We start from the raw sequence: 56,641 nt of genomic DNA, 5'->3' as shown, positions 1-56,641 counted from the left end.
TGATGTCGTGCAAGGTCACGCCGCCGTAGCTGTGCACCGCGTCGTTCACGTCGGTGCGCGCGCCCAGCGAGGTGATCACGATCGGCACCTTGTACTTCACGACCATCTCCATGTCGTGCTCCAGGCGGTCGTTGCTCTTGTGCACGATCTGGTTGATGGCGAACGGCGCGGCCGGCTTGTCCGGGTTGGCCTTGTTGTAGGCCGCGAGCTCTTCGGTGATCTCGATCAGCCACTCTTCGAGCTGTGCCGCGGGGCGTGCGTTGAGCGCCGGCATCGAGCCGACCACGCCGGCCTTGCATTGCGCAATCACGAGCTTGGGGTTGCTGATGATGAACAGCGGCGAGCCGATGATCGGCAGCGGGAGGTTCGCGAGAACAGAAGGCAGCTTGGACATGTCGTCTCCGGGAAGGGGTTCGGTTTTATAAGAGCAAGGGGCCGCTGCCGCCCGTCAGATGGGCGACAGCGGCGGTGCATCAGAACGCTTCGAGCGCCAGCGCCGTGACGCTGTCGGCGCCTTCGACGATGCTGTCGCGAATGCCCGGCACCTTGTTCAGGATGTGCTCGGCGTAGAAGCGCGCGGTGGCGATCTTGGCCTGCATGAAGGCGACGTCGACGTTGTGCGAAGCCTGGTCCTGCGCCACGATGAGCGAACGCGCAAGCTGCCAGCCGGCCACGAGGTTGCCCGCGAGCATGAGGTACGGCACGCTGCCCGAGAACACGGCGTTCGGCGAGGCCTTGGTCTGGCCGGCGACGAAATCGACCACGTCGATGAAGGCGAGGCGCGCAGCGGTCAGGCGCTTGAGCACGGCGGCGGCTGCGGCGCTGTCGCTCTTGGCGAGCTCGGCCTCGGTCTTCTCGATCTGCGCGGCAATCGCCTTGGCCGTCTGGCCACCGTCGCGTGCGGTCTTGCGGCCCACGAGGTCGTTGGCCTGGATCGCGGTGGTGCCTTCGTAGATCGTGAGGATCTTCGCGTCGCGGTAGTACTGCGCCGCGCCCGTCTCTTCGATGAAGCCCATGCCGCCGTGCACCTGCACGCCCAGCGAGGTCACTTCGAGGCTCATCTCGGTGCTGTAGCCCTTGACCAGCGGCACCATGAATTCGTAGAAGGCCTGGTTCTGCTTGCGCGCGTCGGCATCGGGGTGATGGTGCGCGGCGTCATACGCGGCAGCGGCCACCGAGGCCATCGCGCGGCAGCCTTCGGTGTAGGCACGCATCGTCATCAGCATGCGCTTCACATCCGGGTGGTGAATGATGGGCGCGCTGGCGTTGATCGAACCATCAACCGGGCGGCTCTGCACGCGGTCCTTGGCGTAGGCCACGGCGTGCTGGTAGGCGCGCTCGGCAATCGCGATGCCCTGCATGCCCACGGCGTAGCGGGCCGAGTTCATCATGATGAACATGTACTCGAGGCCACGGTTTTCCTGGCCCACGAGGTAGCCGACGGCGCCGCCGTGGTCGCCGTACTGCAGCACGGCGGTGGGCGATGCCTTGATGCCCATCTTGTGCTCGATGCTCACGCAGTGCACGTCGTTGCGCGCGCCGAGCGAACCGTCGGCGTTGACCATGAACTTCGGCACCACGAACAGGCTGATGCCCTTCACGCCTTCGGGCGCGCCGGTCACGCGGGCCAGCACGAGGTGCACGATGTTCTCGGCCATGTCGTGCTCACCGTAGGTGATGAAGATCTTGGTGCCGAACACTTTGTAGGTGCCGTCGGGCTGTGGCTCGGCACGGCTGCGCACCATGGCCAGGTCGCTGCCGGCCTGCGGCTCGGTGAGGTTCATCGTGCCGGTCCACTGGCCGCTCACGAGCTTCTCAAGATAGATGGCCTTGAGCTCGTCGGAGCCGGCCGTGAGCAGCGCCTCGATGGCGCCGTCGCTCAGCAGCGGGCACAGCGCGAAGCTCATGTTGGCCGAGTTGAGCATTTCGCCGCAAGCCGCGCCGATGGTCTTGGGCAGGCCCTGGCCGCCGAAGTCCGCCGGATGCTGCAGGCCCTGCCAACCGCCCGACACGTACTGCGCGAAGGCGTCCTTGAAGCCCTTGCTGGTGGTGACTTCGCCGTCCTTGAATGACGAGGGGTTGCGGTCGCCTTCAACGTTGAGCGGCGCCACCACGTCCTGGTTGAAGCGCGCGCACTCTTCGAGCACGGCCTGTGCGGTTTCGAGGCCGGCGTCTTCAAAACCGGGCAGCTTGGCGATCTCGCCGATGTTGGCCAGGTGTTCGATGTCGAACAGCATGTCCTTGAGGGGGGCGGTGTAGCTCATGTCTCTTCTCTCCAGGGGCCGCGGCGGATGCGGCAGATGTAAAAAAGGCATCGCGAACGATGCCTTCTGGCTCAATGCGCTGAAGCGATCAGAGCGCCTTCACGAGTTCCGGCACGGCCGTGAACAGGTCGGCCACGAGGCCGTAGTCGGCCACCGAGAAGATCGGGGCTTCTTCGTCCTTGTTGATCGCGACGATGACCTTCGAGTCCTTCATGCCGGCCAGATGCTGGATGGCGCCCGAGATGCCCGCGGCGATGTACAGCTGCGGCGCGACGATCTTGCCGGTCTGGCCCACTTGCCAGTCGTTAGGGGCGTAGCCTGCGTCGACGGCGGCGCGGCTGGCGCCCAGGCCTGCGTTGAGCTTGTCGGCCAGCGGGGCCATCACTTCGGTGAACTTCTCGGCGCTGCCCAGGGCACGGCCACCGGAGACGATGATCTTTGCGGCGGTCAGTTCAGGGCGTTCGCTCTTCGTGACTTCGCGGCCGACGAAGCTGCTCTTGCCGCTGTCTGCGACGCCTTCAGCGGTTTCAACGGTGGCGCTGCCACCGGTGGCGGCTGCGGCGTCGAAGCCGGTCGTGCGCACGGTGATCACCTTGGTGGCGTCGGTGCTCTGCACGGTGGCAATGGCGTTGCCGGCGTAGATCGGGCGCTCGAACGTATCCGGGCTGTCGACCTTGGTGATGTCGCTGATCTGTGCCACGTCCAGCTTGGCAGCCACGCGCGGAGCGACGTTCTTGCCGTTGGCGGTCGAGGGGAACAGGATGTGGCTGTAGTTCGCTGCGATCGCGAGCACTTGGGCTGCGACGTTCTCGGCGAGGTTCTCAGCCAGCGATGCGCTGTCGGCAGCGATCACCTTGGACACGCCGGCGATCTGCGCGGCGGCCTTGGCGGCTTCGGCGGCGTTGGCACCGGCCACGAGGATGTGGACGTCGCCACCGCAAGCCAGCGCTGCAGTCACGGTGTTGAGGGTGGCCGGCTTGATGCTGGCGTGGTCGTGTTCGGCAATGACGAGTGCGGTCATGTTCGTTTCTTCCTCAGATCACTTTGGCTTCGTTCTTGAGCTTGTCCACCAGGGTGGCAACGTCAGGCACCTTGATGCCGGCACCGCGCTTCGGCGGCTCGCTGACCTTGAGGGTCTTCAGGCGGGGCTTCACGTCCACGCCCAGGTCTTCGGGCTTGAAGATGTCCAGCTGCTTCTTCTTGGCCTTCATGATGTTGGGCAGCGTCACGTAGCGCGGCTCGTTCAGGCGCAGGTCGGTCGTGATGACGGCGGGCAGCGTGAGCGTCAGCGTTTCCATGCCGCCGTCGACTTCGCGTGCGACGGTGACCTTGTCGGCTGCGAGCTCGACCTTCGAGGCGAAGGTGGCTTGCGGCAGGTCGGCCAAAGCAGCCAGCATCTGGCCGGTCTGGTTGGCGTCGTCGTCGATGGCTTGCTTGCCGAGGATGATCAGCTGGGGCTGTTCCTTGTCGACCAGTGCCTTGAGCAGCTTGGCAACAGCCAGCGGTTGCAGCTCTTCGGTGGTCTCGACCAGGATGCCGCGGTCGGCACCGATGGCCATCGCGGTGCGCAGGGTTTCCTGGCATTTGGCATCACCGCAGGACACGGCGATGACTTCGGTCACTAGGCCCTTTTCCTTCAGGCGAACCGCCTCTTCGACAGCGATCTCGTCGAAGGGGTTCATGCTCATCTTGACGTTGGCAATGTCCACCCCGGTGCCGTCGCTCTTGACGCGCACCTTCACGTTGTAATCGACGACCCGTTTGACAGGCACAAGAACCTTCATTGACTTGACTCCATTGGATTGCAAAAGGGGGGCTTCGAGAGCAGCCGGCCATTTTAGGACGCCGGCCTTGGCTGCTACTCCATTCTTCTTGTCGGCCTCGAGGGCTCAAAAAAAGAACGATCGTGCTTTTCCGTGATTATAAAACAGCGGGAGGCGCTGCGGCCACACCCGCCGGCAAAGATTCCACTCGCAGCACCCGCTGCGGATAGGGAATGTCAATGCGGGCGGCCCGCAGTCCTTCGAGGATGGCGATGTTGATGGCCGAGCGCACGTTGTCCTTGCCCTTGTCAGGGTCGGCAACCCAGAAGTTCAGGCTGAACTCCAGGCCGTCGGGCGCAAAGGTGACGAGGTAGGCCACGGGCGCCGGGTCGGTCATGACGCGCGGCTGGGCCTTGGCGGCGTCGCACAAAATGCCCTGCACCTGCGCCACGTCGCTCTCGTAGCCGACCACGATGTTGGTGGTGATGTTGAACTTGCGATCGGCCAGCGACAGGTTCTCGACCCGGCTGGTGATGAGCGATTCGTTCGGCACGATGGCTTCGCGCCCGTTGCCCGCGCGAATGAGCGTGTAGCGCGTCTTGATGTCGGTGATGCGACCCTCGAAGGTGTCGACCTTCACGTTGTCGCCGATGCGGATCGAGCGCTCCAGCAGGATCACGAAACCGCTCACGTAGTTGGCCGCCAGCTTCTGCAGGCCGAAGCCCAGGCCCACGCCGAGCGCACCGCCCAGCACCGACAGCGCCGTGAGGTCGACCCCCACCGCCGACAGTGCGAACAGCAGACCGATCAGCAGCAGGAAGGCACGCACCGCGTTCGACGCCACCTTGCGCATCGACAGGTCGCTCACGGCCTCGCGCAGGATGCGCTTCTCGATGGTGCTGGCGATCCACAGCGCGATCATCAGCACCAGCCCGGCCGACAGCGCGCCCTGGATGATGGTCTGCAGGCTCACGCGGGTCTTGCCGAAGGCCAGCGTGATGTCGTCGAGTTCGGCCAGCACCGGCGGCAGCAGGCCGACGATCCACAGCACGGCGGCGATCCAGGCCAGCCACGAGATCGTGCGTTCGATCAGCCGCACCAGGCTGGAGGTCGGGAACACGGCCCGCAGCACGCGCGCGAACAGCCGGATGACCGCCAGCGACAGGAACACCGGCACGGCGATGCGCAGCACCAGCACCACGGGCAGCAGATCGAGCGCCACGCGGCGCGCGATGCCGGTGAGCACCAGTGCGAGCAGCGGGAACAGCAGGCCATCGAAGGTGCGCTCGCCGAACCAGATCGAATCTTTGGGCTGATCGCGGCCGAACCATTTGCACACGGCCCATGCCACGGCCACACAGGTCACGAGCACGGCCAGTTCGATGCCCAGGCCGTGCGCGTCGACCTGTTTCAGGCGCAGAAGGAAGTCGTCGAAATTGAAATTCATCGATGAAAGAAACATGGCGCCCCGCGGGCGCCGTCTGCGTTAGAGGTCTGCCAGCACGCGGATGTGCGCTTCCACGCTGCGCGCCAGGGCGTCGAGGTGATAGCCGCCCTCGAGCAGCGAGACGATGCGCCCGCGCGCATGGCGCTTGGCGACATCGCGCACGCGGCCGGTGATCCAGGCGAAGTCGTTTTCATTGAGGCCGAGTTGGCCCAGCTCGTCCTCGCGGTGGGCATCGAAACCGGCGCTGATGAAGACCATCTGCGGCTTGAAGGCGTCGAGCCGCGGCATCCAGATCGCCTCGACCAGCTCGCGCACATCCATGCCCTTGGTGTAGGCCGGGATCGGCAGGTTGAGCATGTTCGAGGCCGGATGCTCGGTGCCGCTGTACGGATAGAACGGGTGCTGGAAGAACCCGACCATCAGCACGCGCGGGTCGTTCGACAGGATGTTCTCGGTGCCGTTGCCGTGGTGCACGTCGAAATCGACGATGGCCACGCGGTCCAGGCCGTGCACCTCGAGCGCGTGCCGCGCGGCAATGGCCACGTTGTTGAAGAAGCAGAAGCCCATCGCCTGCTCGCGGCAGGCATGGTGGCCCGGCGGGCGCACGGGGCAGAAAGCGTTCTCGATCTCGCCGGCCATCACGGCATCGGTGGCGGCGACGGCGGCACCGGCGGCGCGGCGCGCGGCCAGCAGGGTGAATCGGGTGAGCACGGTGTCGGGGTCGACCTGCGCGTGGTCGGGGCCGCCGGCGGGCGCATCGGCCACGAGGCGCTGCTGCAGCTCCTCGAGGTGCTCGACATGCGCGTGGCTGTGGGCCCGGGTGATCTGTTCCAGCGTGGCCAGGGGCACCTCGCCCCGCGCCAGCGCGTCGCCGACGCCAGTCAGCAACAACCGGTCTTCGATGGCATCCAGCCGCTCAGGGCATTCGGGATGCCCGTTGCCCATGTCGTGCTTCCAGAAGTCGCGATGCGTGAAGTAGCCTGTCTTGCCCATCTCTCGCCATGTCTCGTGTCGTCGCGTCTAGACCTCACACGGCATGGGGCCGCAAGGTCTTACGGTATCGTTTGCATATGGATACAAATATGGACGTAGCCGCGAAGCTAGCCTCTTTGCTGAGTCAGCTTAACACGGTGATTGTTGGCAAAGATGCCCAAGTGCGCGACTGCGTGGCCTGTTTGCTGGCCGGCGGACACCTGCTGATCGAGGACGTGCCGGGGGTCGGCAAGACCACCCTGGCCCATGCGCTCTCGCACACTTTCGGCTTGCAGTTCTCGCGCGTGCAGTTCACGGCCGACCTGATGCCGGGTGACCTGTCGGGCGTGGCGATCTACGACCGGGGGCAACAGGCCTTCGTGTTCCACCCCGGGCCGATCTTTGCGCAGGTGCTGCTGGCCGACGAAATCAACCGCGCCAGCCCCAAGACCCAGAGCGCGCTGCTCGAGGCGATGGAAGAAAAGCAGGTCACGGTCGAGGGCGAGACCCGCCCCCTGCCCACGCCCTTCTTCGTGATCGCCACGCAGAACCCGCAGGACCAGCTCGGCACCTTCGCGCTGCCCGAATCGCAGCTCGACCGCTTCCTGATGCGCATCTCGCTGGGCTACCCCGACCGCGCCGCCGAGCGCCAGCTGCTCGCAGGCGCCGACCGCCGCGAGATGCTCGCCGGCCTGCCCGCCCTGCTGACCGCGGGCGAACTCACCGCCCTGCAGCAGCGCGTGCAGCAGGTGCATGCGGCCGAGCCGCTGCTGAACTACCTGCAGGACCTGATCGCCGCGACCCGCTCGGGCCACTGGTTTTTGCAGGGCCTGTCGCCGCGCGCGGGCATTGCCGTGCTGCGCGCCGCCAAGGCGCAGGCGCTGCTGGCCAACCGCAGCTACGTGGCGCCCGACGACATCCAGGCCGTGCTGCCGCAGACGATCGCGCACCGCCTCACGCCCGTGGGCGACGCGGGGCGCGGCGCGGTCGAACAGGTGCGCGCGATGATCGCCGCGGTGCCGCTGCCGTGAACCCTGTCGGCGTCCTGCGTTCGCGCCTCGACGGCTGGTTTCTTTCGCGTCGGCTGCCGTCGGACACGCTCGAACTCACCCAGCGCAACGTCTACATCCTGCCGACGCGCGCCGGCTGGACGCTGGCGGCCACGCTGCTGGTGTTGCTGGTGGCGTCGATCAACTACCAGCTCAACCTGGGCTACCTGCTGACCTTCCTGCTGGCCGGCAGCGTCGCGGTGGGCATGCATGTGTGCCACGCCACCTTGCGCGGGCTGGCGCTGCGCATGGTGCCGCCCGAGGCGCAGTTCGCGGGTGCCGCCGCGGTGTTCCGCGTGGTGCTGCACAACACGCGGCGCAGCGTGCGCTACGGCATCGGCATGGCGGTGCGCGGCAGCGGCCAGTGGGCATGGACCGACGTGCCGGCCGAAGGCACGTCCACCGTGGAGATCGCCTTCCAGCCCGAGCGGCGCGGCCTGCACCCGGTGCCGCCGCTGACGGCCGAGACGCGCTTTCCGCTCGGCACCTTCCGCGTGTGGTCGGTCTGGCGGCCGGCCGCGCAGATGCTCGTGTACCCGACGCCCGAAGCCCATCCGCCGCCACTGCCGCCTGGTGAGCCCCTGTCCGGCCCGGCCGCCGCGTCGGCCGCGATGCGGGCGCAGAACGCCGGCGAGTACGACGGCGTGCGCGCCTACCGCCGCGGCGACCCGCTCAAGCTCGTGGTCTGGAAGAAGGCCGCGCGCGCGCAGGCCAACGGCTCCGAAGACCTCGTGAGCCGCGACACCCAGCACACGCAGCGCGAAGAACTCTGGCTCGACGCGCAAGCGGCCGCGCTGCCCGACACCGAAGCCCGTCTGTCGCGCCTGTGCGCCTGGGTGCTGATGGCCGACCGGCTCGGCGTGGACTACGGCGTGCGCGTGGCCGGGCGCACGGTGAACCCGTCGCAGGGCGAAGCGCACCGGCGCGCCTGCCTCGAGGCGCTGGCGCTGTGCGCATGAACGAGGTCGCCGCATGAACCGGGTCGCACGCGAACTCACCGCACTGCCGAGGGATGCACGGGACACGCTGTTCCTGCTCTGCGTCATCGGCCTGATCCTGCTGCCTCAGGTGAACGAACTGCCGTGGTGGTGCTCGGCCATCACTGCCATGGTGCTGCTGTGGCGCGCCTCGCTGGCGGTGCAGGCGCGCCCGCTGCCCAGCAAGTGGTGGCGCATCGCACTGCTGGCGCTGGCGCTGGCCGGCACCTACGCCACCCACCGCACGCTGCTGGGCCGCGACGCGGGCGTGACGCTGGTCGTGTGCCTGCTGGCGCTCAAGACGCTGGAGCTGCGCGCGCGGCGCGACGCCTTCGTGGTCTTCTTCCTGGGCTTCTTCGCGATGCTCACGAACTTCTTCTATTCGCAGTCGCTACTCACCGCCTTCACCATGCTGCTGGCGCTGCTGGGCCTGCTGACGGCGCTGGTCAACGCCCACATGCCGGTGGGCCGGCCGCCGCTGATGCAGGCCGCGCGCACCGCCGGCTGGATGGCGCTGGCGGGCGCGCCGGTGATGCTCGCGCTGTTCCTGCTGTTCCCGCGCTTCGCGCCGCTGTGGGGCACGCCCGGCGACGCCATGGCCGGGCGCAGCGGGCTGTCGAACACGATGCGGGTCGGCACCATCGCCGAGCTGGCGCTCGATGGGAGCATCGCCGCGCGCATCAAGTTCGATGACAACCGCGCGCCGCCGCAAAGCCAGCTCTACTTCCGCGGCCCCGTGCTCGCGCAGTTCGACGGCCGCGAATGGACGGCGCTGCCGACGTGGGCGCGCAGCGGGCAGTCGGTGTCGAACCTGCGCACGCGCGGCGAGTCGGTGCGCTACGAGGTCACGCTCGAAGCCAGCCAGCGCCCGTGGCTGCTCACGCTCGACGCTGCGCCGCGTGCGCCCGAGCTGCCCGGCTACGAGGTCACTGGCACGCCCGACCTGCAGTGGTTCGTGAACCGGCCGATCACCGACCTCGTCCGCTACCGCGCCGAAAGCCACCCGCAGTTCCAGAGCGGCCCGATCGTGCGCACGGGCAGCCGGCTCCAGCCCTACCTGGCGCTGCCGCCCGGCAGCAACCCGCGCACCGCCGCACTCGCCGCCCAGATGCGCGCAGACCCCACGCTGGCCGGCGCCGATGCGCAGGCCTTCGTGCAGGCCGCGTTGCAACGCCTGCGCACCGGCGGCTACACCTACACGCTGGAGCCCGGCGTGTACGGCAACGAGACCGCCGACGAGTTCTGGTTCGACCGCAAGGAAGGCTTCTGCGAGCACATCGCCTCGGCCTTCGTCGTGCTGATGCGCAACCTGCAGATTCCGGCGCGCATCGTCACCGGCTACCAGGGCGGCGAGCTCAACAACGTCGACAACTACTGGGTGGTGCGCCAAAGCGACGCGCACGCCTGGGCCGAGGTCTGGCAAGAGGGCGCGGGCTGGGTGCGCGTCGACCCGACCGGCTCGGTCGCACCGGGCCGCATCGGGCAGTTCCAGCGCCTCGTGCCGCAGCCCGGCCTGTTCGCAGGCGCCATCGGCGTCATGAGCCCGACGCTGGTGCAGAACGTGCGCGCCGCCTGGGAGGCCGTGAACAACGGCTGGAACCAGTGGGTGCTCAACTACACGCAGAGCCGCCAGCTCGACCTGCTCAAGACCCTCGGCTTCAACGCCCCGAGCCTGGAAGACCTGGCCTACGTGCTGCTGTACCTGCTGGTGGCCGCAAGCCTGGCCGGCGCCGGCTGGACGCTATGGGAACGCAGCCAGCACGACCCGTGGCTGCGCCTGCTGGGCCGGGCCCGCGCGCGACTGGCGAAGGCGGGCCTGCCGCTGCCCGAGACCGCGCCGCCGCGGCAGATGGCCCAGGCGGCCGACGCCCGCTTCGGGCCCGCCGCGCAGGCCGTGCGCGACTGGCTGCTGAAGCTCGAAGCCCAGCGCTACGCGCCCACCACCCCTGCATCGCTCGCCGCGCTGCGCGCCGAGTTCCGCCGGCTGCCCTGGCCGCCCACACCACCGCGCGCCTGACACACAGGACACGCGGCTGCAACCACATGTGTCGCCCGAAAGTGCGCATGCGCACGGGCGGCACAATCATGTCCATGTCACACGCCTTCCCCATGCCCTTGCGCGCCGCAGTGGCCGCCACCGCCCTCCTCGCCGCCTGCGCCGCCTGGCCCACGGGCGCCCTGGCCCAGAAGCCTCAGGCCAACGGCCGCCCCGCCGTCACGCCGGTGCGTGGCAGCACCCCGTACGCCACGCGCGACGACGCCATGGCTTTCGCCGACGACGTCGCCCAGCGCCGCAACCTCGACCGTGAATGGGTGCGCGCCACCATCGGCGCCGCGCGCTTCCTGCCCAACGTGCCGCGCCTGATGCTGCCGGGCCCGGTCGGCACGGTGAAGAACTGGCAGACCTACCGCAGCCGCTTCATCGACCCGGTGCGCATCGCGGCCGGCGTGCGCTTCTGGCGCGCCAACGCCGACACGCTCGCACGCGCCGAAGCGACCTACGGCGTGCCGCCGGAAATCATCGTCGGCATCGTCGGCGTCGAGACCATCTACGGCCGCAACATGGGCAACTTCCGCGTGATCGATGCGCTGGCCACGCTGTCCTTCGACTTCCCGCAGGGCCACCCGCGCGCCGCCGAGCGCGTCGCCTTCTTCCGCGGCGAGCTCGAGAGCTTCCTGAGCACCGAAAGCCGCACCGCCGACGATCCGCTCACGCCCGTGGGCAGCTACGCCGGCGCGATGGGCATGCCGCAGTTCATGCCCAGCAGCATCGCCAAGTACGCGGTCGACTTCGACGGCGACGGCCGCATCGACCTCGTGAACAACCCGGTCGACGTGATCGGCTCGGTCGCCAGCTACTTCAAGGGCTTCGGCTGGACGCCGGGCATGCCGTCGATCTACCCGGTGCACTTCGAGGAAGCGCGCCTGAAGAAGGCGCTGCTGCTCGCGCCCGACATCCTGCCGACCTTCAGCGCCGACAGCTTCGTCGCCGCGGGCGCCGTGCCCGAGGGCGAAGGCCTGAAGCACAAGGGCCTGCTCGCGCTCATCGAGCTGCAGAACGGCCTCGACGCACCGCCGACCTACGTCGCCGGCACGCGCAACTTCTACGTGATCACGCGCTACAACTGGAGCAGCTACTACGCGATGTCGGTGCTCGACCTCGGCCAGGAGGTCAAGGCCGCGATGGAGCAGTAACTGCCATGACACCGCACGCGCTGCACGCGAACTGGACAGAGGCCTGGCGCGCGCTCGGCGTGGCCGCGCCCGACCACGCGCTGCAGCTGGAACTGCAGCGCCGCTACAGCGAGCCGCAGCGCCACTACCACACGATGCAGCACCTCGGCGAATGCCTCGCGTGGTTCAACCAGGAGCAGGCGCTGGCCGAACGCCCCGGCGAAGTCGCGCTGGCGCTGTGGTTCCACGACGCAATCTACGACGTGCATGCGCATGACAACGAGGCACGCAGTGCGGACTGGGCGCGGCAGGCGATGCAAGCCGCCGGTGTGGATGCAGCGGCGGCCGATCGCGTCCACGCGCTCGTCATGGCGACGCGCCACGACGCCGTGCCCCAGGGCCGCGATGCTGAATTGCTCATCGACATCGACCTGTCGATCCTCGGCGCCGAGCGTGCGCGCTTCGACGAGTACGAGTGCCAGGTGCATGCGGAATACGGTTTCGTTCCCGAGGAGATTCGCCTGCCGCGTCGGCGCGCGATCCTCCAGCGCTTTCTCGATCGCCCGGCGATCTACGCCACGCCGCGCCTGCATGCGCTGCTCGAAGCGCGAGCGCGCGAGAACCTTCAGCGCTCGATCGCCGCCTGATCGGTCGGCACCAACCGCCACCACTCGGTGCGCGGCGGCGCATCGCCGTAGGCTTCTTCCACCACGCCGAACAACAGACCATCCAGCCCTGCACCAAGCTGCGACAGCGCCAGCGGACGCGCGAGATCGCGGCACAGCATGAAGCTCGCATCGCCCTGCCAGTCGAGGCAGCGTCCGACTTCCGCCAGCATCAACGCAGGCTGGCTCTGCATGAAAGTGAAAGGCATCGGCAAGCCCGCGTCGAGCTGCGCCAGCCCCGCGCGCGTGGCCTCCCACGCGCCGCGCTGGCTGGTCACGCGCAGGCGCGCACCGGCTGGCAACGCGGCTTCGCCGGCCGCATCGAGGCACGTGCGCGCGCCGTACATCGCGAGTTCGGTCCACAGGCCGACACGGCGCGGCCGGCGACCCAGGCGCGTCGCGAGTGCGTCGCGCCAATCGTCCGGCGGCGGATGCGCCACGACATGGGCGACGGTGCGCCAAATCGGTGTGCTCATGCGGCGCCGCAATCCGTGAGCACCAGCGACGCGTGCCCGCCGCCGAAGCCCACCACGTTGAGCAGGATGTGGCGCAGCCGCGCCGGCGGCCCGTCGCTCAGTGCGATGCCGAGCGTCTCGTCGAGCGCATAGCCGACCGACGGCCAGGCGCCGCCTTCGATGCAGCCGACCAGCAAGGCCAGCTCCGCCGCCCCGGCCGCGCCGAGCGTGTGGCCGATCGCCGACTTGAGCGACACCAGCGGCGGCAGGGGGTCGAACACCTGCCGCAGCGCCTCGACCTCGATCGCGTCGTTGACCGGGCTGCCGGCGGCCTGCACCTTGATGAGGTCGATGTCCGCGGGCTGCAGGCCGCTGCGTGCCAGCGTCTCGCGGCACATCGCGCGCACCGCGCTCGCCTCGGTGCCCGAGGCGTTGCGCCCATCGACCACGTTGGCGCCACCGCCCAGCGCCCAGCGCGCAGGTTGCGATCCGAGCCGCAGTGCCGCCACGGCCTCGCCGAGCACCAGCCCCTGGCGTCCCGCGCCGAAGGGCCGTGCGCTGTCGGGCGCCAGCAGCTGCATCGCGCCGAAGCCGGCCACGGTAAAACGGTTGTCGAGCTCGGCGCCGATCACCAGCGCCTCGCGGGCCTCCCCCGCGCGCACCATGTCGGCTGCCGCCAGCATCGCATTGAGCGCCGAGGTGCAGGCGGTCGAAACGGTGAAGACCGGGCCTTGCCAGTCGAGTGCGGCGGCGGCGATGTCGGCGAAGTCCTGCAGGTCGCCGCTCAGCCGTTCGTCGTGCTGTGCGTGTTCCATGGCACCGATGTCGAGCGACGACGAGGCCACGAACAGCGGTCCCTGCCGGTCCAGCCCGTCGCCGGTCTGCGCGACCACGCGGCGCACCGTGTGCTGCACGCGCTGCGCCCAGTCACCGGGTGGCACGGGCAGCGTATAGACCGGCCACTGCAGGCCGTCGGCCACGGTCACAGGTGTGGGCGGCACGCCGCCGCGCCGCAGCGCTGCGAGCGCGGACGGCAGATCGTCGCCGAGCACACAGGCCAGGCCCATGCCCGCCAGGTACACGGGACGGATCAGGCTCATGCCTTGCCCGCTTGCACCAGGTGGTCCGCCAGGTGCGCGATCGAGGTCATGGCGCGGCGCGTGTCCTTGCTGTCGGGCATGCGCAGGCCGAAGTGCTGCTGGATCGCCATCGACACCTGCAGCGCGTCGAGCGAGTCGAGGTCGAGCCGCGCCTCGGGGCCGAACAGCGGCTCGTCGTCGCCGAGGCCGCCGGGCGGCGGCTCTTTCTCGACGGCCTCGAGCACGAGGGCCTTGAGGCGGGCGATGAATTCAGGAGAAGAAACGGTGCTCGTCACGGTGCGCGCCTGCGAAACAGAAAGACAGCCACGAAAAACATGAGGGCCGCGAACGCCACCAGCCGGCCGACCTGCGGCAGCACCTCGGCCGCGCCACCGCCGCGCAGCAGCACGGTGAGCAGCGCTTCGAGCCCCCAGTTCATGGGAGAGATTTCGACCATGCGCTGCATGAAGCCCGGCATGACGAACTTGGGCACCATGATGCCGCCCGCCGCCGCCATCAGCACATTCACCATCGGCCCGAGCGTGGCGGCCTGCGCATGGCTCTTGACGAGGCAGGCCACCGCGAGCGACAGGCTCACAGCCGCCAGGCTCACGGCCGCCAGCGACAGCAGCAGGCCGCCCCAGTGGATGCCCGACAGCGACAGCGCGTCACCGCCGATCATCGGCATGAGCCAGATCCCCGCCGCCAGCATCAGCAGCGCCTGCAGCGCGTTCACGCCGAGGTAAGGCAAGGCCTTGGAGGCCAGCAGCATCGAGCGCGACACGCCCAGGCTCTGCAGCCGGCCGAGCGCGCCCGAGCCGCGCTCCTGCACGAACAGGCTGGACAGCGAGGCGACCACGAAGAACATGCCGAACACCAGCCAGGCCGGCACGTTCTGCTGCACCGACGTGGGCCGCGGGCCGGCGGTGGCAAAGCGTTCGGCCTGCACCATCGCCTGGATGGACGCATCGGGCGCGGGGCTGGCCGTGCCGGGCACCGCCAGCGCGAGCCGCGCCTTGAGTTCGCCCGACGCACCGATGAGCTCGGCGCGCAGCGCATTGAACAGGTTGGCGTCGATGCCGGGCTCGGCCAGCAGGCGGATGTGGGCGCGCGTGGAAAGCGCGGCCGATTCCAGTTCTTCCGACAGGCCGGGCTCCAGCACGATCACGTACTTGAGCGTGCCGCTGCGCAGCCGCGCCTGCCAGTCGGCGCCCAGCGGCTGCGGTGCCCCGTGGCTGCGCTGCCAGATCTGCAGCAGCCACTTGGCGGGCGTGCCGCTGTCGCGCACGTCGACGGCGTAGCGCAGCTCGGCCAGCGGCGGGCGGTAGATGTCTTTCAGCGTGAGCGACATCAGCACGATGAAGACCATCGGCATCACGAACAGCACGGCCAGCCCGTGCATGTCGCGCACGAGGGCCAGCAGTTCTTTCTTGATGAGCGCGAAGAGCATGGCGTTCGATCAGTCGCGCAGCGAACGGTGCGTGAGCGCCATGAAGAGCTGCTCGAGGTCGTGGCGGCCGAACTCGGCCTGGCGCACCTCGATGCCTTCGGCTTCGAGCGCGGCCAGCACCGGGCCGGGGCCGCTGCCCGCGTTCAGGTGGATGCGCCAGTGCGCCGCGCCCTGCTCCACCGTGCCGAAGCGCGACAGCATCTGTGCGTCGAGCCCGTCGGCGGCCAGCGTCAGCAGCATCGCGCTTTGCGCCAGCAGCGCGTCGAGCGGGCCTTCGCGCAGCACGCGCCCCTGGTCGAGGATGGCCACGCGGTCGGCGATGGCCTCGATCTCTTCCATGTAGTGCGAGGCGTAGATCACGGCCGCGCCCGCCTGCGCGAGGCTCTTGATCGCATCGAGGATGAAGGCGCGCGACTGCGGATCGACGCCCACGGTCGGCTCGTCGAACAGCATCAGCTCGGGCTCGGGCAGCAAGGCGATCGCGAGGTTAAGCCGGCGCTTCAGGCCACCAGACAGCCGCTCGGCGCGCACGCCCGAGAACTGCTCCAGCTGCGCGAACTGCGTGCAGGTGTCGATGCGCGCCTTCTTGCGCGCACCCGAAAGTTTGCCGGCCGCGGCGAAGCAGGCCAGGTTCTCGGCCACGGTGAGCATCGGATAGAAGGCCTGGTCCTGCGGTGCCACGGCAATACGCGTGGGCGCCTTGGCGCGCACCTGCTGCAACGGCTGGCCGTCGATGCGGATGTCGCCCGACTGCACCGCGAGCGCGCCCGACAGGTGCGAGATCAGCGTGGTCTTGCCGGCGCCGTTCGGGCCCAGCAGGCCCAGCACGCAACCGCGCGGCACGGCGAGCGACACGTCGGCCAGCGCGGCCTTGTCAGCGTGCGGATAGCGGTAGCCGAGCTGGTGAAGCTCCAGCATCAGGCGACCGCGGCCTTGAGGTCGCGGAAGAAGGTTTCTTCCTGCTGCGCCTGCTCGCGCAGCTTGCCTGCGAGCGCCACCGGGTCAACGGGCTCGCGCCCCTTCACCATGCGCGCGGCCTTGAGTGCGAACGCACGCCAGCCGTCGCCGATGGCGATCAGGCGTTCGGACATCTGCGTGAGCTGCGGTTTGTCGAGCAGCTGCGCCGCCTCCTGCAGGAAGCCCGCGTAGATGAAGCGGAAGCCCGCCCCGCCCGTGCCGATTTCTTCCTGCATGCGCACCAGGTGGCCGATGAAGTCGACGCTGCGCGGATCGCTGGGCGACAGCTTCTGCATGCGCTTGGCCAGCGTGCGCATGCCGCGCACGCCGACGATGGGCACGGGCGCGAGCATGTTGCGCACGGTCTTGCGGATGGCCTTGGTCACCGAGGCGGCGTCAACCGCCTTGCGCTCGATGGCCTGCGGGTAGTACATGAGCCCCTTGGGCGCGAGCACGCCCTTGGCGAAGCGCGCGCGCGACAGGTCTTCGCTCGCGCAGCGCACGGGTTCCTCGAACACGGGGTCGCTGATCAGGTAGTCGTCGCCGTCCTTGCCGTAGACCAGCAGGTTGTGCGCGTTGAAATGGAAGCGCATGTTCGGCGGAAAGTACGGCAGCCAGTAGACCGAGGTCTGCAGGCCCACGAGCTGACCGTCGGCCAGCAGCGCGTCGAGCCGCTGCTGCCCTGCTTGCGGGCTGCGGAAGGTCTCGAAGCGAAAGCGCGCGGCCATCGGTGCCAGCAGGCCCTTGATGATCGCCTTGGGCGGCATGCGGTACGAGATGAGCGGCAGGCCCGACAGCTTGATGAACGGCAGGTAGGCGAACGACAGCGCCGACGACAACCCCAGCGCCATCGCCTCGCTCATCGGCGCGCCATGGTGGCGCATGAGGCTGGAGATGACGCCGCTTTCGCAGTGCGCCGCCTGTTGGTGTTGGAAGTTCACGGCAGGCCTTGCAGGGTGGAAACGGGCAGCCCCAGCGCCTGGCCGTAGCGTGCGAGCTGGGTCGGCGACAGCGCGGCGAAATGGCGGGGCTGCAGGTGGCGGCGCACGCGCCACTGCCAGAAGCCGCTGGTCTGCGAGAGCAGCGCCACGTCCATGCGGCGCTCGTACATCCAGTATTCGAGCGGCGAAGCCAGCCCGGCCTTCACGCGCGTCTTGGCCTCCTGTGCCTGCTCGACCAGCACGTCGACCGCGTGGCTGGTGACGATCTCTTCCGCCTCCCAGCCCTTGGACGTCGTGGTGACGACGCGGCCTTGCGCATCGCGGGCGTACATCAGCTTGGAATGGCCGGCGAGGGTCGCGTTGCCCTCCTGTGGCACGGCATCGAGGTCCATGGCTACACAGCCTCCAGGTAGATGAAGCCGCTCGAAAAGCGACCGCTTTCCGGCACGAACATCAGCAACTTCTGGCCGGGCTTGATGCGACCGGAACGGAACAGCTCGTCCAGCATGATGTACGGCGAGGCCGAGCCGGTGTTGCCCTTGGTCGCGAGGTTGCTGAACCAGCGCTCGCGCGGAATCGGCAGGCCCAGCGAGGCCAGGCTGGCGGCCACGGGCTCGACGAAATAGTGCGACGACAGGTGCGGCAGAAACCAGTCGATGTCGTCGGTCTTCAGCCCGCGGCGTTCGATGATGGCTGCGAGCGGCTCGGTCAGCGTGGCGCGCACGATGTTGTCGTTGAGCAGGCGCACGTCCTGCTTGACGGCGAAGGTCGAGTCGCGCTGCCAGTCGGCGGGCGAGGTGCGGGCCCAGCCGTCGAGGCCGCCCTGCGCGTTCTTGTCGGCACCCGCATACATGCACACCGGCAGCTCGTGCGCCGCCGACGACAGCTCGATCCATTCGACGCGCAGCGACAGCGGCCCGCGCGGCTCGCGCTCCAGCAGCACCGCGCCGGCGCCGTCGGACAGCATCCAGCGCAGGAAGTCTTTCTCGAAGGCGATCTCGGGGCGCGCTTCGAGCGCTTCGATCTTGTGTTCGAGCTCGGCCTCGAAGTTGATGCCGCGCATCACGGCCGAGGCCAGCTCGGAGCCCGTGGCGACCGCACGGCGTGCATCGCCCGCACGCACCGACAGCCACGCATGCTTGAGCGCCGCCGCGCCGGCCAGGCAGATGCCGGCGCAGGCCACCACCTCGAGCCGGGGCCAGCCGAGTTCGCCGTGCACCATCACCGCGTGGTTGGGCATGAGCTGGTCGGGCAGCGAGGTGCCGGTGGCCAGGCAGTCGACCGGGCCGATGTCGTCGCCCAGCGCGCGGATGGCCGCGGCGGTGAGCTGTGCGTTGGTCATGGCCAGCTGGCCGGTGGCGCGGTCGATGGCGTAGTGGCGCGACTGGATGCCGTTGCTGCGCAGGATGAGGCGTCGCGCACGCGACACCTTGCCGCCGATGCGACCCAGCACTTCTTCGATGTCTTCGTTGCTGACCGGAGAAAAAGGCAGGAAGGCAGCGGTGCGGGTCAGGAAAACATCAGTCGTCATAAAGAGGGAGCCGGTCCGTGGCAGAGCCCGACGGGCGCTCGAATTGAGCGGTCATTTTAGTCAGCCACCCTCGGAACAACGGCCGCAGCAGCGCTTGAAGCGTCAGGCTCACCGGCACGACGGTAACGATCAGCGCCAGCAGAAACAACACGTACAGCAGCAGCAGCGGTTTGCGCACCGCCGCGCCCGGCCCGCCGGCCGCCATGATCAGCTTGCCCCAGAGGTAGAAGCTGCGCGTGCCGGCCTTCTCGCTGACCAGCAGGCGCGCGTCGGCCCGCACCGCGCCCAGCCCGGTCAGCAAGGGCGCATCGTCCTGCTCTTTACCTGCGTGCAGCGCGTCGCGCAGGGCGCGGCCGAAGCGGCTGCAGCCGCGGATCTGCTCCTCGCTCAGGCCCGCATCGGGCATGCCCCAGAAGCCGCGCTTGCGGCCCCAGATCAGCCAGGCCGGCGTGGTGAAGAAGGTGGCCAGCGTGGGACCGGGGTCGGTCAGCACCACGTTGTCGATCAGGCGCGCGCCGGTGGCGGCGAGCAGGCCCTTGAGCTTTTCGTGGGCCAGCAGCCACATGTTGCGGCACGCAATGACCGTGACCACGGGTTTTCCCTTGAGCAGCGGCGCCGCCACGGGGTGCTGCAAGAAGGCTGCAATCGGCTGCGCGGGCGCCAGGAACCAGACCTGGTACGGCAGGATGACAAGGTCGAAGTCTTCGTCGCCCGTGAGCGCGAGCGGCGCCAGCGGGCCCGGCTTCATGTGGGCCGACTCGGGAAACGCGTCGAAGAAGGTCAGGAACGGCCAGGGCCAGGGAAAGCTCTGCAGCGGCCGCAGCGTTTCCACATGCAGTTCGATGCCCGGGTCGGCGCGCAGCGGCGCAGCGATCTGCCCGGCCACGCGGTCGAGCTGCCCGGTCTGCGAGTACTGGATCAGCAGGACGCGTTTGACACGCGCGCTCGGGGTGGCAGGAGGGCTGGCGGAGGGGCTGGAAGAACTTGGATTCACTGGCGGGGCGTGGCGGGGGCCGTCGAATGTAAGCGAAGCTTTTCAAAGGTGCATCTGCCATTGGTCATGGCGTCGCATGAATCCGACGAACCATTCGGGCAGAACGCGAAAAAGGGCCGCACCTCGCGGCACGGCCCCTGTTTGCACTTGTGATGCTGTGATGTGCGGTGCGCCGCTCAGCGCACCTTGCCGTCCTTCCAGGCGCTCAGCAGCTTGTTGTAATCGATGGTCTCGCCCTTGGGCTTTTCGTTGGCCAGCTTCTTCCACGGGGCGTTCTTGTCGCTGAGCCACTTGTTCGGGTCGCCCTTCGGGTTGAGCTTGGGCGCGCAGTGGGCCATGCCGGCGCGTTGCAGGCGGCCCATCACGTTGTCCATCTCGTCGGCCAGGTTGTCCATGGCTTTTTGCGGGGTCTTCTCGCCCGTGACGGCCTCGGCCACGTTCTTCCACCACAGCTGCGCCAGCTTCGGGTAGTCGGGCACGTTGGTGCCGGTGGGCGTCCATGCCACGCGGGCCGGGCTGCGGTAGAACTCGACCAGGCCGCCCAGCTTGGGCGCCATGTCGGTCATGGCCTTGCTCTGGATGTCCGATTCGCGGATCGGGGTCAGGCCCACGATGGTCTTCTTGAGCGAGACGCTCTTGGAGGTCACGAACTGGGCGTAGAGCCAGGCAGCAGCCGTCTTGTTGGCGTCATGGCCGTTGAAGAACGACCACGAACCCACGTCCTGGTAGCCGTTCTGCATGCCCTGCTTCCAGTACGGGCCGTTCGGGCCGGGCGCCATGCGCCACTTGGGCGTGCCGTCCTCGTTCACCACGGGCAGGCCCTTCTTGGTCATGTCGGCCGTGAAGGCCGTGTACCAGAAGATCTGCTGGGCAATCTGGCCCTGCGCGGGCACCGGGCCGGCTTCGCCGAAGGTCATGCCCATGGCTTCCTTGGGCGCGTACTTCTTCATCCAGTCGATGTACTTGGTGAGCGCGTACACGGCGGCCGGCGAGTTGGTCGCACCGCCGCGCGACACGGCCGCGCCCACGGGCGTGCACTTGTCGTCGGCCACGCGGATGCCCCACTCGTCGATCGGCATGCCGTTCGGGGTGCCGATGTCGGCGGTGCCGGCCATCGAGAGCCACGCGTCGGTGAAGCGCCAGCCCAGCGACGGGTCTTTCTTGCCGTAGTCCATGTGGCCGTAGATCGGCTTGCCGTCGATGGTCTTCACGTCGACGCTGAAGAACTCGGCGATGTCTTCGTAGGCGCTCCAGTTCAGCGGCACGCCCAGGTCGTAGCCGTACTTGGCCTTGAACTTGTCCTGCAGGTCCTTGCGCGCGAACAGGTCGGCGCGGAACCAGTACAGGTTGGCGAACTGCTGGTCGGGCAGCTGGTACAGCTTGCCGTCGGGCGCAGTGGTGAACTTGGTGCCGATGAAGTCCTTGATGTCGAGCCCGGGGTTGGTGTACTCCTTGCCCGCACCGGCCATGTAGTCGGTGAGGTTCATCATCTTGCCGTAGCGGTAGTGCGTACCGATCAGGTCGGAGTCGGAAATCCAGCCGTCGTAGATCGACTTGCCCGACTGCATCGAGGTCTGCAGCTTCTCGACCACGTCGCCTTCCTGGATCAGGTCGTGCTTCACCTTGATGCCGGTGATTTCCTCGAAGGCCTTGGCCAGCGTCTTCGATTCGTATTCATGCGTGGTGATGGTCTCCGACACCACCGAGATTTCCTTGACGCCCTTGGCCTGCAGCTTCTTGGCCGCGTCGATGAACCACTTCATCTCGGCTGCCTGCTGGTCCTTGCTCAGGGTCGACGGCTGGAACTCGCTGTCGATCCATTTCTTGGCTTCGGGCTCTGCGGCCCATGCGCCGTGCGCGGCGACCATCGCCGCCGCCATTGCCAATGCCGTGTAGCGCATCTTCATGAATATGTCTCCTCGGTTGTGCTTCCCCGGTTTTTTCATCGCGGCTCCGGGGAGGCGGAGAGCCGGACGCGTCAGCAAAATCTGTGAAACCTAGCCTTTGCGCATGACCAGGGCAAGAACCAGCATCGACAGCACGAAGCCGATCCAGATCGAGGGCTCGGCCTCCAGGCTCAGCCACTCCTGCACCTTGCCGGCCACGCCGACGAAGATCAGGTTCACGTAGGCAGCGGACAGCAGGCCGATGAACAGCCGGTCGCCGCGCGTGGTGGCAATCGGCAGCCAGCCGCGCCGCATGACAGTGGGCGACTTGATCTCCCACACGGTCATGCCGACCAGCATGAGGGCGATGCAGGTGAAGAAAACGGCCACGGGGGTGGTCCAGACCATCCAGTCGAACATGTCTTGGTCTCCTTAGACGCGGCCCATCGCAAAGCCTTTTGCGATGTAGTGACGGACAAACCAGATCACGATCGCGCCCGGCACGATGGTGAGCACACCCGCCGCGGCCAGCGTGGCCCAGTCCATGCCCGAGGCACTGACCGTGCGCGTCATCGTCGCCACGATGGGCTTGGCGTTCACGCTGGTGAGCGTGCGCGCCAGCAGCAGTTCGACCCAGCTGAACATGAAGCAGAAGAACGCCGCCACGCCCACGCCGGCCTTGATGAGCGGCAGGAAGATGGTGAGGAAGAAGCGCGGGAACGAGTAGCCGTCGATGTACGCGGTCTCGTCGATCTCACGCGGAATGCCGCTCATGAAGCCTTCGAGAATCCACACCGCCAGCGGCACGTTGAAGAGCAGGTGCGCCAGCGCCACGCCCAGGTGCGTGTCCATGAGGCCCACGGTGCTGTACAGCTGGAAGAACGGCAGCAGGAACACCGCGGGCGGCGTCATGCGGTTGGTCAGCAGCCAGAAGAACACGTGCTTGTCGCCCAGGAACGAATAGCGCGAGAACGCATAGGCCGCCGGCAACGCCACGGTGAGCGAGATCACCGTGTTGATCGCCACGTAGATCAGGCTGTTGATGTAGCCCGAGTACCACGACTCGTCGGTGAAGATGCGCGCGTAGTTGGCCCAGGTGAGCTGCTGCGGAAAGAACGAGAAGCTCGACACGATCTCCTCGTTCGTCTTGAAGCTCATGTTGATCATCCAGTAGATGGGCAACAGCGCGAACAGGATGTACAGCACCAGGAAGATGCTGCGCTTGTGGAAGCGTTTTTCGTTCATTGCTCTTTCTCCACTTCCTGTGTACCGACCCGTTGCATCCAGTTGTAGAGCACGAAGCAGAACAACAAAATGATCAGGAAATAGATCAGCGAGAACGCAGCAGCCGGCCCGAGGTCGAACTGCCCCACGGCCTTCTGCGTGAGGTATTGGCTCAGGAAGGTGGTCGCGTTGCCCGGCCCGCCGCCCGTCAGCACGAAGGGCTCGGTGTAGATCATGAAGCTGTCCATGAAGCGCAGCAGCACCGCAATCATCAGCACACCGCGCATCTTGGGCAGCTGGATGTAGCGGAACACCGCGAATTTGCTGGCGCCGTCGATGCGTGCGGCCTGGTAGTAGGCGTCGGGAATCGAGCGCAGCCCCGCATAGCAGAGCAAGGCCACCAGGGGCGTCCAGTGCCACACGTCCATCACCAGCACCGTGAGCCACGCGTCGGTCGCGCTGCCGGTGTAGTTGTATTCGATGCCCATGACCTGCAGCGCGTGGCCCAGCAGGCCGATGTCGGCGCGGCCGTAGATCTGCCAGATGGTGCCCACCACGTTCCACGGAATCAGCAGCGACAGCGCCACCACCACCAGCACCGCCGACGACTTCCAGCCCGTGGCCGGCATCGACAGCGCGAGCGCGATGCCCAGCGGAATCTCCACCAGCAGCACTGAGAGCGAGAAGCCCAGCTGGCGCCAGAGCGCCTGGTGCAGTTCGTCGTCGCGCATCACGGCAGCGAACCATTCGGTGCCGACGAACACGCGCCGGTCGGGCGAGATGATGTCCTGCACCGAGTAGTTGACGACCGTCATCAGCGGCACGATGGCCGAGAAGGCCACGCAGATGAGCACCGGCAGCACGAGCCACCACGCCTTCTGGTTGATCGGCTTGTTGGTTGGGTTCATGCCACCAGCTCCTCGTCCTTGTAGTAGCACGTATGCGTATCGAGCACCCGCAGCCACACCGTGTCGCCCACCGTCGGCGGCTGTTCGTCCGAGTGCATGCGAACCTTGACCACGCCACCGCCGACTTCCGCGCTCAACATCGCGTGCGTGCCGACGTCCTGCACCTGCTTCACCACCGCCGGCACGGCGCCGGCGGCGCCCGCATTCGACAGGCGCAGGTACTCGGGCCGGATGCCGATCTTGAGTGCGCCGGGCGGCAGTTCGCGCGTCGGCACCAGCGGCGTGCCCGCCACTTCGAGCGCGCCGTTGGCGCTGTGGGCCGACAAAAAGTTCATGCCCGGCGAGCCGATGAAATGCCCGACGAAGGTGTGGGCCGGCCGCTCGAACAGCGCCTCGGCGCTGCCCACCTGCACGGCCTTGCCGCGCGTCATGACCACCACCTCCTCGGCGAAGGTGAGCGCCTCGACCTGGTCGTGCGTCACATAGATCAGCGTGAGTTTCAGCTCGCGATGGATCTGCTTCAACTTGCGGCGCAGCTGCCACTTCAGGTGCGGATCGATCACGGTGAGCGGCTCGTCGAAGAGCACCGCCGACACATCGCTGCGCACCAGGCCGCGGCCCAGCGAGATCTTCTGCTTGGCGTCGGCCGCGAGGCCCGCCGCGCGCTGGTTGAGCTGCCCGCTCATGTCGAGCATTTCGGCGATTTCGCCGACGCGCTTCTTGATCTGGTCTTCGGGCACCTTGCGGTTGCGCAGCGGGAACGCCAGGTTCTCGGCCACGGTCATGGTGTCGTAGATCACCGGAAACTGGAACACCTGCGCGATGTTGCGTTCCTGCGGCGTGGCGCGCGTCATGTCGCGGCCGTCGAAGCTCACGCTGCCCTGCGAGGGCACGAGCAGGCCCGAGATGATGTTGAGCATGGTCGTCTTGCCGCAGCCCGAAGGGCCGAGCAAGGCATAGGCGCCGCCATCGCGGAAGCTCATCTTGAGCGGGAGCAGCGCGTAGTCGCTGTCCTGCGTGGGGTTGGCGCGGTAGGCGTGGGCCAGGTCGAGATCGATGCGTGCCATGACTAGCTTCCTTTGCGCCATGCCGGCGCGAGCGCCAGCTTTTCGCTGGCATCGAACACATAGGCCTGCGACGCGCTGAAGTACAGCGTGATCGCGGCGCCCAGCTCGAAGCGGTGCACACCGGTGAGCTGCGCCACCAGTTCGCCCACCGCCGTATCGACGTGCACGAAGGTGTCGGAGCCCGAAATCTCGGCGAGCTCCACCTTGCCGGACAAGGCGATGTCGCCCTCCCCTGCACCCACGTTCAGGGCACTCGCGCGCAGGCCGACGGTGACGGGGCCCGACACGCTTTCTGGCAGTGCCAGCGTGAGCGCGGGCCCGCCCGCGAGCTGCACGCGGCCGGCCGTGGCCGTGCCCGCCAGCAGGTTCATCGGCGGATCGCTGAAGGCGCGTGCCACGCGCAGCGACTGCGGCGCATGGAACACCTCGGCGGTCGGGCCGTACTGCAGCAGCTCGCCGGCGTCCATCACGGCCGTGTAGCCGCCGAGCAGCAGCGCTTCGCCGGGCTCGGTGGTGGCGTAGATGACGGTCGAATCGCCGGTGGCAAAGAGCTGCGTGAGTTCTTCGCGCAGACCTTCGCGCAGCTTGTAGTCGAGGTTGACCAGCGGCTCGTCGAGCAGCATGAGCGGTGCGTTCTTGGCGAGCGCGCGCGCCAGCGCCACGCGCTGCTGCTGGCCGCCCGAGAGCTCGGCCGGCAGGCGGTCGAGGAACATGCCGATGTGCAGCTTGTCGGCCAGCGCCTTCACGCGCGCCTCGATGTTCGATTCGCCGCGCAGCTTCAGCGGCGAGGCGATGTTGTCGAACACCTTGAGCGAGGGGTAGTTGATGAACTGCTGGTAGACCATCGCGACATTGCGCTCGCGCACCGGCGTGCCGGTGACGTCCTTGCCGTCCACCAGCACACGCCCGGTGCTCGGCGTGTCGAGCCCGGCCATGAGGCGCATCAGGCTGGTCTTGCCGGCCTGCGTGGCGCCGAGCAGCACGGTCACCGCGCCGCTTTTGGGCACGATGCTCTGCTCATAGAGCCAGGTGTGCGCGCCGACCTTCTTGGTGACGCGCTCCAGAGTCAGCTGCATCAGCTCACCTCCACTTCCACGGTGTCGTTGTTGTTCGTTGCGTTGGCCTGCAGCCAGATCGCCACCTGCTCGCGCTCGGCGGGCGTGTAGTGCAGGCCGAGCTTGGTGCGGCGCCAGAGCACGTCGTCCGAGCTCACGGCCCATTCGCGCGCCTGCAAAAAGCGCAGCTCGCGCTCGTACAGGCCGGGCGCGACCTCGGCGCCCATGTCGGCCAGCGCCTGCGACTCGCCGACCAGTTCGGCCACGCGCGCGCCGTAGCCGCGCGCCAGCCGCAGCGCGACCTTGGCGTCGAGCCAGGGGTACTTCGCCTGCACGGCCGTCACGAAGCGGCCGAAGTCGTCGTCGGGGCGCTTGGGCGCGCCGATCCAGGCCGACAGGTCACCGCCGGCCAGGAAGGCGCCGTCGGTCCATGCCGGGCGTTGCGCACCCGACTGGCCGAGCATCTTGCCGACCTCGTCGGCCGCATCTTCGGCCAGCTTGCGGAAGGTGGTGATCTTGCCGCCCCACACCGACAGCAGCGGCGCGGCGGTGGTGTTCGATTCGAGCAGGTAGTCACGCGTGACGGCCGAGGGGTCGCCCGAGGCGTCGTCCAGCAGCGGTCGCACGCCCGAGTAGGTCCAGACCACGTCGGCCGGCACGATGGCCTTGTCGAAATAGCGGCTGGCCTGGGTGCAGAGGTAGTCGATTTCTTCCTGCGCGATGCGCGCGCCGCCGGGGTCGTCGCCGCTGATCTCGATGTCGGTGGTGCCGATCAGCGTGAACGCGCCCTGGTAAGGAATGGCGAAGATGATCCGCTTGTCGGGGTTCTGGAAGATGTAGGCATGGTCGTGGTCGAACAGGCGCGGCACGATGATGTGGCTGCCCTTCACGAGCCGCAGGCTCTTGGTGGCCAACGCCTCGCCGCGCGCCGACTGGGCCACGCCGCGCAGGAAGGACTCGGCCCACGGGCCGGCCGCGTTCACCACGGCGCGCGCACGCACGGTGCGGTGCGCGCCATCGGGGCCTTCGAGCGTGGCGACCCAGCCGTCGGCGCCGCGTTGCGCATGGATGCAGCGCGTGCGCGTGAGCACCTCGGCGCCCTTCGAGCGCGCATCGATGGCGTTGAGCACCACCAGCCGCGCGTCGTCGACCCAGCCGTCCGAGTACACGAAGCCGCGCTTGTACTGCGCCTTGAGCGGCGCGCCGGCCGCGTGCTGGCGCAGGTCGATGCCGCGCGACGGCGGCAGCACCTCGCGCTTGGCGAGGTGGTCGTACATGAACAGGCCGATGCGGATCATCCAGGCCGGGCGCATCGACGGGTCGTGCGGCATCACGAAGCGCAGCGGCCACATGATGTGCGGCGCGCTCTTGAGCAGCACTTCGCGCTCCTGCAGCGCCTTGCGCACCAGCGAGAACTCGTAGTACTCCAGGTAGCGCAGCCCGCCGTGGATCAGCTTGGTCGAAGACGACGAGGTGTGCGAGGCCAGGTCGTCCTTCTCGCACAACACCACGCGCCAGCCCCGGCCGGCCAGGTCGCGCGCAATGCCGCACCCGTTGATGCCGCCGCCGACGATCAGCACATCGCAATCGGTGGCCGGCGCGGCCGCTGGAGAGGAGAAATCGGTCACAGGCTGGAGGTCCGTAGGTTCGTGACTTTTGTCAGCAAAGGCCGAAATTGTATTTTCGAGTTTTTTCATTTGGATTCCTTTTGGCGCGATTTTCCTCCGAGTTTTCCCTTACTAAGATTCGTTTTCTTTCGTTTTAAAGTGACGCGGCCTGTACCCTCGAGCCCAGTCTTTCCGCTTTCCACGACGTCTCTGTGAACTCCAATCCGCGCCAGATCAACCTTCTCGACACCGTGCGCGCGCGCGGCTCCGTCACCGTCGAACAGCTCGCCGACATGCTGGGCGTGACGCTGCAGACCGTGCGCCGCGACGTGCAGCGGCTGGCCGACGCGGGCTTGCTGACGCGCTTCCACGGCGGCGTGCGGGTGCCGAGTTCGACCACCGAGAACATCGGCTACCAGCAGCGCGAAACGCTCAACGCCGACGGCAAAGCGCGCATCGCGCGCCGCGTGGCCGAGCTGGTGCCCAACGACTGCTCGCTGATCCTCAACATCGGCACCACCACCGAGGCCATCGCCAAGGCGCTGATGCGTCACACGGGCCTGCGCGTGATCACCAACAACCTGAACGTGGCGACCATCCTGAGCGGCAACACGGCCTGCGAGGTGATCGTGGCCGGCGGCTCGGTGCGCCCGCGCGACCGCGCCGTGGTGGGCGAGGCCACCATCGACTTCATCCGCCAGTTCAAGGTCGACATCGCGCTCATCGGCGTGTCGAGCATCGAGGTCGACGGCTCGCTGCGCGACTTCGACCTGCGCGAGGTGAAGGTCGCGCAGACCATCATTGCCCAGGCGCGCGAGGTGTGGCTGGCGGCCGATGCGAGCAAGTTCAACCGGCCGGCCATGATCGAGCTGGGCACGCTCTCGCAGATCGACCGCCTGTTCACCGACGCCGCACCGCCGCCGCCGTTTCCCGACCTGCTGCATGCCGCGCAGGTGCGGTTGGAAATCGCGCGCGACATCTGACCCCAGAAACATCCACCGAATGACCACCTACCTGCTCGCCCTCGACCAGGGCACCTCCAGCTCGCGCAGCATCGTGTTCGACCGCGAAGGCCGCATCGTCGCCATCGCGCAGAAGGAACTCACGCAGATCTATCCGCAGCCGGGCTGGGTCGAGCACGACCCGATGGAAATCTGGCGCAGCCAGCTCGCCACCGCGCGCGAGGTGCTGGCCAAGGCCAAGCTGCAGCCCACCGACATCCACGCCATCGGCATCACCAACCAGCGCGAAACCACCGTGCTGTGGAACCGCGCCACCGGCCAGCCGGTGCACCACGCCATCGTCTGGCAGGACCGCCGCGCCGAGCCGCTGTGCGCGCAGCTGCGCGACGAAGGCATGACGGACACCATCCGCGAGAAGACCGGCCTCGTGATCGATGCGTACTTTTCGGGCACCAAGCTGCGCTGGCTGCTGGACAACGTGCCCGGCGCGCGCGCCCAGGCCGAACGTGGCGAGCTGGCCTTCGGCACGGTCGACAGCTGGCTCATGTGGCAGCTCACCGGCGGCAAGGTGCACGTGACCGACGTGAGCAATGCCTCGCGCACGATGCTGTTCAACGTGCACACCAACGAATGGGACGCCGACCTGCTCGCCGCACTGAAGATCCCCGCCGCGCTGCTGCCGAAGGTGCAGCCGTCGAGCTCGCACTTTGCCGACACCGATGCCGCGCTGCTCGGCCACACGCTGCCCATCGGCGGCGTGGCCGGCGACCAGCAGAGCGCCCTCTTCGGCCAGGCCTGCTTCGAGGCCGGCATGGCCAAGAACACCTACGGCACCGGCTGCTTCCTGCTGATGCACACGGGCGCGGCCTTCCAGCCCTCACAGAACGGCCTGCTCGTGACCAGCGCCGCGCAGGTCGATTCGACGCCGCAGTACGCGATGGAAGGCAGCGTGTTCGTCGGCGGTGCGGTGGTGCAGTGGCTGCGCGACGGCCTCAAGGCCATCAAGGGCAGCGCCGAGGTGCAATCGCTCGCCGAGAGCGTGCCCGATGCAGGCGGCGTGATGATGGTGCCAGCCTTCACCGGCCTGGGCGCGCCCTACTGGGACGCGGACGCGCGCGGCACGATCACCGGACTCACGCGCGGCACCACGGTCGCGCACATCGCGCGCGCCGCGCTCGAAAGCATCGCGTACCAAAGTGCCGCACTGCTGCAGGCCATGAGCCGCGATGCGGTGGCTGCAGGCGGCAAGCCCGTGGCCGAGCTGCGCGTGGACGGCGGCGCGAGCGTGAACGATTTGCTGATGCAGTTCCAGGCCGACCTACTGGGCATTCCGGTGGTGCGGCCCGAAGTGATCGAGACCACCGCGCTGGGCGCGGCCTACCTTGCGGGGCTGTCGACGGGCGTCTACACCGACGCGCGCCAGCTCTCGAAGCTGTGGAAGATCGAGCGCCGCTTCATGCCCACCATGGGCCGCGCGCAAGCCGAGGAATCGATGGCGCGCTGGGAGCGCGCAGTGCGCCAGGCCACCGCGACCTGAGCGCCTTCGATCTCACCAACCCCAGAGGGAGCGCTTCAGCACCCAGCCGGTGGTGCCGCCTTCGTGGCGCACCTTCACCCAGTCGCCGCGGCGCTCGAGAGTGCGCAGCACGTCGCCGTACACGGCCCGCTTCACGACCGGGCTGCGCGCGCCGGGTGCGCGGCGCAACTGCGCCGTCTTCGCCTTCACGACGTGGTGCGGCGTCTTGTTCGTCATCGAACGGAAGACCCAGGCCTTGTCGTTCTCGAAGTCGGTGACGCGCAGCCAGTCGCCCTTGCGACCGATCACGCGCAGCGGATAACCCCGGCTCACCGTCCAGTGCGCCTCGGCGCGCTGGCTCGGGCCGGTGCGCATGTTCAGCGTCTTGACCGCGACACTGACCATCTGCGGCTGCGCGGCAAAGGCGGACGGCAACACCATCCACGAAAAGAAGAATGCGAGCAGGAGCGCGGGCAGTCGGCGGCTGAATCGGGCCATGGGGCGAGGGTTCCTTTCAAGAGACACGGGTCCGGCAAACGCCGGGCGAAGCCCCTCTGGGACGCTGGGCGTGAATAAGTTCCGCGGGGATATCCCTGAGGCGTCACTCAAAGACCCCGCAAGGGTCAGGACACTGAAGGTGCAGCGACAGGGTGCGGGGCAGAATTCGCCCGCCTTCGACTCCCCCACCCGCGCTTGACACACCCACCTACAGACGCCCCGCGTCACACCGCCAGCGCCCTGCTGGCCTGCGGCGTGGTCGGCGCCACGCTGCTGGCGCTCATCGCCCTGGGCCACGACGGCCGCCGCATCGCCCAGCTCGCGGTGCTCGCCGCCCCGCCCGTGCTCTGGCTGCTGTGGCCGCTGCACAGCGCGCGCCTGCGGCGCTGGCGCACAGCGCTCGTGTGGCTCTGGGTCATGGGCTTCGGGCTCGACGCCGTGGTGCGCGCTTATCTGCTCGACACCTACCAGGCCGCACCCGACAGCGCCATGGTGCTGGGCGCGGCCGCCAACACCAACGCACGCGAAAGCGTCGAGTACCTCCGCATGCACTGGCGCTCCGCCGTCGTCTGGTCGGCCGCGCTCGCGGCGGCGGGCGTGGTGGCGGGACTGTTCGCGCGGCGCGGCGCCACGGCGCCGCGCGCGCGTCGGCCGTTCTGGGCGCGCTCGCTGCTGCTCCTGATCCTGCTCGCGGCTTGCGTCGCCTATGTGAGCAAGCCCTGGCGGCGGCTGCACCCGGTCGTCTTCTGGACCCAGTGGTCGCAGTCGCTGCACGACCAGCGCGCCGCCTGGGCCGACCAGGAAAAAACCCGCGATGCACAGATGGCCCAGGCCCGGCAGATCGCCCCGGTGTTCTCGCGCGAGGGGCCGTCGACAGTCGTGCTCGTCATCACCGACAGCATCAACCGCGACAACATGGGGCTGTACGGCTACGGCCGCCCGACCACGCCGCGCCTGCAGGCGCACAAGGCACAGGAAGGCGACCGCATGGCCGTGCTGCAGAACGCGTGGTCAGTAGACGCAAGCACCCTGCCCGCGCTGCGCAACATGTTCCATTTCGGCCAGCCCGCCAACGGAAACAACGGGAACGGCGAGACTCCGCCCCATCTGCTCGCCCTGGCGCGCGCCGCCGGCTACAAGGTCTGGTGGATCAGCAACCACGACGACCTGGCCATCGAACAGGAGCACGCGCGCTATGCCGACGTGGTCGACATGGTGAACCGCACGCCGGGCCGCGCCAGCGCCTCGCTCGACGGCGAGATCCTCGACTGCGTGCAGGAAGCCTTTGCCGACACGAGCACCGATCGCAAGCTCATCGTCGTCCACCTGATGGGCGCGCACCCGCACTACAGCCTGCGCTTTCCCGAGAACGCCAACCCCTTCGACGACAACGTCGATGCCGTCGAAAACGGCCTCGTGAAGGACGGCCGATCGGCCTGGGTGCGTCACTTCCGCCAGGAGTACGACGCCGCGCTGCTGTACCACGACTTCGTGGTGTCGGAGTTGCTGCAGCAGACCCGCAGCACCGGCAAGCCGGACGACTACCGCGCCTGGATGTACCTGTCCGACCACGGCCAGGAAGTCGGCCACGGCAGCGACCGCGCCGGCCACAGCCCCGCGACTGCCTCGGGCTACCGCATCCCGGCGATCGTCTGGCGCAACCGCGAGGCATTGCCCACCGGCGTCGCGGCGCAGCAGCCCTTTCGCGCGGACTGGGCGGGTTGGAGCCTGATGGACCTGCTGGGCATTCGCTGGGGCGGGCAGAAGGCCGAGCGCAATGTGCTGGGTGACAGCTACCAGTGGCAGGCGCCGGAGATTCCGGTGGTGGTGGAGTCGTTCTCCCGCTAGGACGCCGAGGCAGCCGACAGCCTGCGGTGCAGCGCGCTCAAACGGCGTTGCCGTACATCACATCGGAGCGCAGCACGTACTTGGTTCCGGACTCGATGGCGGCGCCTTCATGCCACGTGTCGTGGATGAACAGCAGGGCCGCGCCGGCTTCCGGCTTGACGCGGAATTCGCGGAAGTCGGTGTCGCCCCCCGTGAAGCCGTCGTTCAGGTAGACCAGCAGCGTGAGCTGGCTCGTCAGCCCGTCTTCATGCCACGGTCCATCCTTGTGCATCTTGAAGCGCTGGCCGGGCGAATATTTGTAGAAGCGCAATTCCTTCGGCAGGCCCTGGGGCACCTGCCCGGCGACCTCGGGCAATGCGACCTGCCCCAACCGCGCCCACAGCAGTTCGACCCAATCCGGCGAGGGCAGCATCGCGCGTTCGTTGTTGCGAATGGCAGGCATGGCCTTCGGTCCGTCCGCGGTGCGAACGCCGGCCGAGGCGAAACCTTCGCGCTCGGCCAGAGAGATCAGCTGCTCGCATTCCTCAGGCTCAAGAAAGCCCTCGATGGAAAAGGCCCGTGGCGAATGGGTCGTCACCCGCATCGGCACAGGCGTCGCGATCCGTTCGCTCAGTGCGCCGGCACCAGGAAGTCCTGGCTGATCCGCCCGCCCAGCTCGTTCACCCGGTCGAGGAACTGCGTGAGGTAGGCATGCAGGCCGGTCGCCAGGATCTCGTCGACCCGTGCGTACTGCAGGTCGGCCAGCAGCTTGCCGGCGCGGCGTTGGGTTTCGGCGCTCTGCTCGTTCTGCACCTTCGCGAGGTTGCTGACCACCTCGACCAGGCTCGCGTGCAGCGAGCGCGGCATGTCGGCGCGAAGAATGAGCAGCTCGGCCACGCGCTCGGGCTTGATCACGTCGCGGTAGACCTTGCGGTACACCTCGAAGGCCGAGACGCTGCGCAAGATGGCGCTCCAGTGATAGAAGTCGTACTCCTGGTCTTCCTCGGTGGCGGCACCGAAGAATTCGCTGTTGAGCGCGTGGAACTTCACGTCGACCAGACGCGCGGTGTTGTCGGCACGCTCCAAAAAGGTGCCTAGGCGCGAGAAGTAGAACGCCTCATCCTGGAGCATGGTGCCCAGCGTGACGCCGCGCGACAGGTGCGAGCGGAACTTGACCCACTCGAAGAACTGCCCCGGGTCGCGCTCGAAATCGCCGGCGCGCAGCATGCGGTTCACTTCGAGCCAGGTGGTGTTCTGCGTTTCCCAGGCCTCGGTGGTGAGCGCGCCGCGCACGGCACGGGCGTTCTCGCGGGCGGCCTTCAGGCAGGAGACGATCGACGACGGATTGCTCTCGTCCTTGACCATGAACTCCATGACCTCATTCGGCGCGATGTGGTCGTACTTGTCGTTGTACAGCGGCAGCAGCTCGCTGATGGACAGCACGCCCTGCCAGCCGTACTTGGCGACCTCGGCCGACTGCGGCAGCAGCGAGGTCTGGTAGTTGACGTCGAGCATGCGCGCCGTGTTCTCGGCGCGCTCGGTGTAGCGCGACATCCAGTAGAGGTGGTCTGCGGTGCGGGACAGCATCGTTTGTGCTCCTACTGCGATTGGCTTTGCGACTGCGTGGCCGCCTTCGGCTTGGCCGTGCGGTCCGCTTCGAGAATCCAGGTGTCCTTGGTGCCGCCGCCCTGCGACGAGTTGACCACCAGCGACCCTTCCTTGAGCGCCACGCGCGTGAGGCCGCCGGGCACCATCTGCACTTCGCTGCCCGAGAGCACGAAGGGGCGCAGGTCGATGTGGCGCGGCGCGATGCCGGCGTCGACGAAGGTCGGCGAGGTCGACAGGCTCAGCGTGGGCTGGGCGATGTAGCCGTCGGGCTTGGCGATGACGGCCTTCTTGAAGTCTTCGATCTCGGCCTGCGTGGCGGCCGGGCCGATGAGCATGCCGTAGCCGCCGGCGCCGTGCACCTCCTTGACGACCAGGTCCTTCATGTTGTCGAGCGTGTACTGCAGCTCGTCTTTGTTCCGGCACATGTAGGTCGGCACGTTCTTCAGGATCGGCTTCTCGCCGAGGTAGAACTCGATCATCTTCGGCACGTACGGGTAGATCGACTTGTCGTCGGCCACGCCGGTGCCCACGGCATTGCAGATGACGACATTGCCCGCGCGGTAGGCGCGCATGAGGCCGGCCGTGCCGAGCGTCGAGGTCGGGCGGAACACGTCGGGGTCGAGGAAGTCGTCGTCGACGCGGCGGTAGATCACGTCGACTCGCAGCGGGCCGCGCGTGGTGCGCATGTAGACGAAGTCGTCCTTCACGAACAGGTCTTGGCCTTCGACCAGTTCCACGCCCATCTGCTGGGCCAGGAAGGCGTGCTCGAAGTAGGCGCTGTTGTACATGCCGGGCGTGAGCACCACCACCGTGGGCTCGGCCGTGGCCGGCGGTGCGCTGGCGCGCAACGTTTCGAGCAGCAGGTCGGGGTAATGGGCGACCGGCGCGATGCGGTTCTGATTAAAGAGCTCGGGGAAGAGCCGCATCATCATCTTGCGATTTTCGAGCATGTAGCTCACGCCGCTGGGCACGCGCAGGTTGTCTTCGAGCACGTAGTACTCGCCGTTGCCCTGGGCATCGGGGGCTCGCACGATGTCGATGCCCGAGATGTTCGAGTAGACGTTGTGCGGCACGTTCACGCCCATCATCTCGGGGCGGAACTGGGCGTTGTTCAGGATCTGCTCGGCCGGAATGATGCCGGCCTTGATGATGTCCTGGTCGTGGTAGACGTCGTACAGGAAGCGGTTGAGCGCCGTGACACGTTGCACCAGCCCCTTTTCCATGCTCTCCCACTCGTGGGAGGGAATGATCCGGGGCAGCAGGTCGAACGGGATCAACCGCTCGGTGCCGGAGCCGTCCTCGTCCTTGGCGCCATACACCGCGAAGGTGATGCCGACCCGGCGGAAAATCATTTCCGCCTCTTCACGCCGCGATCGCATCACCTCACCAGGTTGCTTCGCAAGCCATTGGTCGTAGCGTTTGTAGTGTTGCCGGATTGCAGCGCCCGCATAGGGGAGCTGCTCATACATCTCGTCGAATTTGTGCATGGAACGACCAATCTCCTTGAGCCATAGCTTAGCAAGTTCAAGGCCAGTAGAAGCCCTAGGTTTGAACGCGATGCGAGGGCATTTGGCGTTTCGGTCCTTCAGGGCATCCGGTGGCGCCAGTAGCGCAGATCATGCGCGCGTTCACACTTCACCTCGGCCGGCCGCGGGCTCGCCCAATAAGCGGCGCCGCAGCGCGGGCTGTCGATCACCTGCACGCCGCGCTCTACGTAGCGCGCCACCACCTCGGGCGCGGGGTGACCGAAACGGCTGCGGTAGCCGGCCTGGACCAGCGCGATGCGCGGTTGGACCGCGTCAAGGAAGGCCTCGCTCGACGACGTCTTGCTGCCATGGTGCGGCACCAGCAGCACGTCGGCCTGCAGCCCGGGCGTTCGTGAGACCAGCGCGGCTTCCTGCAGCCGTTCGATGTCGCCGGCCAACAACGCCGTGGCGCGACCGTTGCCGATGCGCAGCACGCACGACACGGCATTGGGCCGCGTGAAGCTGCGGTAGTCGCTGTCATAGGGAAACAGCACCTCGAAATCCACACCGTCCCAGGTCCAGCGCTGACCGGCCTCGCAGCGGCGCGCGGGGCGCAGCGCCTGCAGCGGATGTCCGGCCTCGATGGAACTCAGCAGCGCGGCCTGCGGCTGCATGGCGAGCACGGCGGCCGCGCCGCCCGTGTGGTCGATGTCGCGGTGGCTCAGCAGCAGCAGGTCGAGCCGCTCGCCGCGCGCGCGCAGCAGCGGCACGAGCACGCGGTGGCCGGCATCGCTGTCGAGCCCGTAGCGTGGCCCCGTGTCGTACAGCAGGCTGTGCGTGGCGGTGCGCACGAGGACCGCATTGCCCTGCCCGATGTCGGCGGCGAGCAGGTCGAACTCGCCCATGGCAGGTCGCACCGGCTGCCACAGCAGCACCGGCAGCAGCAGCGGCAGGCCGAGGGCGCGCATTGACCACGGCAGGCGCATCGCCAGCAGCACGCCACCGGCCACGCCGCCCGCGGCCAGCCACGGCGGCGGCGCGGCCATCGACAGCGTGGCGAACGGCAAGCCCGCGAACGCTTGCAGCAACAGGGCGAACAGCTTCACGGCGCCGGCCGCCACGTCCCACAGCGGCGGCACCGCCACACCGAGCATCGCCAGCGGCGTGATCACCAGCGTCACCCACGGGATCGCGATCGCATTGGCCACGAGCCCGACCGCCGACACCTGCTGGAACAGCAGCAGGCTCAGCGGCGCGAGCGCCAGCGTGATGGTCCATTGCTCGCGGAAGAAGCGGCGCAGCCGCGTGAGCGCCCCCACCCTGCCCTCGCCCGGCACGGCCGTCGCCGAGGCGAACAGCACCGCCACCGCCACGAAGCTGAGCCAGAAGCCGGCCTGCAGCAGCGCCCACGGATCGGCGGCCACCACGACCGCCGCCGTCAGCAACCAGACATGCGGCCATGGCCAGCGCCGGCCGGTGAGGCGCAGCAGCGCCACGGCCGCGAGCATCCAGACTGTGCGCTGCGAGGGCACGCCCCATCCGCTGAAGAGCGCATAGAGCGCGGCCAGCAGCACACCACCCGCGAGCGCGGCCTGTTGCGCGGGCAGCCACAGCATGAGCCGACTGCTGCGCCGCCAGAGCGCGCCCACGACGTGCGCCGCGAACCAAGCGAACAAGGTGATGTGCAGGCCCGAGATCGACATCAGGTGCGCCACGCCAGTGGCGCGGAATACGTCCCAGTCGGCACGGTCGATGGCGCCCTGGTCGCCCGTGACCAGCGCGGCGATCACGCCGGCCTGTCGCCGGTCGTCCACGCGGGCGAAGACCGCATCGCGCACGGCCTCGCGTGCCCGTTCGATGGGGTGCAGCCAGGTGACGCCCAGCAAACGCGGCGCGAGGTCGCGAGCCCCAACGCGCACATGGCCCTGAGCATGCACGCCCTGCTCCCACGCCCACAGCTCGCTGTCGAAACCATGCGGATTGAGGTTGCCGTGCGGCGCGCGCAGGCGCACGGTCAGCTCCCAGCGCTGGCCGGCGTGCACCTCGCCCACGCTGCGCGCCGTGGACGCGCGCCGCTCGACGGGCTGCTCCCACACGCCGCGGTGTTCGCCGTACCAGGCGAGCGCGATGCGCGACGGCACCCTCGGCGGCGCATCGCCGCGGGAAGCCTCGGCCCATTGCGCCGTCTCCACATCGAAACGGAAGCGTGTTCCGATCTCGCTGTGCTGCGGCATCTGCGAGACCACGCCCGTGAGGCGCAGGTCGCGCCCTTCGAGCTGCGGGCTCAGCGCGCCATTCGCATAGGCCGTGGCGCGCCATCCGGCCAGCCCCGCGCCGGTCATCGCGCCGCAGACCAGCGACAGCATCAGCACGATCAGCCGAGGCCCACCCCACCGCCACAACAGCCATCCGCCGCCGAGCCCCACGAGCAGCAACGCGACGTAAACGCCGGCCTCCCACAGCAGCGGCTGGCGCAGCTGCAAGGCCGCGCCGAGCAGCGTGCCGCCGAGCGCAACAAAGGCCCCCGACCCACCCGCCACCGCGCCGGACGCACGCCGCGACCGACCCTCAGACACCTCTGAAACCATGATGCAAACCCTCCCCCAATCCACGCTCGATGGCGCGTTAATTGCTTGGCAACTGGGCTAGTATGCGTCTCACCAGAGACATCTTTTCGATGCAACCTCGCTGCACTGCACGCCCCTACGCATGTCCATTCACGCCGCACTCCACCACGTCACCCACTACACATACGACCGCCTGGTGCAGTTGGGCCCGCAAGTCGTGCGACTGCGCCCCGCGCCCCATTGCCGCAGCAATGTGATCTCGTATTCGCTGCGGGTCGAACCGGCCGAGCACTTCGTCAACTGGATGCAGGACCCGTTCGCCAACTACCAGGCGCGGCTCGTGTTCCCCGAAAAAACGCGCGAGTTCAAGGTCACGGTCGACCTCGTGGTCGAGATGGCGGTCTACAACCCCTTCGACTTCTTTCTCGAGCCGCAGGCCGAGAACTTTCCGTTCAAGTACACGGCCTCGCAGGCCGAAGAGCTGGCGCCCTACCTCGTGGCCGACCCGGTCACGCCGCTGCTGGAGGCCTACCTCGACAAGGTCGATCGCAAGGAGCAGCGCACCATCGACTTCCTGGTCGGCATCAACCAGCAGGTGCAGCAGGACGTCAACTACCTCATCCGCATGGAGCCCGGCGTGCAGACGCCGGAAGAAACGCTCACCAACGGCAGCGGCTCGTGCCGCGACTCGGGCTGGCTGCTGGTGCAGCTGCTGCGCCACATGGGCCTGGCCGCGCGCTTCGTGTCGGGCTACCTGATCCAGCTCACGCCCGACGTGAAGGCGCTCGACGGCCCGAGCGGCACCACGGTCGACTTCACCGACCTGCACGCCTGGTGCGAGGTGTTCCTGCCGGGCGCCGGCTGGATCGGCCTCGATGCCACCTCGGGCCTCATGGCCGGCGAAGGCCACATTCCGCTGGCCTGCACGCCCTCGCCATCGAGCGCCGCGCCCATCGAGGGCGGCGTCGACGAGTCCGAGGTCGAGTTCAGCCACGAGATGAAGGTCACGCGCATCTACGAATCGCCGCGCGTCACCAAGCCCTACACCGAAGAACAATGGGCCGAAGTGCTCGCGCTCGGCGACGCGGTCGATGCGCGCCTCGTGGCCGGCGACGTGCGCCTCACCATGGGCGGCGAGCCCACCTACGTGGCCACCAGCGACCGCGACGCGCCCGAATGGAACACCGACGCGCTCGGCCCCACCAAGCGCGGCTACGCCACCGAGCTCGTGCACAAGCTGCGCGCCGAGTACGGCCAGGGCGGCTTCCTGCATTTCGGCCAGGGCAAGTGGTACCCGGGCGAGCAGCTGCCGCGTTGGGCGCTGTCGATCTTCTGGCGCGCCGACGGCCAGACGCTGTGGCACGACCCCGAACTGTTCGCCGACGAGCGCGTGCCCACGCACTACACAAGCGAAGACGCACGCCGCTTCACCACCGTGCTGGCGCACAAGCTGGGCCTCACCGAGCGCTACATGCAGCCCGGCTACGAAGACACCTACTACTACCTCTGGCGCGAACGTCGCCTGCCGGTGAACGTCGACCCCTTCGACTCCAAGCTCGACGACGAACTCGAACGCGTGCGCCTGCGCCGCGTGTTCACGCAGAAGCTCGACGCCGTCATCGGCTACATGCTGCCCATCGAACCCGGCAACGCGAACAGCGACACGCCCGCGCTCGCCGGCCCCGGCTGGAAGACCGGGCCGTGGTTCCTGCGCGACGACCGCCTCTTCCTGATCCCGGGCGATTCGCCCATGGGCTACCGCCTGCCGCTCGACTCGCAGCCGTGGGCCAGCAAGGGCGACTACCCGTACCTTATCGAGCGCGACCCGACCGCGCCGCGCGGCGCGTTGCCGAGTGCCTCCGACTACCGCGCGCGCTATGCCACCGCCACCACGGCAGCCGGCGCCGAGCTGGGCGACGTGCCCTACACCTTCGGCACGCCGCCCGTGGTGGCCGCGTCGCTGCGCATGCAGAGCCCCGGCGATGCGGCGAAGGGCGATGCGGCACATGGCGATGCAGCAGCAGCAACGGCCGCTGATGCCGCGAGTGCCTCCGCCACACCCGCCACGCGCCAACCGTTGCGCGGCGAATCCGCCCACTGGGTCACGCGCACCGCACTGTGCGTCGAGGTGCGCGACCCGCGCCGAGCCAACGGCCCCGCGGCCGAGAAGAAGGGCAGCGCCTCGGGCGTGCTCTACGTCTTCATGCCGCCGCTCGCGCGCCTGGAGGACTACCTCGACCTCGTCGCCGCCATCGAAGCCACCGCGCAGCAACTCGGCGTGCGCATCGTGATGGAGGGCTATCCGCCGCCGCGCGACCCGCGCCTGAAGATGCTGGCCGTGACGCCCGACCCGGGCGTGATCGAGGTCAACATCCACCCGGCCCACAACTGGAAGGAACTGGTCGACCACACCGAGTTTCTCTACAACGCCGCGTTCGAAACCCGCCTGTCGGCCGAGAAGTTCATGACCGACGGCCGCCACACCGGCACCGGCGGCGGCAACCACTTCGTGATGGGCGGCGCCACGCCCGCCGACAGCCCCTTCCTGCGCCGGCCCGAGCTGCTGGCCAGCCTACTGCTCTACTGGCACAACCACCCGTCGCTGAGCTACCTGTTCTCGGGCATGTTCATCGGCCCGACGAGCCAGGCGCCGCGCGTGGACGAAGCGCGCAACGACCAGGTCTACGAGCTTGAAATTGCGCTGAAAGAAATCGCCAAGAACCGCGAGATCTATGGCCAGAACATGCCTGCGTGGCTGGTCGACCGCACGCTGCGCAACATCCTGATCGACGTGTCGGGCAACACGCACCGCAGCGAGTTCTGCATCGACAAGCTCTACTCGCCCGACTCCAGCACCGGCCGCCTCGGCCTGCTTGAACTGCGCGCGTTTGAAATGCCGCCGCATGCCCGCATGAGCATCGCGCAGCAGCTGCTGATTCGCGCCCTCGTCGCGCGCTTCTGGGACGCGCCTTACCAGGCGCCCGTCACCCGCTGGGGCACCGAGCTGCACGACCGCTTCCTGCTGCCGACCTTCGTCAAGATGGACTTCGACGACGTCATCAGCGAAATGCGCCAGGCCGGCTTTGCGTTCGATGCCGACTGGTTCGCGCCGCACTTCGAGTTCCGCTTCCCGCTCGTGGGCCAGATGCAATCGATGGGCGTGGAACTGTCGCTGCGTAACGCGCTCGAGCCCTGGCACGTGATGGGCGAAGAAGGCTCGGCCGGTGGCACGGTGCGCTATGTCGATTCGTCGCTGGAGCGCATCGAGGTGCGCGTGACCGGCCTGAACGAAAGCCGCCACGTCGTCACCGTCAACGGCAAGGTGCTGCCGCTGCAGCCCACCGGCGTCACCGGCGAGTTCGTGGCCGGCGTGCGCTACAAGGCGTGGAACCCGCCCTCGGCGCTGCACCCGAGCATCCCGGCCCACGCACCGCTGACCTTCGACCTCGTCGACACCTGGATGAAGCGCTCGCTGGGCGGCTGCCAGTACTTCGTCGCCCACCCGGGCGGGCTCAACTACGACACCTTCCCGGTCAACGCCTACGAGGCCGAAAGCCGTCGCCACTCGCGCTTCACCCGCATGGGCCACACGCCGGGCCTGCTGCGCACGCCACCGGCCACCATCGACCTGCCGGGCAGCCGGGAGTTTCCGTTCACGCTGGACTTGCGACGTTGAAGAGTGAAGGGGACTCTGTTCGTGCGGGGGCAGTTACTTCTTGCTGCGCGCGTTCGGGGTCTTCTTCTCTTCGGGCGTCACGAAGCCGATGGGCCGCCTGGGCGGATCGGGTGGCGTCGTCAGCGCCTTGATGGCATCGAACACCTGGCGCAGCTGGCTGCGCGTGTTGTTGCTGAACGATTCCTGCCGCATGTCGATCAGCTCGGTTTTTTCTTCCAGCTCGCTCAAGCGCCTGGCCAGGTCCTGGTGCGTGGTGACCAGTGCCCGGACCCGCACGAAAGTGCGCATGATTTCGATGTTGACTGCGATGGCGCGCGGGCTGCCGAGCACCGAGGACAACATCGCCACGCCTTGCTCGGTGAACACATAGGGCGCCGTGCGTCGGCCGCCGCGGCCGGTGTTTGAGGTCACAGTTTGTGACCTCAAAGCCGCCCACTCCTCAGGCGAGAGCTGGAACATGAAATCGGCCGGAAAGCGTTCGGCATTGCGCTTGACCGCCTGCACCAGCACCTTGGTCTGCACGTCGTAGAGCACCGCCAGATCGGAATCCAGCATCACGCGCTGCTCACGCAATGACAGGATGCGGCTCTCGATATGCGGTTGCAGCGGTGAGTTGGAGGATGCCGCGTTCATGTGAAGAGGTGGATTGGTTTTTTGATTATGACTACCGCTATTCGTGCACGGACCTTCAACGCCTTCATTTCGCCTCGCCGGACCGCTCGCAGGGCCCCGGTGACGGTGATGTGACAATCTCCCCCCTGTGGAACCCCTGAACGAATCCCTGTTCGACGCCCAGGCCCCGGAGCATCCGGCGGCGCTGGCGTCGTCGCTCGCGCCGGCGGCCCTGCCCGGGCATTTCGACGAATTGCGGGGAGAGGCGACGCCTGCGGTGCCCTCGCGGCCCCTGCCGGGCGCTGCCCCGGCGCCCGCCGCGGCACCGCTGCTGTACGACACCGCGGGGGAGCGACCGGCTCCGTCGCAATCGCAGTCCCAGTCCCCCTCGTCCTCCCAATCCCAGTCCCAGGGACCGGAACCCTCTTCTTCCAGCGACCAGCCCCCCCTCACCCCCGCCTGGAACGCCTTCTTCGAACAGCTCGGCCCCGGTGGCTTCAATGACCTGCCCCGCCGCGCGGTCAGCCTCGAGCGGCAGATCCGTGACAACGGCGTCACCTACAACGTGTACGCCGACGCCAATGGGCCGCAGCGGCCGTGGTCGCTCGACCTGTTCCCGCTGATCGTCTCGCCCGAGAGCTGGGCGCAGATCGAGGACGGTGTGCAGCAGCGCGTGCGCGTGCTCGACCGCGTGATGGCCGATGCCTACGGCCCGCAGCAGTTGCTGGCCGAGGGCCTGTTGCCGCCGGCGCTGGTGCGCGGCCATCCGGGCTACCTGCGCGCGCTGCACGGCGTGAAGCCCGCGGGCGACACCTGGCTGCACATTGCCGCCTTCGACCTCGCGCGCGGCCCCGATGGCAACTGGTGGGTGGTGTCGCAGCGCACGCAGGCGCCTTCGGGCCTGGGCTACCTGCTGGAGAACCGCCTCGCGATCACGCGGCAGTTTCCGCAGGCCTTCGAGGCGCTGCACGTGCAGCGGCTGGCCGCCACCTATAGCGCCATGATGGAAGGCCTGCAGCGCATGTGCCCGTCGGGCTCGCCGCCGCACATCGCGCTGCTCACGCCCGGCCCGTACAACGAAACCTACTTCGAGCACGCCTACCTGGCGCGCTACCTCGGCCTCACGCTGGTCGAGGGCAGCGACCTCACGGTGCGCGACCAGCGCGTGTACCTGAAAACGCTGCAGGGCCTGCGCCCCGTGCACGGCCTCATCAAGCGGCTCGACGACCAGTTCCTCGACCCGCTGGAGCTGCGCCCCGACTCCACGCTCGGCGTGCCGGGCCTGCTGCAGGCGATCCGCGCGGGCAACCTGCTGGTGGCCAACATGCCGGGCTCGGCCTTTCTTGAGTCGCCCGCGCTGCTGGGCTTCCTGCCGGGGCTGGCGCTGCGGCTCATCGGCGAGAAGCTCAAGCTGCCGGCACTGCCGACCTGGTGGTGCGGCGAACGCGCCTCGCTCGAGGCCGTGCTGCCGCAGCTCGGCGAGAGCGCCATCAAGCCGACCTACCCCGGTTTCGAGGGGCGCGCCAGCTTCGACGCGGTGCTCGGCAGCCAGCTCGGCCGCCGCGAACTCGACGAATGGGCCGGCCGCATCGTGCGCGAAGGCGACGTCCACACGGTGCAGGGCTACCTGCCGCTGTCGCAGATGCCGACCTGGGCCAGTGACCTCGGCCCCGGCCACATCGCACCGCGCGCGCTGATGCTGCGCGTGTTCGCGGTGAGCGACGGCCCGCAGTCGTGGCGCGTGCTGCCCGGCGGGCTCGCGCGCCTCGCGGGCCCCGACGCGCAGATCGCCTCCATGCAGCGCGGCGGCAGCAGTGCCGACGTCTGGGTGCAGACGCACGGCGAGGTCGACCGCACCACGCTGCTGCAACCGCACGCCACGCCGGCCTCGCTCGCGCGGCATCGCGCGCCGGTCACCAGCCGCGCGGCCGAGAACATGTTCTGGCTCGGCCGCTACACCGAGCGCGCCGAGAACGCGGTGCGACTCGCGCGGCTCACGCTCAACCTGCTGGGCAGCGAAGACCAGTCGTCGCGCCCGCTGCTCGAATGGCTGCACCGCATGGCGGTGCGCAATTCGCTGGTGCCGGCCGAGGCGCCGGGCAGCGCGCCATCACAAGACACCACGCGGGCGACGCATTCGCGCCGCGTGTTCGAACGCGCACTCATCGCCGAGCTGGGCGACGTCGACGACGGCGGCAGCGTGGGCTACAGCCTGCGCAGCATCCGGCAGGCCGCGGCGGCCGTGCGTGAACGGCTGTCGCAGGACAACTGGAACCAGATCGTGCGCGCCGAAAGCGACTTCCTGCGGCGCGCGGCCGAGCAGGCCAGCGAAGGCAGCTTTGCCGCCGGCGCCGCCCTGCGCGCACTCGAATCCGCCAGCACCGCGCTGGCCGCCATGACCGGCGCGCAGACCGACCGCATGACACGCGACGACGCCTGGCGGCTGCTGTCGATCGGCCGCCACATCGAACGGCTGGCCTTTTTGTCGAGCGCGCTCGAGGCCGGCTTTGCCAACGGCGCGGTGCACGAGGTGAGCGGCTTCGAGGCCATGGTGGCGCTGTTCGACAGCACCATCACCTTCCATGCGCGCTACCAGCAGCGCCGCGACGTCGCCACGCTGGTCGACCTTCTGGTGCTCGATGCCGAGAACCCGCGCTCGCTGGCCTGGGTCACGCAGACGCTGCGCGGGCGCATCGCGCGGCTCGCGGGCAGCGCGCCGGGCAAGCTCACGGCCCTGTCGTACGAGCTGCCCGACCCGGCCACCTGGACGCTCGAACACCTGTGCGCCGCCGGCCCCGGCGCCGACTACCCCGCGTTGGTGCAGCTGCTCGCCACCTGCGAGACGGCGGCGTACCACGTGTCGGACGCCATCGGCACGCGCTACTTCACGCTCACCTCGGAATCGCTGCGCTCCGTCGGCGCCTGATTCCGCAGACACACATACAACGATATTTCGAAGGAGGCATTTCCATGCCAGGCATCGCCCTCAACCGCCGTCTCACACTGACCGCCGCCAGCCTCCTGGTCGGCCTCGCGCTCGCCGGTTGCGGCAAGCAGGAGCCCGCCGCGCCCGGGGCCGCATCGGCACCGCCGCCCGCTGCCGCGCCGCGCGTGCTGGTCGTCGGCACCGACGCGGCCTACACGCCCTTCGAATCGCAGAACGAAAAAGGCGAGGTCGTGGGCTTCGACATCGACGTGGTGAAGGCCGTCGCGCAGAAGGCCGGCATCGAGGTGAAGTTCGTCAACACGCCGTGGGAAGGCATCTTCAACACGCTCGACCTGGGCGACCGCGACCTGCTGGTGTCGGCCATCACGATCACGCCCGAGCGCCGCCAGACGATGGACTTCTCGCAGCCCTACTTCGAGGCCCGCCAGCTCATCGCAGTGAAGAGCGATTCGACGGTCGCGAAGTTCGACGACATCAAGAAGCTCAAGGTCGGCGTGCAGAACGGCACCACCGGCGACGAGGTGGTGGGCAAGCTGCTCGGCAAGTCGAGCACCGACATCAAGCGCTTCGAGTCGACGCCGCTGGCGCTCAAGGAACTCGAAGCCGGCGGCGTGCAGGCCGTGGTGGCCGACAACGGCGTGGTGGCTCACTACCTGGCCAACAACCCGGGCGGCGGCTTCAAGACGGTGAGCGACGCCGGCTTCTCGGCCGAGCAGTACGGCATCGCCGTGAAGAAGGGCAACGCCGAGCTGCTCGCGAAAATCGACAAGGGCCTGGCCGACATCAAGGCCGACGGCACCTACGCCAAGATCTACGCCGCGCACTTCGGCGCCGAATCCAAGTAAGCAACAGGCCCGCGCGATGCTGCTGCACGTCACCCACGAAACGCGCTACGCGTACGCGCCGGCGGTCGAGACGGCGCAGCACCTGGCGCACCTGCGCCCGCTGGCCACCGCGTCGCAGGAGCTCGTGAGCCACCAGCTCACGATCGACCCCGCACCGGCGCAGCACACCGAAGTGCCCGACCTGTACGGCAACACGCGCGCCTTCTTTGCGCTCGAGGCCACGCACGACCACCTCATCGTGACGGCCGAGAGCGTCGTGAAAACCTCGGAGCCCGTGCTCTCGCCCGCCGTGGCGCGCGAGCTGCCCTGGGAGACCGTGCGCGAGCGCTTCCGCTTTCGCAAGGATGCGCCCTTCGACCCCGCCTCGGAGTTCGTGTTTCCCTCGCCGTATGTGCCGCGCCACGACGACTTTGTTGCGTACGCGCGCGCCAGCTTCGTGCCCGAGCGTCCCACCTTCGACGTGGCGATGGACCTCACCGAGCGCATGTACCGCGACTTCGCCTACGACGCCGACAGCACCGAGATCAACACCCCCGCCGTCGACGCCTTGGCGCAGCGCAAGGGCGTGTGCCAGGACTTCGCCCACATCCTCATCGCGTGCTTTCGCGCCATGGGCCTGCCGGCGCGCTACGTGAGCGGCTACCTGCTCACGCAGCCCCCGCCGGGCCAGCCGCGCCTGGTGGGCGCCGACGCCTCGCACGCGTGGGTGTCGGTGTATCTGCCCGGCGAGGGCGAAGGCCCCGAGAGCGCAGGCGGTTGGGCCGACTTCGACCCCACCAACGGCCGCCAGCCCGGCGAGGACTACGTCACGCTCGCCATCGGGCGCGACTACTCCGACGTCTCGCCGATGCGCGGCGTACTGCATGGCGGCGCGCGCCACACGCTGCATGTCGGCGTGACCGTGCAACCCGTGGGGGAAGTGGTCGCGTTGCCGCAGTCGCCGACGCAAACACAGACACAATCACCCCCGTCATCGTCATCACCCCCAGATCAGGAGTCTCCATGAGCGTTTACGACAAGCTTTCCAGCCTCGGCATTTCCCTGCCCCCGGTTTCCGCACCCGCCGCCGCCTACGTGCCCTTCGTGCAGACCGGCAACCTCGTGTTCCTGTCGGGCCACATCGCCAAGAAGGACGGCAAGGTCTGGGCCGGCCAGCTCGGCGCCAACATCAGCACCGACGAAGGCAAGCAGGCCGCACGCGCCATCGCCATCGACCTGCTCGGCACGCTGCACGCGGCCGTGGGCGACCTCAACAAGGTCAAGCGCATCGTCAAGGTGATGAGCCTCGTGAACTCGGTCGGCACCTTCACCGAGCAGCACCTGGTGACCAATGGCGCCAGCGAGTTCTTCGCCGAAGTCTTCGGCCCCGAAAAGGGCGCGCATGCACGCAGCGCTTTCGGCGTGGCGCAGATCCCGATGGGCGCCTGCGTCGAGATCGAGCTGATCGCCGAGATCGGCTGATGTTTCTCTCGGGCGGCTCAGCCTCAATGGATGAGTCGTCCGCCGTTGCCGATCATCGACAACGTCACAGGGTGCGGACGCGCTCCCGGGTCGTCGCCCCCCGACACCGGAATCCCCTCGATCTCACGCCGAAGCATCAGCTTCATGGCGTCCTGCATCGAGCGGCGTGGTGAAGCGGCCAGCGCGGTGCGCGCCGCCTCCACCGTCACCATCGCCACCACGTACCCTTCCAGCGAGAAGTAGCTGAACTCGTCGCGGCCCATGTGGCTGCGCATGTCCTGCTGGTAGCGCTGCACCAGCGGCGACGTTGCCAGGCGCGGGTTGGGCATGACCTGCGAGATCACGGTGCCACGCGCCGCCGGCCCCACGCTCTTCGCGAGCGCCTCGCCGTTGACGATCGAGAGCATGTACGGCGTCGGACGTGTGATGCCACTCTCCGCCGCCAGCCCCGACAACAGCTTCACCCCACACGGCGTCACGCACAGCGCGAACAGCGCGTCGGGCTTCGCTGCGCGCACGCTGGCGGCCAGCGCGGCGCCGTCCATCTGCGCCAGCGCCACGCCCTGCTGCCCCACGAGTTCGATGCCCGCGCCGCGCAGCGCGATTTCGAGCGCCGCAAATGCGTCGCGCCCCAGCCCGTCGTCTTGCCAGACCGCGAACGCGCGCCGCTGCCGCACCGACACCGCCTGCGCGACAAGCTGCCGCACCTCGTCGGCATAGCTCGCGCGCAGGTGGTAGATGAGCGCACGCTGCGCGCCGTGCAGCGCCGAGGCGCCGGTCATTGCGCCGATCAGCGGCGTGCCCGCCTCGCGCATCATCGGGTAGGCCGCGTCGATGTGCGAAGTGCCGGCCGACAGGCCCAGCGCATCGACCTTGTCCTGCACCACGAGCTGCCGGATGTTCTGCGTGTGGCGCTCCACCGAATAGCCGTCGTCCAGCGCGCGCCACACCAGCTTGTGACGCCCGAGCAGGCCGTCGCGCTGCACGCGCGCCAGGTAGGCGTCGATGCCGTCCTTCACGTTGCGCCCGGCCTCGCCGAGCGGCCCGCTCAGCGGCAGCGACTGCCCCACCACGATCTCGTCGGCGCGGCCCGGCAGGCCGAGAAAGAGAAGACCCAGAAGCGCAAGCCAGCGGTAGACCATCGTCGTGTCGTCCTTGCCGGCGTCGCCGGCCATGGGGCAGCCTGAAGCAGGCGGGCCCCGATCTTGGCGGCGCACCGCACGCGGCGGCCATCGGACATTTCCGGCCGACGCTACGGGGAACCGTGCTGCTCGCAAACCCTCGGGCGCGGGGTGCGTGGCGCGGCCCGCGTCCTATCATGCAGCGCGCCACCGCCCACCCCATGACCGATCCCGCACCCGAGCGCCTGCCGGACATTCCCTTCGACACCATCGTGGAACAGATGGTCGCGGGCATCTACGTGATCCAGGACGACCGCTTCGTGTACTGCAACGCGACCTGGGCCGGCATTGCGGGCTACACGGCCGAGGAAGCGACCGGCATGTCGCTCGCGCAGATCGTGCCGCCCGACTTTCTCGAGGTCGTGCGCTCGCGCATCAGCGCCCGGCTGGCGGGGCTGCCGCCGAGCATGCACTTCATCACGCGCGGCCTGCACCGTGACGGCCGCGTGCGCTTTGTCGAAGTGCACGGCTCGCGCATCACCTACCGCGGCCGGCCCGCCGTGATGGGCGTGGGCGTCGACGTGACCGAGCGCGTGCGCCACGAGGAAGAACGCCAGCGCTCGCGCGAGCAGCTGCAAGCCCTGGCCGCCTACACCGCCAACAAGCTCGAAGAGCAACGGCTGGCGCTGTCACGCGATGTGCACGACGTGCTCGGCGGCATGCTGACCTCGATCAAGATGGACGCCACGCGCATCCAGCGCCGCGCCGACAACCCCGAGGTGCAGGCGCTCACGCAGGGCCTGATCGCGCTCACGCAGCAGACCATCGACACGGTGAAGCAGATCTCCGAAGCGCTGCGCCCCAGCGCGCTCGACCACCTCGACCTGTCGGTGGCGCTCGCGAACGAGCTGCAGGCTTTCACGCGGCGCTCGGGCGTGCCGCATTCCCTGGACGCCGACGCACCCGCACTGCGGCTCGCGCCCAAGCACGCAACGGCGGTCTACCGCATCTTCCAGGAAGGCCTGACCAACATCTCGCGCCACTCGAAGGCACAGCACGTCGACGTGCGCTTGCGCGTGGAAGGCGAGCGCCTGCAACTCGTGCTGCACGACGACGGCTGCGGCTTCGACGTCGACGCGCCCGAGGGCAGCGCGCTCGGCCTGTTGAGCATGCGCGAGCGCGCACGCGAGATCGGCGGCGAACTGCACATCCGCTCGGCGCCGGGCGCGGGCACACGGCTCGCGCTGAGCGTGCCGCTGCACCAGGAGAGCGGCGCCGCATGATCGACATCCTGATGGTCGACGACCACACGATCTTCCGCTCGGGCCTGCAGCGCCTGCTGCTCGACGAGACCGACCTGCGCACCACGGCCGAGGCCGGCAACGGCGCCGAGGCGCTCGAGCTCGTGCGCCAGCGCCGCTTCGACGTGGTGCTGCTCGACATCAACATGGAAGGCCGCAACGGTCTGGAGGTGCTGGCCTCGATGCGCGCCGCGCAGCCCGCGCTGCCGGTGCTCATGCTGTCGATGTACGCCGAGGAACAGTACGCGCTGGTCGCCATCCAGGCCGGCGCGCGCGGCTACATCGCCAAGGATGCGGAGCCCGCCGAGCTGGTGCGCGCGATCCGCTGCGTGGCGGCCGGCGGCCAGTACCTCAGCGCGCGTGCCGCCTCGCAGGTGAGCGGGCAGCTCGAAGGCCGCGACGACCGCCCCGCACACCAGCGGCTCACCGTGCGCGAGCACCAGATCATGCTCATGATGCTCAAGGGCCTGTCGCTCACCGCCATCGGCGACGAGATGCTCATCAGCGTGAAGACCGTGAGCACGCACCGCAGCAACATCCTCGACAAGCTGGGCGTGGCCAGCACGGCGGAGCTGGTGCTCTATGCCGTGCGGCACGGGATCATCCAGTAGATCGAGCGCTTCAGGAACTCAACGGGTGCCGTTGCGCAGCGGATCGACGGACTCTGGCAGCGCGTTGAAGTCGATCTGCTGGAACAGGAACTCGCGCTGCTGCGGCGACAGCAGCGAATAGCGCGGCCAGAAGAACAGGTAGTCGTCGGCCGACATGCGCGGCTGGTTGTCGAAGACCATCCGCTTGCTGCACAGCAGGCACACGAAGTTGGTCCAGTTGTTCCAGGTCGTCTGGCCGTCGAACATGCGGCTCGGTGCGCCGTAGCGGGCAAAGCTCGCCGTGTGGCCGATGAACTTGTCCGACAGCGCCTTGCGGCTGCTCGCATTCGCGGGGCTCCAGGCAAAGCGCATGAAGTTCGGCTCGTCGGTCACGAAGTTGCCGAACAGCGCCGCCACGTCGATGCCGTGGAACGCGCCGAAGGTGTCCTTCCAGGGCTGCGGCGTGTCGTCCCAGTTGTAGTTGTAGCGGTAGATGTCGCCGTTCTGCAGGCGCAGCACGCGGATCACGTTGTCGATCACGTTGTCCAGCGCGTAGCTGATGACTTCGTGGGTCTGCGTGTAGATCGGCCGGAACTCGGGCTTGATCAATTGGTTGAAGGTGACGGTGCCGGGCGGCGCGTAGTTGGCCAAGTTCCAGAACTCCTGCTGCGAAGGCTGGCCCATGCCGAACAGGAAGGCGAAGTACGAGCCCTCGTCGTGCGTGGAGCCGATCATCAGCGGCATCTTGTTGTAGTTGCCCGCAATCAGGCCGGGCAGCCCGCTCCCGCGGATCACCGTGCCGTCGGTGAAGTGGCCCGGCACCACGGGGCTGGGCGTGAACTTCATGATCTGCGCCGCGCTCGCGCCGCGCAGCAAGGCGGCGATGTCGGCTTGGCTCATGGTCAGGCGCTGCGCCGCGGCCTGCAGCGCGGTCGACGCGCGGCCGGTGTCGACCAGCAGGCTGTCGATGAGCGAGTCGGCCGCCAGCGTGCCCACCACCGGCGGGTAGGCGTTGGGCACGCCCGACATGCACACCGCGCGATGGAACTTGCCGTCGGCCAGCGGCGACTGCAGCAGGCCCCAGGTGTTGATGCAGCCGGCCGACTGGCCCGCCACCGTCACCAGCCCCGCGTTGCCGCCGAAGGCGCGGGCGTTGGCCTTCACCCAGTCGAGCGCGCGCACCAGGTCGAGCGTGGTGAAGTTGCCCGAGTCGTCCAGCGCATTGCCGGTCTTCATCGCCGGGTGGTTCAGCCAGCCCAGCATGCCCATGCGGTACTGCACCGTGACCACCACCATGTTGGCCTTCTGCGCCAGGTAGGCCCCGTCGTAGGCCGGCTCGCGCGCCGAGCCCTTGGTGTTGCTGCCGCCGTGGATCCAGAAGAACACCGGCAGGTTCTCGGCGCTGGAGTTCGGGCGCCACACGTTGAGGTACAGGCAGTCCTCCGTGCCCACAGGCTGGCCGAAGGTGGCCGGATCGGGCTCGCCGAAGGGGTTGCCGACCTGCGCGCACATCCCGGCCAGTGTGGTCGCAGCACGCGCGCCGCTCCACGGCTGCGGCGGCTGCGGGGCGCGCCAGCGCAGGGTGCCGACTGGCGGCTGTGCGAAGGGAATGCCCAGGAAGGCGTGCGTGTTGTTGGCGGCAACCTTGCCGTAGATCTGGCCGGCGTCGAGCGTGCGCGTGAGGCTCTGGTTGTAGGCGGCCAGCGCGGGCACCGCGAGCACGGCGAGCGCCCACAGGACCGTCGTACGAAGCAGCAGGCGCAAAAGGCCTGGAAGGGAACGGCAGCGATGCATGGTGGTTGTCTCCTCGAGGTGGATGCGGCAGGCTCTGACGGCCAGGGTCATGCATCGATTCTCGTGAGCACCCTGCGCCGCCGCCTCGGTGTCATCGGAGGGCCGCAGCAAGAATCCGCCGATTGACATCCGGGCCGCAAAGGGCCATGCAAGGCCGCTCATCCGTTCGGCATACTCGACGGCGTCCCCTCGTTGCCTTGCCCCATCGCCATGCATTCACACGACGCGCCTCCCGCCCCCGACAACGCCCTGCGCGCACTGGAAGAAAAGCTCGGCATCGCCCTGCCCCCGGCCCTGCGCGGCTGCTACGCCACAGCCAACGGCGGCCGCTTCGGCGATCCGCAGCGGCGCGATGCCGAGTGGCAGCTGCACCCGGTGCGCGACAGCAGCGACCGCAAGCAGCTAAAGCGCACGGCGGAAGACATCCTTCACTTCACGCAGATCGCACTGAGGAACACGCACTTTCCGCGTCACGGCCTCAGCATCGCGCACGACTACACGATGAGCCGCCAACTGCTGGTGCTGCGCGACGAAGCCACCGGCGTCATTGGCGACGAAATCTTCCTGTTCGAGGCCCACACCGCCCGGTGGTCTGCGCCCTATGCAAGCGACCTGCGCGCGGCGATGGCGCAGCAGCGCATTCCCGAAACGGTACAGCCCGACCCGTCGCGCGCGCTGCCGGTCTTCCGCTACCACGCAGACCCCTTCGCATCCGGCGTGATGCGCGCGGCAAGCGACACCTGCGAATGCTGCGGGCAGGCGACCGGCTACATCTACGACGGCAGCTTCTACGCCGTGGGCGATGCCTCGCAGTTCTGCCCCTGGTGCATTGCCGACGGCTCGGCCGCGGCGAAGTTCGACGGCGAATTCAACGACGCCGACTCCGTCGGCATGGGCGAGGTCGCGCTGCCGCCGGCGGTGGTGGACGAGGTGTCCCGGCGCACGCCCAGCTTCTTCAGCTACCAGCAGGAGCAGTGGTGGGCGCACTGCAACGACGCGGGGTGCTTTCTCGGCGAGATCGAGCATGTCGACCGCGCGCTGCTGGCCTCCGAGTCGGCGCGCGCGTTCAAGCAGGACATGCAGGCGCAGGAACAGCTGCCGACCGAGGCCGAGTGGCAGTGGCTGCTTGCCACGCCCTCGCGCGAGCGCCACGCCGCCGTTTACGTGTTCCGCTGCCTGCACTGCGGCACGCTGGGCGGCTACAGCGATTGCACCTGAGCCGCCGGGTTCTCGCAGCAGCAGCGGCTGCTGTTGCTACTTTCGCTTCCAGCTCGCCACTGTGATGAACACGCCGGTTTCCTTCGCGTCGCGCAGGCGCACGCTGTAGCGGCCCGCGCCGTCGGTGCCGTTGAAGACGACCTCGCGGCCCTCTTCGTCCAGCGTCGCGCCCTTGGCGAGTTCGCGGTAGGTGTCGACCAGCTTGGCGATCGGCTCGTAGCTGCGCAGCGTGACCTCGGCGTCGGGCAGCTGCGCTTCGGGGCGCTGCGAGCGCTCGTAGGCCGTGCGCATCGGCAGGCCAGCCAGGCCCTTGGGCAGCACGATCTTGCCGGCGCTGGCGGAGCTGTTCACCTCGGCCGTCTGCACCAGCATCGGATGCAGTGACGCGGGGAAGCCCGGCGGCAACTGCGCGACGCGCCAGCCCGGCACGTTGGGCTGGCCGGTGATGTATTCGACGCTGGCGATCTTCTGCGCAGCCGCCACGTCCGCCGGATCGTCGCTCTCGGCCATGGCCGCGAGGTACGACGGCAGCTGCTTGCTCCAGGCCACCAGCGGCGCGGCGTCGGTCTGATTGGCACCGGCGTGCTGGAAGACCGACAGCACGGTCTGCGGCAAGGGGTTGCACACCTTGGGGTCGTCGCGCTTCGCGGCGGCGCGGCAATGGCCGTTGACGAGGCCCACCGCCTGCACGCGGCCGTCGGCATCGATCAGCATCGCGGCGCGCTCTTCGCCGTGACCGCCGCCGCTGACCGATGCAATGACCTGGCGGCCGTCGGGCCACACGGTGCGCGTCACGTCGAACTTCGAGCGCATGCCTTCAAGCAGCTGCTGCGCGATCAGCGTGTCGGGCTCGGTGTAGCTGCCGCGCGCGTAGCCGACCAGGCCGATCACGGCGCTGCGGATGCGCGTCTGCTCGCTCAGGCGCAGTGAGGGCGGTGGCAGCTCCGTCGTGACGGGCGCGGCGGCGTCTTGTGCATGGGCGGTGAGCGCGCAGGCGAACACCAGCGACGCCAGCGCCGACTGAATCAAGGTCTTCTTCATTCGGAAATTTCCACTTCGATGTTCGTGATCGCGGGCATGTCGCGCGGGATCGTCGTGCTGACGGAGAAGCTCAGGCCGTTGCGGCTGCCGGCGATGAAGCCGTTGTTGGACTCGATGTCCTTCAGCGGCGGCGACAGCTGCTTGTAGAACGCCAGCACCTGCTCCGGCGTGTCGACGGTCTGCAGGCGCAGCACGCGCTTGGCCTTGGCGTCGCTCAGCGCGTCTTGCGCGGTGCCGTAGATCAGCGCCTTGGGGTACAGCGGCACCTGCGCGGAGAAGGCCTTGTTGGGCCGCACGATGGGGCGTGCCGTGGTGCGCACGGCGTCCATCGTGACGTACTCGGTGGTGGCGATCTTCTCGCCCACGCCCTCGCCGCCCTGCATGCGGTCGGGAACCTGCTGGCTCCATGCGACCAGCGGTTGCGCCTTGGTGCGGTCGAAGCCGGGGCGCAGGAAGATCGAGAGCACGGCGTGCTGATCGTCGAGACAGCCGCTCGACGACGAATCCTTGCCGCAGCTGCGATGCACCAGCGCGGCAGCCAACACATCGCCGCTGCGATCGTCGACCAGCACGGCCGCGCGCTCGCCGCCGTCGTAGGGCCGGCGGTACGACGAAAGCAGTCGTTGGCCGTCAGGCAGCGCCTGCTGCTTGCGGTCGGGGCGCGAGGCCAGGCCCGAGATCAGCTGCTCGGCCAGCAGGCCTTCGGGCCAGTAGTACGAGCCCGAAGCCATGCCCGCGAAGCGCGTCACGGCAAGGTCGAGTGCGGGGGCCTGGGAGGATTCCTTCACGCGCTCGTGGTTCGGTACGAGGACGAGTTGGGGTGTCGCGTGTTGTTGGGCGACGGCGCCGAAGGAAGAGAGAAGAAGGAAAGCGAGGAAAGCGGAACGCGGTCGAAAGTGAGGCATGAAAAAAGAAAACGAACGATGCGGCTTGCCCGATGTTTGCGGACAAGTGTGTCGTTTGATTCTAGAAGGCGTTCATTGCCAAAACGCCTCGCATCTCATCGACGCGACGACCGTCTCACGGTGTGACTGCGAGCTTCGAGCACAGCAGTCGCATCGCAGCGCCGATCGGTGCGATCACCGGCACTTCGAAGCGCGGTGTCAACGCGAGTGCGGCCTGCCCGAGCGGACCACCGCCGATGATCACGGCCTGCGCGCCGTCGTCGTCGATGCAGCGTTGCACGGCCTGCGCCAGTGCGTCTTCGAGCGCCTTTGCATCGGCCGCGAGCGCACGCGGATCACCCTGCGTGAGGCGGATGCCGCTGTACTGCGCACGCAGCCCGAGCGCGGCGGCGCGCGCCTCGATGGGCACCACGAGGTCGGGCGTGACGGTCGCGATGCCGAAGCGCCGGCCGCCCTCGCCCGCCGCGAGCATCGAGGCTTCGGCGATGCCGACCACGGGCACGCCGGCTTCGCGCCGCAGCAGCTCCACGCCGGGGTCGCCGAAGGCGCTGACGATCACGCCGTCCCAGCCCTCGCCCGCTGCCGCGCGCCACACCTTGAGCACCTCGAGCGCCGCCGCGTTCAGTTCGTCTTCGTTGACGATCATCGGCGGGCCCTGCACCGCCGTGCGGCCGGTCACGCGGCAACCGGCGGGGGCTTCTGCGGACGCGATGCCGACCATCATGTCGGTGGTCGTAACGGATGCGTTGGGGTTGATGAGCAGGATGTCGGGCATGCGGAAAGGCGCTTTCTTTTGTCTTGGGAGATCGGTCGTTGCGCGGCTCAGTTCGAGCGGGCCAACGTCGCGCCTGGCGCACGGTCTTCGGGCTCGGCCTCACCGGGCAGCGGCAACGCATCGGGCGACTGGCCGTAGGTCTCGGGCACGCACTGCACGCTGATCACGAACACCGCGTACATCGCGGCGGCCAGGCCGAACACACCGACGAGCCCGAAGGCGTCGAACAAGCGGCCCGCCGCCAGCGGCATCAACGCGCCTGCCGCAGTGCCCGTCGCAAGGATGAAGGCGGTGCCGAAGGCGCGCACGCGCGTCGGGTACAGCTCGGGCGCGAAGATCCAGATGGTGGTGTTGAGCAGCAGCACGAAGAACTGGAACACCGCGCCTGCGATGAGGATCACGACGATGCTCTTGGCCACGAAGCCGATGGTCAGCGCCGCGAGGCA

The 56,641-nt window shown here is 68.3% G+C and carries 50 protein-coding genes (2 of these 50 running past the window's edge); 16 read left to right on the top strand and 34 right to left on the bottom strand.

All coding sequences use genetic code 11. The features are described 5' to 3' along the window. The 6 genes from IG196_RS11055 to IG196_RS11030 all read right to left on the bottom strand — a co-directional run. Nucleotides 1–394: the 5' end (the start) of an NAD(P)H-dependent flavin oxidoreductase gene (locus IG196_RS11055; protein WP_192196181.1), read on the bottom strand. The gene continues 569 nt to the left of window position 1, outside the view; 394 of the gene's 963 nt are visible here — the first part of the coding sequence; its start codon is at nt 392–394; its stop codon lies beyond the left edge, outside the window. A 79-nt stretch (nt 395–473) separates the two neighbouring features. After that, nucleotides 474–2,264, bottom strand: a complete 1,791-nt coding sequence (locus tag IG196_RS11050; RefSeq protein WP_192196180.1) for an acyl-CoA dehydrogenase — start codon at nt 2,262–2,264, stop codon at nt 474–476. Nucleotides 2,265–2,352: 88 nt separating this feature from the next. Continuing rightward, entirely contained in the window at nt 2,353–3,285 is a 933-nt protein-coding gene (locus tag IG196_RS11045) for an electron transfer flavoprotein subunit alpha/FixB family protein (RefSeq protein WP_099794995.1), read from the bottom strand. 13 nt (nt 3,286–3,298) lie between these two features. Beyond that, on the bottom strand, nt 3,299–4,048 hold the full coding sequence (locus IG196_RS11040; RefSeq protein WP_192196179.1) for an electron transfer flavoprotein subunit beta/FixA family protein: 750 nt from the start codon (nt 4,046–4,048) through the stop codon (nt 3,299–3,301). Nucleotides 4,049–4,184: 136 nt separating this feature from the next. Further along, nucleotides 4,185–5,474, bottom strand: coding sequence for a mechanosensitive ion channel family protein (locus tag IG196_RS11035; protein ID WP_192196178.1), 1,290 nt, complete (start codon nt 5,472–5,474; stop codon nt 4,185–4,187). Between the two features lie 39 nt (nt 5,475–5,513). Then, complete coding sequence (locus IG196_RS11030) at nt 5,514–6,467, bottom strand: histone deacetylase family protein (protein WP_099796365.1); 954 nt, start codon at nt 6,465–6,467, stop codon at nt 5,514–5,516. Between the two features lie 89 nt (nt 6,468–6,556). Between IG196_RS11030 and IG196_RS11025 the strand changes: the two genes are divergently transcribed. From IG196_RS11025 to IG196_RS11005, 5 genes are all read left to right on the top strand, one after another. Then, nucleotides 6,557–7,477: an AAA family ATPase gene (locus IG196_RS11025; protein WP_192196177.1), complete on the top strand. Its 921-nt coding sequence runs from the start codon at nt 6,557–6,559 to the stop codon at nt 7,475–7,477. After that, nucleotides 7,474–8,454, top strand: a complete 981-nt coding sequence (locus IG196_RS11020) for a DUF58 domain-containing protein (protein ID WP_192196176.1) — start codon at nt 7,474–7,476, stop codon at nt 8,452–8,454. Before IG196_RS11025 ends, IG196_RS11020 begins: the two co-directional genes overlap by 4 nt. 13 nt (nt 8,455–8,467) lie before the next feature. Beyond that, a complete protein-coding gene (locus IG196_RS11015; RefSeq protein ID WP_192196175.1) occupies nt 8,468–10,489 on the top strand; it encodes a DUF3488 and DUF4129 domain-containing transglutaminase family protein in 2,022 nt (673 codons plus the stop codon). 74 nt (nt 10,490–10,563) lie between these two features. Then, complete coding sequence (gene mltB / locus IG196_RS11010) at nt 10,564–11,667, top strand: lytic murein transglycosylase B (protein WP_192196174.1); 1,104 nt, start codon at nt 10,564–10,566, stop codon at nt 11,665–11,667. Nucleotides 11,668–11,672: 5 nt separating this feature from the next. Next, a complete protein-coding gene (locus IG196_RS11005) occupies nt 11,673–12,293 on the top strand; it encodes an N-methyl-D-aspartate receptor NMDAR2C subunit (protein WP_192196173.1) in 621 nt (206 codons plus the stop codon). On the opposite strand, the gene IG196_RS11000 is transcribed toward IG196_RS11005, so the two are convergent. The 16 genes from IG196_RS11000 to glpD all read right to left on the bottom strand — a co-directional run bounded on the left by IG196_RS11000 (nt 12,272) and on the right by glpD (nt 27,555). After that, complete coding sequence (locus tag IG196_RS11000; RefSeq protein ID WP_192196172.1) at nt 12,272–12,787, bottom strand: hypothetical protein; 516 nt, start codon at nt 12,785–12,787, stop codon at nt 12,272–12,274. The two genes, IG196_RS11005 and IG196_RS11000, sit on opposite strands and share 22 nt — an antisense overlap. Next, nucleotides 12,784–13,866 carry a beta-ketoacyl synthase N-terminal-like domain-containing protein gene (locus tag IG196_RS10995; RefSeq protein ID WP_192196171.1) on the bottom strand — a complete coding sequence of 361 codons (1,083 nt, stop codon included), beginning with the start codon at nt 13,864–13,866 and terminating at the stop codon, nt 12,784–12,786. The genes IG196_RS11000 and IG196_RS10995 overlap by 4 nt, the downstream gene beginning before the upstream one ends. Further along, a complete protein-coding gene (locus IG196_RS10990; RefSeq protein WP_192196170.1) occupies nt 13,863–14,141 on the bottom strand; it encodes an acyl carrier protein in 279 nt (92 codons plus the stop codon). The genes IG196_RS10995 and IG196_RS10990 overlap by 4 nt, the downstream gene beginning before the upstream one ends. Next, on the bottom strand, nt 14,138–15,295 hold the full coding sequence (locus IG196_RS10985; protein ID WP_192196169.1) for an ABC transporter permease: 1,158 nt from the start codon (nt 15,293–15,295) through the stop codon (nt 14,138–14,140). Before IG196_RS10985 ends, IG196_RS10990 begins: the two co-directional genes overlap by 4 nt. Before the next feature lie 9 nt (nt 15,296–15,304). After that, nucleotides 15,305–16,213 carry an ABC transporter ATP-binding protein gene (locus IG196_RS10980; protein WP_192196168.1) on the bottom strand — a complete coding sequence of 303 codons (909 nt, stop codon included), beginning with the start codon at nt 16,211–16,213 and terminating at the stop codon, nt 15,305–15,307. Then, nucleotides 16,213–17,193, bottom strand: coding sequence for a BtrH N-terminal domain-containing protein (locus IG196_RS10975; RefSeq protein ID WP_070059462.1), 981 nt, complete (start codon nt 17,191–17,193; stop codon nt 16,213–16,215). Before IG196_RS10975 ends, IG196_RS10980 begins: the two co-directional genes overlap by 1 nt. Next, nucleotides 17,190–17,585 (bottom strand): hypothetical protein, encoded by a 396-nt coding sequence (locus IG196_RS10970; RefSeq protein ID WP_192196167.1) that lies wholly within the window; start codon nt 17,583–17,585, stop codon nt 17,190–17,192. The genes IG196_RS10975 and IG196_RS10970 overlap by 4 nt, the downstream gene beginning before the upstream one ends. A 2-nt stretch (nt 17,586–17,587) precedes the next feature. Beyond that, complete coding sequence (locus tag IG196_RS10965; protein ID WP_192196166.1) at nt 17,588–18,724, bottom strand: beta-ketoacyl-ACP synthase III; 1,137 nt, start codon at nt 18,722–18,724, stop codon at nt 17,588–17,590. Beyond that, complete coding sequence (locus IG196_RS10960) at nt 18,714–19,718, bottom strand: dialkylrecorsinol condensing enzyme (protein ID WP_225617003.1); 1,005 nt, start codon at nt 19,716–19,718, stop codon at nt 18,714–18,716. The genes IG196_RS10965 and IG196_RS10960 overlap by 11 nt, the downstream gene beginning before the upstream one ends. Nucleotides 19,719–19,894: 176 nt before the next feature. Further along, on the bottom strand, nt 19,895–21,625 hold the full coding sequence (locus tag IG196_RS10955; protein WP_101492371.1) for an ABC transporter substrate-binding protein: 1,731 nt from the start codon (nt 21,623–21,625) through the stop codon (nt 19,895–19,897). Nucleotides 21,626–21,715: 90 nt separating this feature from the next. Further along, a complete protein-coding gene (locus IG196_RS10950) occupies nt 21,716–22,024 on the bottom strand; it encodes a DUF2160 domain-containing protein (protein WP_192196165.1) in 309 nt (102 codons plus the stop codon). A 12-nt stretch (nt 22,025–22,036) separates the two neighbouring features. Continuing rightward, nucleotides 22,037–22,849, bottom strand: coding sequence for a carbohydrate ABC transporter permease (locus tag IG196_RS10945; protein WP_192196164.1), 813 nt, complete (start codon nt 22,847–22,849; stop codon nt 22,037–22,039). Continuing rightward, complete coding sequence (locus IG196_RS10940) at nt 22,846–23,736, bottom strand: carbohydrate ABC transporter permease (RefSeq protein ID WP_062476737.1); 891 nt, start codon at nt 23,734–23,736, stop codon at nt 22,846–22,848. Before IG196_RS10940 ends, IG196_RS10945 begins: the two co-directional genes overlap by 4 nt. Beyond that, on the bottom strand, nt 23,733–24,803 hold the full coding sequence (locus IG196_RS10935; protein WP_192196163.1) for an ABC transporter ATP-binding protein: 1,071 nt from the start codon (nt 24,801–24,803) through the stop codon (nt 23,733–23,735). Before IG196_RS10935 ends, IG196_RS10940 begins: the two co-directional genes overlap by 4 nt. A 2-nt stretch (nt 24,804–24,805) precedes the next feature. Continuing rightward, on the bottom strand, nt 24,806–25,879 hold the full coding sequence (locus tag IG196_RS10930; protein WP_192196162.1) for an ABC transporter ATP-binding protein: 1,074 nt from the start codon (nt 25,877–25,879) through the stop codon (nt 24,806–24,808). Further along, nucleotides 25,879–27,555 (bottom strand): glycerol-3-phosphate dehydrogenase, encoded by a 1,677-nt coding sequence (gene glpD / locus IG196_RS10925; RefSeq protein WP_192196161.1) that lies wholly within the window; start codon nt 27,553–27,555, stop codon nt 25,879–25,881. The genes IG196_RS10930 and glpD overlap by 1 nt, the downstream gene beginning before the upstream one ends. Nucleotides 27,556–27,677: 122 nt before the next feature. On the opposite strand from glpD, the gene IG196_RS10920 reads away from it, so the two are divergent. Further along, nucleotides 27,678–28,448, top strand: a complete 771-nt coding sequence (locus IG196_RS10920; protein ID WP_099796344.1) for a DeoR/GlpR family DNA-binding transcription regulator — start codon at nt 27,678–27,680, stop codon at nt 28,446–28,448. 19 nt (nt 28,449–28,467) lie between these two features. Continuing rightward, the gene (gene glpK, locus IG196_RS10915; RefSeq protein WP_192196160.1) at nt 28,468–29,964 is read left to right on the top strand and encodes a glycerol kinase GlpK; all 1,497 of its coding nucleotides are present in this window, start codon (nt 28,468–28,470) and stop codon (nt 29,962–29,964) included. Between the two features lie 12 nt (nt 29,965–29,976). On the opposite strand, the gene IG196_RS10910 is transcribed toward glpK, so the two are convergent. Continuing rightward, entirely contained in the window at nt 29,977–30,441 is a 465-nt protein-coding gene (locus tag IG196_RS10910; protein ID WP_192196159.1) for an SH3 domain-containing protein, read from the bottom strand. 195 nt (nt 30,442–30,636) lie between these two features. On the opposite strand from IG196_RS10910, the gene IG196_RS10905 reads away from it, so the two are divergent. Continuing rightward, nucleotides 30,637–32,289 (top strand): sulfatase-like hydrolase/transferase, encoded by a 1,653-nt coding sequence (locus IG196_RS10905; protein ID WP_225617002.1) that lies wholly within the window; start codon nt 30,637–30,639, stop codon nt 32,287–32,289. 37 nt (nt 32,290–32,326) lie between these two features. On the opposite strand, the gene IG196_RS10900 is transcribed toward IG196_RS10905, so the two are convergent. The 4 genes from IG196_RS10900 to IG196_RS10885 all read right to left on the bottom strand — a co-directional run bounded on the left by IG196_RS10900 (nt 32,327) and on the right by IG196_RS10885 (nt 37,918). Continuing rightward, entirely contained in the window at nt 32,327–32,731 is a 405-nt protein-coding gene (locus IG196_RS10900; RefSeq protein ID WP_192196158.1) for a 2OG-Fe(II) oxygenase, read from the bottom strand. A gap of 167 nt (nt 32,732–32,898) precedes the next feature. Continuing rightward, entirely contained in the window at nt 32,899–33,855 is a 957-nt protein-coding gene (locus IG196_RS10895) for an alpha-E domain-containing protein (protein WP_101492361.1), read from the bottom strand. A gap of 11 nt (nt 33,856–33,866) precedes the next feature. Then, complete coding sequence (locus tag IG196_RS10890; protein WP_101492360.1) at nt 33,867–35,363, bottom strand: circularly permuted type 2 ATP-grasp protein; 1,497 nt, start codon at nt 35,361–35,363, stop codon at nt 33,867–33,869. 98 nt (nt 35,364–35,461) lie between these two features. Continuing rightward, complete coding sequence (locus IG196_RS10885) at nt 35,462–37,918, bottom strand: DNA internalization-related competence protein ComEC/Rec2 (RefSeq protein WP_412556374.1); 2,457 nt, start codon at nt 37,916–37,918, stop codon at nt 35,462–35,464. Between the two features lie 133 nt (nt 37,919–38,051). On the opposite strand from IG196_RS10885, the gene IG196_RS10880 reads away from it, so the two are divergent. Beyond that, the gene (locus IG196_RS10880; RefSeq protein ID WP_192196156.1) at nt 38,052–41,585 is read left to right on the top strand and encodes a DUF2126 domain-containing protein; all 3,534 of its coding nucleotides are present in this window, start codon (nt 38,052–38,054) and stop codon (nt 41,583–41,585) included. A gap of 33 nt (nt 41,586–41,618) precedes the next feature. Here IG196_RS10880 and IG196_RS10875 read toward each other — a convergent pair whose 3' ends face one another. After that, a complete protein-coding gene (locus IG196_RS10875; RefSeq protein ID WP_192196155.1) occupies nt 41,619–42,218 on the bottom strand; it encodes an ORF6N domain-containing protein in 600 nt (199 codons plus the stop codon). 127 nt (nt 42,219–42,345) lie between these two features. Between IG196_RS10875 and IG196_RS10870 the strand changes: the two genes are divergently transcribed. The 4 genes from IG196_RS10870 to IG196_RS10855 are packed head-to-tail and all read left to right on the top strand — an operon-like array spanning nt 42,346 to nt 47,450. Further along, complete coding sequence (locus IG196_RS10870) at nt 42,346–45,123, top strand: circularly permuted type 2 ATP-grasp protein (RefSeq protein ID WP_192196154.1); 2,778 nt, start codon at nt 42,346–42,348, stop codon at nt 45,121–45,123. A gap of 44 nt (nt 45,124–45,167) precedes the next feature. Beyond that, nucleotides 45,168–45,989, top strand: a complete 822-nt coding sequence (locus IG196_RS10865) for a basic amino acid ABC transporter substrate-binding protein (RefSeq protein ID WP_192196153.1) — start codon at nt 45,168–45,170, stop codon at nt 45,987–45,989. A 16-nt stretch (nt 45,990–46,005) separates the two neighbouring features. Beyond that, nucleotides 46,006–46,995 carry a transglutaminase family protein gene (locus IG196_RS10860; protein ID WP_192196152.1) on the top strand — a complete coding sequence of 330 codons (990 nt, stop codon included), beginning with the start codon at nt 46,006–46,008 and terminating at the stop codon, nt 46,993–46,995. Next, the gene (locus IG196_RS10855) at nt 46,992–47,450 is read left to right on the top strand and encodes a RidA family protein (protein WP_192196151.1); all 459 of its coding nucleotides are present in this window, start codon (nt 46,992–46,994) and stop codon (nt 47,448–47,450) included. The genes IG196_RS10860 and IG196_RS10855 overlap by 4 nt, the downstream gene beginning before the upstream one ends. Nucleotides 47,451–47,473: 23 nt before the next feature. Here IG196_RS10855 and IG196_RS10850 read toward each other — a convergent pair whose 3' ends face one another. Then, nucleotides 47,474–48,625 carry an ABC transporter substrate-binding protein gene (locus IG196_RS10850; protein WP_192196150.1) on the bottom strand — a complete coding sequence of 384 codons (1,152 nt, stop codon included), beginning with the start codon at nt 48,623–48,625 and terminating at the stop codon, nt 47,474–47,476. 167 nt (nt 48,626–48,792) lie between these two features. Here IG196_RS10850 and IG196_RS10845 point away from each other — a divergent pair, with 167 nt between their 5' ends. Beyond that, nucleotides 48,793–49,854 carry a PAS domain S-box protein gene (locus IG196_RS10845; RefSeq protein ID WP_192196149.1) on the top strand — a complete coding sequence of 354 codons (1,062 nt, stop codon included), beginning with the start codon at nt 48,793–48,795 and terminating at the stop codon, nt 49,852–49,854. After that, complete coding sequence (locus IG196_RS10840; protein ID WP_192196148.1) at nt 49,851–50,483, top strand: response regulator transcription factor; 633 nt, start codon at nt 49,851–49,853, stop codon at nt 50,481–50,483. Before IG196_RS10845 ends, IG196_RS10840 begins: the two co-directional genes overlap by 4 nt. Nucleotides 50,484–50,501: 18 nt before the next feature. Here IG196_RS10840 and IG196_RS10835 read toward each other — a convergent pair whose 3' ends face one another. Next, the gene (locus IG196_RS10835; protein WP_192196147.1) at nt 50,502–52,256 is read right to left on the bottom strand and encodes a carboxylesterase/lipase family protein; all 1,755 of its coding nucleotides are present in this window, start codon (nt 52,254–52,256) and stop codon (nt 50,502–50,504) included. Nucleotides 52,257–52,466: 210 nt separating this feature from the next. Here IG196_RS10835 and IG196_RS10830 point away from each other — a divergent pair, with 210 nt between their 5' ends. Next, complete coding sequence (locus IG196_RS10830; protein ID WP_192196146.1) at nt 52,467–53,474, top strand: CbrC family protein; 1,008 nt, start codon at nt 52,467–52,469, stop codon at nt 53,472–53,474. Nucleotides 53,475–53,510: 36 nt separating this feature from the next. On the opposite strand, the gene IG196_RS10825 is transcribed toward IG196_RS10830, so the two are convergent. The 4 genes from IG196_RS10825 to IG196_RS10810 form a co-directional block, all read right to left on the bottom strand. After that, nucleotides 53,511–54,515: a hypothetical protein gene (locus tag IG196_RS10825; RefSeq protein WP_192196145.1), complete on the bottom strand. Its 1,005-nt coding sequence runs from the start codon at nt 54,513–54,515 to the stop codon at nt 53,511–53,513. Further along, the gene (locus IG196_RS10820) at nt 54,512–55,303 is read right to left on the bottom strand and encodes a hypothetical protein (RefSeq protein WP_192196144.1); all 792 of its coding nucleotides are present in this window, start codon (nt 55,301–55,303) and stop codon (nt 54,512–54,514) included. The genes IG196_RS10825 and IG196_RS10820 overlap by 4 nt, the downstream gene beginning before the upstream one ends. Nucleotides 55,304–55,535: 232 nt before the next feature. Continuing rightward, complete coding sequence (locus IG196_RS10815) at nt 55,536–56,195, bottom strand: aspartate/glutamate racemase family protein (RefSeq protein ID WP_192196143.1); 660 nt, start codon at nt 56,193–56,195, stop codon at nt 55,536–55,538. A gap of 47 nt (nt 56,196–56,242) precedes the next feature. Next, nucleotides 56,243–56,641: the final stretch of an MFS transporter gene (locus tag IG196_RS10810; RefSeq protein ID WP_192196142.1), read on the bottom strand. 1,056 nt of this gene lie beyond the right edge of the window; the window shows 399 of its 1,455 coding nt (coding positions 1,057–1,455); its start codon lies off the right edge, out of view; the stop codon is at nt 56,243–56,245.

The organism is Variovorax sp. 38R (assembly GCF_014843395.1).
GTDB lineage: Bacteria > Pseudomonadota > Gammaproteobacteria > Burkholderiales > Burkholderiaceae_C > Variovorax > Variovorax paradoxus_H.
The sequence above is the reverse complement of the archived record's forward strand: the minus strand, read 5'-3'. Positions and strand labels throughout refer to the sequence as shown.

What these genes read in the sequence shown, in the direction of transcription:
- IG196_RS10910 (WP_192196159.1), bottom strand. Translation starts at nt 30,441, where the DNA reads ATGGCCCGATTCAGCCGCCGACTGCCCGCGCTCCTGCTCGCATTCTTC.
- IG196_RS11030 (WP_099796365.1), bottom strand. Translation starts at nt 6,467, where the DNA reads ATGGGCAAGACAGGCTACTTCACGCATCGCGACTTCTGGAAGCACGAC.
- IG196_RS10850 (WP_192196150.1), bottom strand. Translation starts at nt 48,625, where the DNA reads ATGGCCGGCGACGCCGGCAAGGACGACACGACGATGGTCTACCGCTGG.
- IG196_RS11000 (WP_192196172.1), bottom strand. Translation starts at nt 12,787, where the DNA reads ATGAGCACACCGATTTGGCGCACCGTCGCCCATGTCGTGGCGCATCCG.
- glpK (WP_192196160.1), top strand. Translation starts at nt 28,468, where the DNA reads ATGACCACCTACCTGCTCGCCCTCGACCAGGGCACCTCCAGCTCGCGC.
- IG196_RS11015 (WP_192196175.1), top strand. Translation starts at nt 8,468, where the DNA reads ATGAACCGGGTCGCACGCGAACTCACCGCACTGCCGAGGGATGCACGG.
- IG196_RS10825 (WP_192196145.1), bottom strand. Translation starts at nt 54,515, where the DNA reads ATGAAGAAGACCTTGATTCAGTCGGCGCTGGCGTCGCTGGTGTTCGCC.
- IG196_RS10845 (WP_192196149.1), top strand. Translation starts at nt 48,793, where the DNA reads ATGACCGATCCCGCACCCGAGCGCCTGCCGGACATTCCCTTCGACACC.
- IG196_RS10815 (WP_192196143.1), bottom strand. Translation starts at nt 56,195, where the DNA reads ATGCCCGACATCCTGCTCATCAACCCCAACGCATCCGTTACGACCACC.
- IG196_RS11040 (WP_192196179.1), bottom strand. Translation starts at nt 4,048, where the DNA reads ATGAAGGTTCTTGTGCCTGTCAAACGGGTCGTCGATTACAACGTGAAG.
- IG196_RS10955 (WP_101492371.1), bottom strand. Translation starts at nt 21,625, where the DNA reads ATGAAGATGCGCTACACGGCATTGGCAATGGCGGCGGCGATGGTCGCC.
- IG196_RS10895 (WP_101492361.1), bottom strand. Translation starts at nt 33,855, where the DNA reads ATGCTGTCCCGCACCGCAGACCACCTCTACTGGATGTCGCGCTACACC.
- IG196_RS10860 (WP_192196152.1), top strand. Translation starts at nt 46,006, where the DNA reads ATGCTGCTGCACGTCACCCACGAAACGCGCTACGCGTACGCGCCGGCG.
- glpD (WP_192196161.1), bottom strand. Translation starts at nt 27,555, where the DNA reads ATGAAAAAACTCGAAAATACAATTTCGGCCTTTGCTGACAAAAGTCAC.
- IG196_RS11045 (WP_099794995.1), bottom strand. Translation starts at nt 3,285, where the DNA reads ATGACCGCACTCGTCATTGCCGAACACGACCACGCCAGCATCAAGCCG.
- IG196_RS11005 (WP_192196173.1), top strand. Translation starts at nt 11,673, where the DNA reads ATGACACCGCACGCGCTGCACGCGAACTGGACAGAGGCCTGGCGCGCG.
- IG196_RS10875 (WP_192196155.1), bottom strand. Translation starts at nt 42,218, where the DNA reads ATGAACGCGGCATCCTCCAACTCACCGCTGCAACCGCATATCGAGAGC.
- IG196_RS10930 (WP_192196162.1), bottom strand. Translation starts at nt 25,879, where the DNA reads ATGCAGCTGACTCTGGAGCGCGTCACCAAGAAGGTCGGCGCGCACACC.
- IG196_RS10855 (WP_192196151.1), top strand. Translation starts at nt 46,992, where the DNA reads ATGAGCGTTTACGACAAGCTTTCCAGCCTCGGCATTTCCCTGCCCCCG.
- IG196_RS10980 (WP_192196168.1), bottom strand. Translation starts at nt 16,213, where the DNA reads ATGCTGGAGCTTCACCAGCTCGGCTACCGCTATCCGCACGCTGACAAG.
- IG196_RS11035 (WP_192196178.1), bottom strand. Translation starts at nt 5,474, where the DNA reads ATGAATTTCAATTTCGACGACTTCCTTCTGCGCCTGAAACAGGTCGAC.
- IG196_RS11050 (WP_192196180.1), bottom strand. Translation starts at nt 2,264, where the DNA reads ATGAGCTACACCGCCCCCCTCAAGGACATGCTGTTCGACATCGAACAC.
- IG196_RS10965 (WP_192196166.1), bottom strand. Translation starts at nt 18,724, where the DNA reads ATGACGACTGATGTTTTCCTGACCCGCACCGCTGCCTTCCTGCCTTTT.
- IG196_RS10950 (WP_192196165.1), bottom strand. Translation starts at nt 22,024, where the DNA reads ATGTTCGACTGGATGGTCTGGACCACCCCCGTGGCCGTTTTCTTCACC.
- IG196_RS10900 (WP_192196158.1), bottom strand. Translation starts at nt 32,731, where the DNA reads ATGCCTGCCATTCGCAACAACGAACGCGCGATGCTGCCCTCGCCGGAT.
- IG196_RS10940 (WP_062476737.1), bottom strand. Translation starts at nt 23,736, where the DNA reads ATGAACCCAACCAACAAGCCGATCAACCAGAAGGCGTGGTGGCTCGTG.
- IG196_RS10995 (WP_192196171.1), bottom strand. Translation starts at nt 13,866, where the DNA reads ATGAGCCTGATCCGTCCCGTGTACCTGGCGGGCATGGGCCTGGCCTGT.
- mltB (WP_192196174.1), top strand. Translation starts at nt 10,564, where the DNA reads ATGTCACACGCCTTCCCCATGCCCTTGCGCGCCGCAGTGGCCGCCACC.
- IG196_RS10935 (WP_192196163.1), bottom strand. Translation starts at nt 24,803, where the DNA reads ATGGCACGCATCGATCTCGACCTGGCCCACGCCTACCGCGCCAACCCC.
- IG196_RS10890 (WP_101492360.1), bottom strand. Translation starts at nt 35,363, where the DNA reads ATGCACAAATTCGACGAGATGTATGAGCAGCTCCCCTATGCGGGCGCT.
- IG196_RS10840 (WP_192196148.1), top strand. Translation starts at nt 49,851, where the DNA reads ATGATCGACATCCTGATGGTCGACGACCACACGATCTTCCGCTCGGGC.
- IG196_RS10865 (WP_192196153.1), top strand. Translation starts at nt 45,168, where the DNA reads ATGCCAGGCATCGCCCTCAACCGCCGTCTCACACTGACCGCCGCCAGC.
- IG196_RS10985 (WP_192196169.1), bottom strand. Translation starts at nt 15,295, where the DNA reads ATGCTCTTCGCGCTCATCAAGAAAGAACTGCTGGCCCTCGTGCGCGAC.
- IG196_RS10835 (WP_192196147.1), bottom strand. Translation starts at nt 52,256, where the DNA reads ATGCATCGCTGCCGTTCCCTTCCAGGCCTTTTGCGCCTGCTGCTTCGT.
- IG196_RS10970 (WP_192196167.1), bottom strand. Translation starts at nt 17,585, where the DNA reads ATGGACCTCGATGCCGTGCCACAGGAGGGCAACGCGACCCTCGCCGGC.
- IG196_RS10945 (WP_192196164.1), bottom strand. Translation starts at nt 22,849, where the DNA reads ATGAACGAAAAACGCTTCCACAAGCGCAGCATCTTCCTGGTGCTGTAC.
- IG196_RS10880 (WP_192196156.1), top strand. Translation starts at nt 38,052, where the DNA reads ATGTCCATTCACGCCGCACTCCACCACGTCACCCACTACACATACGAC.
- IG196_RS10830 (WP_192196146.1), top strand. Translation starts at nt 52,467, where the DNA reads ATGCATTCACACGACGCGCCTCCCGCCCCCGACAACGCCCTGCGCGCA.
- IG196_RS11025 (WP_192196177.1), top strand. Translation starts at nt 6,557, where the DNA reads ATGGACGTAGCCGCGAAGCTAGCCTCTTTGCTGAGTCAGCTTAACACG.